Annotated in this window: 59 protein-coding genes (1 of these 59 only partly in view); 23 read left to right on the top strand and 36 right to left on the bottom strand. The window is 47.0% G+C overall.

The features are described from left to right. From QUB77_RS08825 to nfi, 6 genes are all read right to left on the bottom strand, one after another. Positions 1 to 786 carry the 5' portion of a DNA cytosine methyltransferase gene (locus QUB77_RS08825; protein ID WP_333171442.1) on the bottom strand. It extends 354 nt beyond the left edge of the window, so 786 of the gene's 1,140 nt are visible here — the first part of the coding sequence; the start codon lies at positions 784 to 786; its stop codon lies off the left edge, out of view. Positions 787 to 983: 197 nt separating this feature from the next. Further along, positions 984 to 1,412, bottom strand: a complete 429-nt coding sequence (locus QUB77_RS08820) for a hypothetical protein (RefSeq protein WP_333171439.1) — start codon at positions 1,410 to 1,412, stop codon at positions 984 to 986. A 149-nt stretch (positions 1,413 to 1,561) separates the two neighbouring features. Further along, positions 1,562 to 3,565 carry an FHA domain-containing protein gene (locus QUB77_RS08815; RefSeq protein WP_333171436.1) on the bottom strand — a complete coding sequence of 668 codons (2,004 nt, stop codon included), beginning with the start codon at positions 3,563 to 3,565 and terminating at the stop codon, positions 1,562 to 1,564. 105 nt (positions 3,566 to 3,670) lie between these two features. Further along, a complete protein-coding gene (locus QUB77_RS08810; protein ID WP_333171433.1) occupies positions 3,671 to 4,198 on the bottom strand; it encodes an FHA domain-containing protein in 528 nt (175 codons plus the stop codon). A gap of 492 nt (positions 4,199 to 4,690) precedes the next feature. Further along, entirely contained in the window at positions 4,691 to 4,921 is a 231-nt protein-coding gene (locus QUB77_RS08805; RefSeq protein ID WP_006631632.1) for a KGG domain-containing protein, read from the bottom strand. A gap of 454 nt (positions 4,922 to 5,375) precedes the next feature. Continuing rightward, on the bottom strand, positions 5,376 to 6,029 hold the full coding sequence (gene nfi, locus QUB77_RS08800) for a deoxyribonuclease V (RefSeq protein WP_333171430.1): 654 nt from the start codon (positions 6,027 to 6,029) through the stop codon (positions 5,376 to 5,378). Between the two features lie 653 nt (positions 6,030 to 6,682). On the opposite strand from nfi, the gene QUB77_RS08795 reads away from it, so the two are divergent. The 3 genes from QUB77_RS08795 (at position 6,683) to QUB77_RS08785 (ending at position 11,603) form a co-directional block, all read left to right on the top strand. Next, positions 6,683 to 7,516 carry a prohibitin family protein gene (locus QUB77_RS08795; protein WP_333171427.1) on the top strand — a complete coding sequence of 278 codons (834 nt, stop codon included), beginning with the start codon at positions 6,683 to 6,685 and terminating at the stop codon, positions 7,514 to 7,516. A gap of 277 nt (positions 7,517 to 7,793) precedes the next feature. After that, a complete protein-coding gene (locus QUB77_RS08790) occupies positions 7,794 to 10,805 on the top strand; it encodes an EAL domain-containing protein (protein ID WP_333171425.1) in 3,012 nt (1,003 codons plus the stop codon). Positions 10,806 to 10,853: 48 nt separating this feature from the next. After that, complete coding sequence (locus QUB77_RS08785) at positions 10,854 to 11,603, top strand: Uma2 family endonuclease (protein WP_333171423.1); 750 nt, start codon at positions 10,854 to 10,856, stop codon at positions 11,601 to 11,603. Positions 11,604 to 11,662: 59 nt separating this feature from the next. On the opposite strand, the gene QUB77_RS08780 is transcribed toward QUB77_RS08785, so the two are convergent. From QUB77_RS08780 to QUB77_RS08770, 3 genes are read right to left on the bottom strand one after another with little or no spacing between them, the layout of a single operon-like run. Continuing rightward, positions 11,663 to 13,129, bottom strand: coding sequence for a DUF1802 family protein (locus QUB77_RS08780; RefSeq protein ID WP_333322936.1), 1,467 nt, complete (start codon positions 13,127 to 13,129; stop codon positions 11,663 to 11,665). A gap of 2 nt (positions 13,130 to 13,131) precedes the next feature. Continuing rightward, positions 13,132 to 15,111, bottom strand: coding sequence for a P-loop NTPase fold protein (locus QUB77_RS08775; RefSeq protein ID WP_333322934.1), 1,980 nt, complete (start codon positions 15,109 to 15,111; stop codon positions 13,132 to 13,134). A gap of 47 nt (positions 15,112 to 15,158) precedes the next feature. After that, positions 15,159 to 15,881 carry a hypothetical protein gene (locus QUB77_RS08770; RefSeq protein WP_333322932.1) on the bottom strand — a complete coding sequence of 241 codons (723 nt, stop codon included), beginning with the start codon at positions 15,879 to 15,881 and terminating at the stop codon, positions 15,159 to 15,161. Between the two features lie 378 nt (positions 15,882 to 16,259). On the opposite strand from QUB77_RS08770, the gene QUB77_RS08765 reads away from it, so the two are divergent. Then, a complete protein-coding gene (locus QUB77_RS08765; RefSeq protein ID WP_333322930.1) occupies positions 16,260 to 16,772 on the top strand; it encodes a rhodanese-like domain-containing protein in 513 nt (170 codons plus the stop codon). A gap of 171 nt (positions 16,773 to 16,943) precedes the next feature. Here QUB77_RS08765 and QUB77_RS08760 read toward each other — a convergent pair whose 3' ends face one another. From QUB77_RS08760 to QUB77_RS08740, 5 genes are all read right to left on the bottom strand, one after another. Then, the gene (locus QUB77_RS08760; protein WP_333322928.1) at positions 16,944 to 17,378 is read right to left on the bottom strand and encodes an NUDIX domain-containing protein; all 435 of its coding nucleotides are present in this window, start codon (positions 17,376 to 17,378) and stop codon (positions 16,944 to 16,946) included. A gap of 74 nt (positions 17,379 to 17,452) precedes the next feature. Beyond that, complete coding sequence (locus QUB77_RS08755; RefSeq protein WP_333322926.1) at positions 17,453 to 18,199, bottom strand: peptidase; 747 nt, start codon at positions 18,197 to 18,199, stop codon at positions 17,453 to 17,455. A 91-nt stretch (positions 18,200 to 18,290) separates the two neighbouring features. Then, positions 18,291 to 18,530, bottom strand: a complete 240-nt coding sequence (gene secG, locus QUB77_RS08750; protein WP_333322924.1) for a preprotein translocase subunit SecG — start codon at positions 18,528 to 18,530, stop codon at positions 18,291 to 18,293. 327 nt (positions 18,531 to 18,857) lie between these two features. Further along, positions 18,858 to 20,456 (bottom strand): 2,3-bisphosphoglycerate-independent phosphoglycerate mutase, encoded by a 1,599-nt coding sequence (gene gpmI / locus QUB77_RS08745; RefSeq protein ID WP_333322922.1) that lies wholly within the window; start codon positions 20,454 to 20,456, stop codon positions 18,858 to 18,860. A gap of 784 nt (positions 20,457 to 21,240) precedes the next feature. Continuing rightward, the gene (locus QUB77_RS08740; RefSeq protein ID WP_333322920.1) at positions 21,241 to 21,909 is read right to left on the bottom strand and encodes a retropepsin-like aspartic protease; all 669 of its coding nucleotides are present in this window, start codon (positions 21,907 to 21,909) and stop codon (positions 21,241 to 21,243) included. A gap of 230 nt (positions 21,910 to 22,139) precedes the next feature. Between QUB77_RS08740 and QUB77_RS08735 the strand changes: the two genes are divergently transcribed. The 4 genes from QUB77_RS08735 to QUB77_RS08720 all read left to right on the top strand — a co-directional run bounded on the left by QUB77_RS08735 (position 22,140) and on the right by QUB77_RS08720 (position 26,680). Then, positions 22,140 to 24,080: a hypothetical protein gene (locus QUB77_RS08735; RefSeq protein WP_333322918.1), complete on the top strand. Its 1,941-nt coding sequence runs from the start codon at positions 22,140 to 22,142 to the stop codon at positions 24,078 to 24,080. Positions 24,081 to 24,295: 215 nt separating this feature from the next. Then, complete coding sequence (locus tag QUB77_RS08730; RefSeq protein WP_333322916.1) at positions 24,296 to 25,063, top strand: MORN motif-containing protein; 768 nt, start codon at positions 24,296 to 24,298, stop codon at positions 25,061 to 25,063. Positions 25,064 to 25,165: 102 nt separating this feature from the next. After that, the gene (locus QUB77_RS08725) at positions 25,166 to 25,882 is read left to right on the top strand and encodes an MORN motif-containing protein (protein WP_333322986.1); all 717 of its coding nucleotides are present in this window, start codon (positions 25,166 to 25,168) and stop codon (positions 25,880 to 25,882) included. 177 nt (positions 25,883 to 26,059) lie between these two features. After that, on the top strand, positions 26,060 to 26,680 hold the full coding sequence (locus QUB77_RS08720) for a DUF6391 domain-containing protein (protein ID WP_333322914.1): 621 nt from the start codon (positions 26,060 to 26,062) through the stop codon (positions 26,678 to 26,680). A gap of 84 nt (positions 26,681 to 26,764) precedes the next feature. Here the strand turns inward: QUB77_RS08720 and QUB77_RS08715 are convergent, their stop codons facing one another. Next, positions 26,765 to 27,514 carry a Uma2 family endonuclease gene (locus QUB77_RS08715; RefSeq protein WP_333322912.1) on the bottom strand — a complete coding sequence of 250 codons (750 nt, stop codon included), beginning with the start codon at positions 27,512 to 27,514 and terminating at the stop codon, positions 26,765 to 26,767. Between the two features lie 194 nt (positions 27,515 to 27,708). Between QUB77_RS08715 and cax the strand changes: the two genes are divergently transcribed. Beyond that, a complete protein-coding gene (gene cax, locus QUB77_RS08710) occupies positions 27,709 to 28,809 on the top strand; it encodes a calcium/proton exchanger (protein ID WP_333322984.1) in 1,101 nt (366 codons plus the stop codon). Between the two features lie 137 nt (positions 28,810 to 28,946). Here cax and QUB77_RS08705 read toward each other — a convergent pair whose 3' ends face one another. Then, positions 28,947 to 29,591, bottom strand: coding sequence for a hypothetical protein (locus tag QUB77_RS08705; protein WP_333171392.1), 645 nt, complete (start codon positions 29,589 to 29,591; stop codon positions 28,947 to 28,949). A 329-nt stretch (positions 29,592 to 29,920) separates the two neighbouring features. Further along, the gene (locus tag QUB77_RS08700; protein ID WP_333171390.1) at positions 29,921 to 31,585 is read right to left on the bottom strand and encodes a DUF655 domain-containing protein; all 1,665 of its coding nucleotides are present in this window, start codon (positions 31,583 to 31,585) and stop codon (positions 29,921 to 29,923) included. A 191-nt stretch (positions 31,586 to 31,776) separates the two neighbouring features. Between QUB77_RS08700 and QUB77_RS08695 the strand changes: the two genes are divergently transcribed. The 3 genes from QUB77_RS08695 to QUB77_RS08685 all read left to right on the top strand — a co-directional run bounded on the left by QUB77_RS08695 (position 31,777) and on the right by QUB77_RS08685 (position 34,400). Further along, a complete protein-coding gene (locus QUB77_RS08695; protein WP_333171388.1) occupies positions 31,777 to 32,181 on the top strand; it encodes a DUF7682 family zinc-binding protein in 405 nt (134 codons plus the stop codon). 251 nt (positions 32,182 to 32,432) lie between these two features. Beyond that, positions 32,433 to 33,605, top strand: coding sequence for a cysteine desulfurase family protein (locus QUB77_RS08690; protein WP_333171733.1), 1,173 nt, complete (start codon positions 32,433 to 32,435; stop codon positions 33,603 to 33,605). A 156-nt stretch (positions 33,606 to 33,761) separates the two neighbouring features. Continuing rightward, positions 33,762 to 34,400, top strand: coding sequence for a hypothetical protein (locus tag QUB77_RS08685; RefSeq protein ID WP_333171386.1), 639 nt, complete (start codon positions 33,762 to 33,764; stop codon positions 34,398 to 34,400). A gap of 88 nt (positions 34,401 to 34,488) precedes the next feature. Here QUB77_RS08685 and thiL read toward each other — a convergent pair whose 3' ends face one another. The 3 genes from thiL to QUB77_RS08670 all read right to left on the bottom strand — a co-directional run bounded on the left by thiL (position 34,489) and on the right by QUB77_RS08670 (position 37,458). After that, positions 34,489 to 35,604, bottom strand: coding sequence for a thiamine-phosphate kinase (gene thiL / locus QUB77_RS08680; protein WP_333171384.1), 1,116 nt, complete (start codon positions 35,602 to 35,604; stop codon positions 34,489 to 34,491). Positions 35,605 to 35,756: 152 nt separating this feature from the next. Further along, on the bottom strand, positions 35,757 to 36,071 hold the full coding sequence (locus QUB77_RS08675) for a hypothetical protein (protein ID WP_333171382.1): 315 nt from the start codon (positions 36,069 to 36,071) through the stop codon (positions 35,757 to 35,759). Between the two features lie 262 nt (positions 36,072 to 36,333). Next, on the bottom strand, positions 36,334 to 37,458 hold the full coding sequence (locus QUB77_RS08670; RefSeq protein ID WP_333171379.1) for a peptidylprolyl isomerase: 1,125 nt from the start codon (positions 37,456 to 37,458) through the stop codon (positions 36,334 to 36,336). Positions 37,459 to 37,897: 439 nt separating this feature from the next. Here QUB77_RS08670 and efp point away from each other — a divergent pair, with 439 nt between their 5' ends. From efp to QUB77_RS08655, 3 genes are all read left to right on the top strand, one after another. Then, positions 37,898 to 38,455 carry an elongation factor P gene (gene efp / locus QUB77_RS08665; RefSeq protein ID WP_041622404.1) on the top strand — a complete coding sequence of 186 codons (558 nt, stop codon included), beginning with the start codon at positions 37,898 to 37,900 and terminating at the stop codon, positions 38,453 to 38,455. Between the two features lie 199 nt (positions 38,456 to 38,654). After that, positions 38,655 to 39,209, top strand: coding sequence for an acetyl-CoA carboxylase biotin carboxyl carrier protein (accB, locus tag QUB77_RS08660; RefSeq protein WP_333171377.1), 555 nt, complete (start codon positions 38,655 to 38,657; stop codon positions 39,207 to 39,209). A 30-nt stretch (positions 39,210 to 39,239) separates the two neighbouring features. Beyond that, the gene (locus QUB77_RS08655; protein ID WP_006631662.1) at positions 39,240 to 39,632 is read left to right on the top strand and encodes an ArsR/SmtB family transcription factor; all 393 of its coding nucleotides are present in this window, start codon (positions 39,240 to 39,242) and stop codon (positions 39,630 to 39,632) included. Between the two features lie 115 nt (positions 39,633 to 39,747). Here the strand turns inward: QUB77_RS08655 and QUB77_RS08650 are convergent, their stop codons facing one another. From QUB77_RS08650 to QUB77_RS08630, 5 genes are all read right to left on the bottom strand, one after another. After that, positions 39,748 to 40,533: a GerMN domain-containing protein gene (locus QUB77_RS08650; RefSeq protein WP_333171374.1), complete on the bottom strand. Its 786-nt coding sequence runs from the start codon at positions 40,531 to 40,533 to the stop codon at positions 39,748 to 39,750. A 74-nt stretch (positions 40,534 to 40,607) separates the two neighbouring features. Further along, positions 40,608 to 41,840, bottom strand: coding sequence for an IS110 family transposase (locus tag QUB77_RS08645; protein ID WP_333171373.1), 1,233 nt, complete (start codon positions 41,838 to 41,840; stop codon positions 40,608 to 40,610). Between the two features lie 269 nt (positions 41,841 to 42,109). Beyond that, on the bottom strand, positions 42,110 to 42,418 hold the full coding sequence (locus QUB77_RS08640) for a hypothetical protein (RefSeq protein ID WP_333171370.1): 309 nt from the start codon (positions 42,416 to 42,418) through the stop codon (positions 42,110 to 42,112). A 157-nt stretch (positions 42,419 to 42,575) separates the two neighbouring features. Further along, positions 42,576 to 43,073 (bottom strand): hypothetical protein, encoded by a 498-nt coding sequence (locus QUB77_RS08635; RefSeq protein WP_333171368.1) that lies wholly within the window; start codon positions 43,071 to 43,073, stop codon positions 42,576 to 42,578. Positions 43,074 to 43,163: 90 nt separating this feature from the next. Then, positions 43,164 to 44,003 (bottom strand): hypothetical protein, encoded by an 840-nt coding sequence (locus QUB77_RS08630; RefSeq protein WP_333322910.1) that lies wholly within the window; start codon positions 44,001 to 44,003, stop codon positions 43,164 to 43,166. Between the two features lie 204 nt (positions 44,004 to 44,207). Between QUB77_RS08630 and QUB77_RS08625 the strand changes: the two genes are divergently transcribed. Both QUB77_RS08625 and QUB77_RS08620 read left to right on the top strand, forming a co-directional pair. Beyond that, entirely contained in the window at positions 44,208 to 44,561 is a 354-nt protein-coding gene (locus QUB77_RS08625; protein ID WP_333322908.1) for a helix-turn-helix transcriptional regulator, read from the top strand. A gap of 89 nt (positions 44,562 to 44,650) precedes the next feature. Beyond that, complete coding sequence (locus tag QUB77_RS08620) at positions 44,651 to 45,331, top strand: hypothetical protein (RefSeq protein WP_333322906.1); 681 nt, start codon at positions 44,651 to 44,653, stop codon at positions 45,329 to 45,331. On the opposite strand, the gene QUB77_RS08615 is transcribed toward QUB77_RS08620, so the two are convergent. The 6 genes from QUB77_RS08615 to QUB77_RS08590 all read right to left on the bottom strand — a co-directional run bounded on the left by QUB77_RS08615 (position 45,318) and on the right by QUB77_RS08590 (position 47,523). After that, positions 45,318 to 45,827, bottom strand: coding sequence for a C39 family peptidase (locus QUB77_RS08615; protein WP_333322904.1), 510 nt, complete (start codon positions 45,825 to 45,827; stop codon positions 45,318 to 45,320). The two genes, QUB77_RS08620 and QUB77_RS08615, sit on opposite strands and share 14 nt — an antisense overlap. After that, positions 45,827 to 46,045 (bottom strand): hypothetical protein, encoded by a 219-nt coding sequence (locus tag QUB77_RS08610; protein ID WP_333171358.1) that lies wholly within the window; start codon positions 46,043 to 46,045, stop codon positions 45,827 to 45,829. Before QUB77_RS08610 ends, QUB77_RS08615 begins: the two co-directional genes overlap by 1 nt. Continuing rightward, the gene (locus tag QUB77_RS08605; protein WP_333171355.1) at positions 46,026 to 46,307 is read right to left on the bottom strand and encodes a hypothetical protein; all 282 of its coding nucleotides are present in this window, start codon (positions 46,305 to 46,307) and stop codon (positions 46,026 to 46,028) included. Before QUB77_RS08605 ends, QUB77_RS08610 begins: the two co-directional genes overlap by 20 nt. Before the next feature lie 3 nt (positions 46,308 to 46,310). Continuing rightward, entirely contained in the window at positions 46,311 to 46,643 is a 333-nt protein-coding gene (locus QUB77_RS08600; RefSeq protein WP_333171353.1) for a hypothetical protein, read from the bottom strand. Then, positions 46,643 to 47,209, bottom strand: coding sequence for a hypothetical protein (locus QUB77_RS08595; protein WP_333171350.1), 567 nt, complete (start codon positions 47,207 to 47,209; stop codon positions 46,643 to 46,645). The genes QUB77_RS08600 and QUB77_RS08595 overlap by 1 nt, the downstream gene beginning before the upstream one ends. 71 nt (positions 47,210 to 47,280) lie before the next feature. Then, positions 47,281 to 47,523: a hypothetical protein gene (locus QUB77_RS08590; RefSeq protein WP_333171347.1), complete on the bottom strand. Its 243-nt coding sequence runs from the start codon at positions 47,521 to 47,523 to the stop codon at positions 47,281 to 47,283. Between the two features lie 183 nt (positions 47,524 to 47,706). Between QUB77_RS08590 and QUB77_RS08585 the strand changes: the two genes are divergently transcribed. Genes QUB77_RS08585 through QUB77_RS08560 form a run of 6 tightly spaced genes read left to right on the top strand, consistent with a single transcriptional unit; the run spans position 47,707 to position 53,357 of the window. Beyond that, the gene (locus QUB77_RS08585; protein WP_333171345.1) at positions 47,707 to 48,198 is read left to right on the top strand and encodes a hypothetical protein; all 492 of its coding nucleotides are present in this window, start codon (positions 47,707 to 47,709) and stop codon (positions 48,196 to 48,198) included. 12 nt (positions 48,199 to 48,210) lie between these two features. After that, positions 48,211 to 49,602, top strand: coding sequence for a hypothetical protein (locus tag QUB77_RS08580; RefSeq protein ID WP_333322902.1), 1,392 nt, complete (start codon positions 48,211 to 48,213; stop codon positions 49,600 to 49,602). 3 nt (positions 49,603 to 49,605) lie between these two features. After that, positions 49,606 to 51,300 (top strand): hypothetical protein, encoded by a 1,695-nt coding sequence (locus tag QUB77_RS08575; protein ID WP_333171339.1) that lies wholly within the window; start codon positions 49,606 to 49,608, stop codon positions 51,298 to 51,300. Further along, positions 51,293 to 51,556, top strand: a complete 264-nt coding sequence (locus tag QUB77_RS08570) for a hypothetical protein (protein ID WP_333171336.1) — start codon at positions 51,293 to 51,295, stop codon at positions 51,554 to 51,556. The genes QUB77_RS08575 and QUB77_RS08570 overlap by 8 nt, the downstream gene beginning before the upstream one ends. Then, positions 51,553 to 52,494, top strand: a complete 942-nt coding sequence (locus QUB77_RS08565) for a hypothetical protein (protein ID WP_333171334.1) — start codon at positions 51,553 to 51,555, stop codon at positions 52,492 to 52,494. The genes QUB77_RS08570 and QUB77_RS08565 overlap by 4 nt, the downstream gene beginning before the upstream one ends. Before the next feature lie 17 nt (positions 52,495 to 52,511). Continuing rightward, a complete protein-coding gene (locus QUB77_RS08560; RefSeq protein WP_333171331.1) occupies positions 52,512 to 53,357 on the top strand; it encodes a hypothetical protein in 846 nt (281 codons plus the stop codon). A gap of 66 nt (positions 53,358 to 53,423) precedes the next feature. Here QUB77_RS08560 and QUB77_RS08555 read toward each other — a convergent pair whose 3' ends face one another. The 5 genes from QUB77_RS08555 to QUB77_RS08535 all read right to left on the bottom strand — a co-directional run. Further along, positions 53,424 to 54,041, bottom strand: coding sequence for a hypothetical protein (locus QUB77_RS08555; RefSeq protein WP_333171328.1), 618 nt, complete (start codon positions 54,039 to 54,041; stop codon positions 53,424 to 53,426). Beyond that, positions 53,999 to 54,334, bottom strand: a complete 336-nt coding sequence (locus tag QUB77_RS08550; RefSeq protein ID WP_333171326.1) for a hypothetical protein — start codon at positions 54,332 to 54,334, stop codon at positions 53,999 to 54,001. Before QUB77_RS08550 ends, QUB77_RS08555 begins: the two co-directional genes overlap by 43 nt. A gap of 131 nt (positions 54,335 to 54,465) precedes the next feature. Beyond that, entirely contained in the window at positions 54,466 to 55,056 is a 591-nt protein-coding gene (locus tag QUB77_RS08545; RefSeq protein ID WP_333171324.1) for a tyrosine-type recombinase/integrase, read from the bottom strand. 266 nt (positions 55,057 to 55,322) lie between these two features. Continuing rightward, positions 55,323 to 55,550: a hypothetical protein gene (locus QUB77_RS08540; protein ID WP_333171321.1), complete on the bottom strand. Its 228-nt coding sequence runs from the start codon at positions 55,548 to 55,550 to the stop codon at positions 55,323 to 55,325. A gap of 814 nt (positions 55,551 to 56,364) precedes the next feature. Continuing rightward, the coding region (locus QUB77_RS08535) for a photosystem II protein D1 (protein WP_333164242.1) at positions 56,365 to 56,448 on the bottom strand (84 nt) is incomplete at its 5' end.

The raw sequence follows: 56,448 nt of genomic DNA, 5'->3' as shown, positions 1-56,448 counted from the left end.
TTGGAACCAAAATTCTACCGTTAAATCTTGGGGAATACCATCAGGACAAGGCATGAAACCATCATCTGCAAAGGCTGTTCTATCAGGCCAAGGATGAGAAAAAATTTCTGATTTGGGATATAATACCTGACTTTGCCAAGGAAATAAACTTTCTGCTAGTATGTGGCTTTTTTCCTCTAGGGAAATGCCCAGATTTTTGACAAGGTTTTTTTTAAGCCCAATCAAAATTATTCTATCCCTATCTTGCGGAACCCCGTATTCTATCGCATTAATTAAACGTTCGGCAAAAACGTATCCCGAATCCGCCAACTGATATTTTAGTTCATCGTAAAAAGCTTTATGTTTTTGGGTTTTCCACAAACCTTTGACATTTTCAAATAAAAAGAAATCTGGCTGCTGCTGACAAATCAATTCAATGTATGAAGCGGAAAGTTTGCCTTTATCTCCTTCCCCACCTCGGTTTTTGCCACCAATAGAAAAGTCAGGACAAGGCGGCCCCGCGATAAATCCTACAATATCGTGATGCTTGCGGGCATCTTGTATCAATTCCCGCAGGCGAAAAGCTGGTTCTCCCCCTACAAGTCGAGTTACATCGGCTTCCTCTCCTTCGCAATATCCGTATTCTGGTAGCGGCAAATTCAGGCATTGCCGAGAATAGCGGTATGCTTGCATGAAAGGTGGGAAAATTTCATTGACATACGCTATATTAAAGCCGATCGACTCAAAACCCAGATCGAGCAAGCCAGAACCCGAAAAAAATGAGAAAATACAAGGAAGACGGTGCATTGAAGGATGCCAGCAATTTTGAGTTGAGCTTACTATAAATTCTGTCGGATGCGGAGGGAGCGCTGAACCTTACTATAAATTCTGTAGGGTGCGCAATGCGCACCTTTTATTATTAAAAGTCGCAGATCCCGCCGGACACGGCAATGCCGTTCGCCTACTGGTGCGCATTGCGCACCTTACTATACTCAAAACTATTCTTAAAACCATTCACCGCCTCGGAAACGCCAGTGGGGAAAGAAAATTCGCATCAGTGTTTGCGACGCCAGATAAATAGCCAGCCACACTAAACTATAATGCAAAGCAAAAGCTCCCAAGTCAAAATCTTGTGCAGATATCCCCGGTAAACCGATAACTTTGATTAAAAATAACACAAAAAGTGCTTCCCAAATCCCGGCGAGCAATTGAAATGCACCGGGCCAATCTCGATCCCAGCGGAACTGCTGGATGTATATATATAAAGCATCCCAGCCGAGACCAAAAATCGCTACATACCCTAAAATCCAGAAAAAAATTGAGCCGGATTTGGAGGTCATTAAACCTATAAAAAAGGGCAGGGTTACTAAAACGCCTACGGTTGCAAATAGCAATAACCGAGTTTGCCAGCGGCCGAATAAGGTGGGAGTCATGCGATTTTAGATTTTAGATTTTAGATTTTAGATTGCATGGCAAAATTGTTCGATTTTGAATTGAGATTTTAGATTTTAGATTGAACGCGAAGCTCGTTTAAATCAATTAAATCCCATACATTGCTCGTTGGCCAACTTCCTCCTTAAAATTAGTCGGGAGATTTATTTAAAATCCATTTCCACCATTGCACGAACGATCGCCAAACGCTCAATTTCCGCACACCAGCCGCTCGGTTGGTGGCCAGACTTTCAACGGAACGCAAGGCGGCGTATTGCAAGCCCAAAAAGCTGTCTACCGGGGCGTAAGGCCCTCCCAAAGTAATCGCGCCTGCTGCGTATACCCGACCTTCTCCGTTGCTAGCAGAAGAATTCCGCAATTCGGACACTTCAAAATCGTTGTTAACACTCAGCCGGCCCAAACCGTTGAGGGGAAGATTATATTGAGCTACCAAATCGTTTAACAGCGGACTGGTTTTTACCTTAGCGTCCAAACCCGTAGCATCAATAATAAAATCAGCTTCTAACTTAATTTGCCCCTTGAGTTCCTTCTCCTGAATGTACGTCACAGTGCGGTTTTGACTGTCGCGCTCAACTCGCTCGACTTCACCGAAGGTAATTTGATACCATCCTTGACTTAAACCTTCTTTGACAATCCGCCGCCAGTCGCTGCGCTGCGCTGTAGTAGTACCGCCCCAGTCCGTGAGCAACTGCGGCCGAAATTCTGGGGCGGCTTGTTCCAAAAGTACGCGGAGTTCCCCGCCCCAGCAAGCTTTTGGCCAGTTGAAAGGTTGAAATTCGTAGTGATTTTCGACTCTTCGCTGAGCGAGTTTAAATTTGTTACCTTGAGGTTTGGGCGATCGCATCAAATGCAATACTTGAATGTTGCGGTTCCGCTGTCGCGCTTCATAAATTCGCTGCACCACCCGGGAAGCCACAATTCCCCGGCCTCTAATTAACACGCTGCCGCCGCTGGCCTCCAATTTTTCGTAAACGCCGTCGTGCTTTTCGTAAGCGTTGACAACCGACTCAAAATCCTGGGTTTTTTCGCGGTAAGCTTGCAAATCGGGCAGAAATTGAATGGCGGGATAGCCCGTGGCTAAATGTACGTACTTGGCGATTAAAAAAGCGTGCTCGCGGTGATCCGCATCCGATCGAGAATAAGCGATCGCGTACCTGCCGTCATCTGTTTTGCGAATTCCTCGCACTCTACCGTAGCGAAACATCTGATTCCACCCAATTCGATCGACTTCCCTGTCAATAGAATCAAACACATTACCCGCGCGAGGCGTATAAGTTTCGGCAAAAGTCGGTTCAGCAAACACCTGCCACATCAACTTCAACGACATCCCCAAACGCCCTTTCCGCAATTCCTGCCAAGCTTCCCGCAAGGCATAGGGAGGCCACCCCCAAATGTTGTCTGGACAAGAGTCAGAATTCGATCGCAGGCGTTCCCGCAGCGGAATTTGAGAATTGAGGCACAGACGCAGATAGCGGGCGTAAGGCTGGTTTTCCATGCCCAAAACCGCAATTCGATCTGTTTTGACACCGCAAATTCTGAGCAAATCCACCCACATAAAGCTGCCCAAACCACCGCCAACAGCAGCCCAATCAACTTCTGCCACAGGGAGTCCCATAGATTCGAGCGATCGCACTTTTATTTGAGAAGCGTGCAAAAATGCGATCGGCGGAAATTCTCCCCTACTACTTGTTTGAGGAAGCTGCAACATTACTGGTTGCCCCAACGCGGGATCTGGCCTATTGGTCTGCGGGTTAAAGAAAATGTGAAAATTGACCGACGGCATTTCAGGGGAATTAACAGCAAAAGAAATGCCGATTGCGTAGGGCCCAACTTGCAGCATATCCCCGTTTGCCAGCACGCAACGGGTTTGGCGAACGCCGTTGACAAAAGTACCGTTGCGGCTGCCCGTGTCAGTAAGTAAAATACTGTTACCTTCGGTGCCAATCACTGCGTGAAAGCGAGAAACTTGACTGCTGCTGAGGGCAATTCGAGAAACTCGTTTCCCGTTGATTGTGGCGGGCATAGCTTCAAAAATTCGTCCCAAAGCGATGGGTAAGTCGAGTATCGGGGATCGACAATCCCCCGTAGCTGTATCTGTCCAAGTCAGTCGCAGGCGCAAGGGTTGAGAATTCATGATTATTTTTTAAACATCAGCCGTCGGCTTTGAGCTTTCTGCAAAAAAAGATTTTTGAAGTTGAGAGTGTTTAGCGGATAGCCCGATTTTCCATTTTTCAAACTTTCACGGAGACAACATCACACTCGCCGCCGCCGCCAAAGAAGTACCGCACCACGGACACCCCGTATTCAACTGCGCGTAAGGCGAAATTCGGCTGCATTTGGGACACTGCAAACCATATTTTGAGGGCCCCGTCGGCTGAAAGTTACCAGGTGCGGGAGGCCCCAGCAAAACTGTCTGGGGCGCGGCTAGCTGCACCTCCGTCACATTCACCACCTCGATTTGCACTTGCCCTAAATGGATGTGGCTTCCTGAGTTCAATTTTGCTTCGCCTAGGGCGAGAATTTTTCCATCTACCAGCGGCGGATTGCTTTCGCGCAAATTCCGCACTGCATACTCCTGCAATTCCTGATTAAAAAATATTTCAACGTGCAGCCCCGATACGCTGGGATGCGAAAATACTATATCGCACTTCGCCGGATCGCGCCCTAGCCTCACGCTTCCCGGATTTTTGCTCGGCTGTCCGTTTTGAATTGTTCGAGTTTGACGCACCCCAGCTTCTGTCCAGGCTAAAGTTAGCTGGTTTGTCATGATTTTATAGTTAGCTCAAAAATATAATAAAAAAATATTAGCTGATTTATTTTGACGAGGGAGTTCCTCACCAAAAAACTTAATTAGAATTATTGACGCAGAGTCGATCGAACTTCTAAAAATATTATTATCTGCCGCTAAACAAAAAAACCCTCAATTCGGGGTTTTTTTTGAGAGACTGACTCCCGCTTACCAGCTTTTCTTTCCCGCAAAATTATTGAACCCAATGTAGCTTCGTTAAAAATTTGCTGTTAAAAATTTGCTAGCGATTGCTAAAAACTAATTGGTGTGGGGTTTTCACATTATTTACCTGTCAACTGTCAACTGTCAACTGAAGAAGCTTTGGTGCGGTAGTGACGAATTTTGGAGGTTGGGCGATCGAACTACCTTGGGAAATTCGATGGCCCCACCTCCTCAAACGTTCACTGTCCTAGTGCTATCTCTCACGCTGCAACTGTGCAATCTTTCATTACAGGGCCAGCATTGAAAGACTTAAGCTTCGCTCTTGCGGCTTTTCCGACCGCCTTCGCGACCAATTTGAGCCATGTGTTCGCGATTTCTGCTGACAGCTTCGCCACCTTTTTGACCAGCTTGTCTGGCTTCTTCAGGGGTGAATTCGTGTGCAGTTCCTTTCTCGTGTGCAGCTTTTCCGCCTTTGCTAGCAATTGCGCGCTGTTTTTCTGCATCCATAGAAGCGAATCCGCGTTTGCTTTTCTCAGCCATGACTGTCTCCTTGTTTGTTTCTGATTTTTTAGCTCGATCGCGCCTTCGCCTCCCACTGTCGTGGTTACTTCCAGTCAGTGGTGAGATATCCGACGGTAATTTATGAAACCTCATCACACGAATCTAAGCTTTTGGTTTAACTCGCAGGATGACTCTTTCATAATTTACAAATGTGAACTAAAAATAGTTCACGCCCGGGCACTATAGTTAGAGCCGACAATGTTTTAAGCTGGTTACTGTCTTTCAATCATTCTATAAACCCCCCCAACTTTTATACCTCTTTCTCAGGTATAGTCATTCTTTAGTTCGCTGGAAGGATGGAACCGAAACCTGATTGGCGATAGACTCAGAGGATTTTTTGACCTAACCGCGCCACCTCAAAAATTAAAAGTCCAAAGACGGATGCTTTTTTGGTCTTTTTACTTTATTTTCTGATGCCTTCCGCGCTTGCCAGTTATCCCGATGTTAGTTGGTCTGCCGATCGAGTTGTTTCTGGTAAGCGATATTTTGGGGCGCAGCGCAGGACGTACTCGATCGCACTTATCAAGTTGATCTTATGACCTATGGAAACATAAATCGGTTTTACCCCTGTTTGCGTCCTCAGCGCTGCTCCTACCGTCGATCCCTCCAGCCGCAAGGGTTGCCAACTGCCACGGTCGAGTCCGACTTCTAAATGTTCTCCCATAAATCGATTTTTGGCAACTCCGATCGTGGCAATCCCTGTCAAAACCCCCAAATGGCAGGCTAGACCGAACCTGCGGGGATGGGCTAGTCCTTGACCGTCGCACAATATCAAGTCTGGCGTCAAACTGATATTTTCCAAAGCTTCGAGAACTGCCGGCACTTCTCGAAAAGACAGGAAACCCGGAATATAAGGAAAAGTTGTAGGACTGCGAACCACAGCTTGCTGCTGCAACTGCAAGTCGGGAAAACTCAGAACTGTTACAGCGGCCCGCGATACATCGTTTGCACTGTCGTAGCCGACATCTACGCCTGCGACGTAGCGAACTGGCGACCGTTGATTTTCGGTAATTACCTCTGACCGAAGCTTTTCTTGAATAGCGATCGCCTCTTCAACTGTCTGCGGCCAAGGGTGTCGCTGCAACATTTTGATTTTTCTTCAACCGTTCTCATCTAAGCTTAACTTATTTTCTGCCATTTTTAAACTCAGATTTTTATCGTTTGTAGTTATAAATTCCTAGCTTGCCCAAGGAGTCTTTTTTCTACTCAGGAGGGTTGAGCAATGTGGGCCGATGCCACTTCTACCAATAGAGTCTGTAGGTCAGAGAGTGAAATTCTATCTTTCGCTTGTGCTGGAAGCAACCCCCACAGGTTTTATCGGCACGCACCTCCAATTTTCTACTCAAAATTTACGAAAAATACCTATGTGATGCTATTTTTTTAGCTTTCTAGAAAGCTTTCTCTTTCCGATCGCCATTTTATCCCTTGTCGGAGAGCGATCGAGCTATCTATTTACTTCTGCTTTATCTAAAAAAAACCTCTTTGTCAAGAGGATTGAAACATTTATTAATCAATAATTTTAGCTAGGTACAAATGCCATTGTTCATACCAGAGCCTCAATGTAACGGCAATCTAATATCTTTTTGATTTAAGAAGCTTTCCGACCCTCAACATCCTATGACTTTTATGAAAAAAATAAATGAATTTATGAGTTGTTCCACCATTAACAGGAAGTTATAATTTTAGATAAGAGCGACTAGACAACTAATATCCAGTAAAAAAAACTAGGTGAATCAGCATATGAAAACCGTGCAAAATGTTCAGTACAACCTAGCTCTCTACTTAGTCGGTGGCATCGTCTTCATCATCGCCGCCTTAATTTTAAGACCTTTTGCCCTCGTCGGCGCAGGGGAACGCGGCGTCATGATGCGCTTCGGCAAAGTTCAAGACGCCATTTTAGATGAAGGCATCCACCCAATTTTACCGATCGTCACCTCTGTAAAAACTATCAGCGTGCGCGTACAAAAAACAGATTTGAAAGCAGATGCAGCATCCAAAGATTTGCAAAGCATTACTACAGATTTGGCAGTCAACTGGAATGTTGACCCCGCCAAAGTAAATCAAGTTTTCCAACAAGTGGGAGACGAAGAACAAATTGTTACCAGCATTCTGAGTCCGGCAATTTCGGAAGTTCTAAAAGCAGCAACTTCTAAAAAAACCGCCGAAGAAATTATCACTAAGCGCACGGAACTCAAAACAGAAATCGACAACAGCCTCAAAAAGCGTTTGGAACCTTACGGCGTGATTGTCAGAGATGTTTCTTTAATAAATTTTGGCTTTTCTCCAGAATTTAGCAAAGCCATCGAGTCCAAACAAATAGCAGAACAAGAAGCTAAACAAGCAGAATTTACCGTTCAAAAAGCCACCCAAGATGCTCAAGCTGAAATTAACCGTGCTAAAGGTAAAGCTGAAGCTCAACGCTTGCAGCGGCAAACTTTAACTACCGAAATTTTGCAGCAGCAAGCAATTGAAAAATGGAACGGCCAGTTTCCGACAGTAATGGGAGGAGGGGGAACTTTGCCATTAATTAATATTGCGCCGCCGACTTCTCAAGCTGCAACTCCTGCTAAATAAGCTGCTGCTGATCATGATTGCCATGGCGCGGGGAGAAGGGGAGAAGGGGAGAGGGGGAGAGAGTCTGAGGGGGAGAAGAATAGAGGGTTTTTCACTGCGGAAGTCAAGAGGTGCTTTTTTAAATGCCGAACAGCAAGCGTATAAAATACAACTAACAACTAAGGTGAAATCCCGCTTACTTAAATGCGAAGATACAATTTAGGTTGCGCGAGTCCTGAAAAACGTTAGAGTAAGAAACAACTCGGAAATTGTAAAGGTTTGCTTGAAAGTTCGGCTGATGGGAGATCGGGAGAACCAGTCAATTTCTAATTTAGATGAAGTGAGGGATGTCGGCGATCGCCATACTGCGTCAGAGGCACTGTGGCTAAGCGATCGAGCTTTGGCCGCTACTAGCAGTGGCATTGTCATTGCTGACGCCAATGCACCCGATTGTCCCATAATTTATTGCAATCCGGCCTTTGAACGGATGACAGGTTACTGTGCCGATGAAATCTTGGGGCGCAATTGCCGATTTTTGCAAGGCCCGGATACCGATCGAACTACCGTAGCTAAGATCCGCGAGGCCTTGCGCCAAGGTCGAGAAATCCAGACAACAATCAAAAATTACCGCAAAGACGGCACTCCTTTTTGGAGCAAATTGTCGCTATCTCCCGTGCGAGACAACAACGCTAATTTGACTCACTTTGTAGGAGTTCAATCTGACTTGTCGGAACCAATATGTGAAGTGCAGCAAGCATTGCAGCAAGCTAACGACCAACTGCAAACGATTTTGGAAGCAGTTCCGGGAACAGTATCTTGGATTAGCTCGGATTTGCGCTATTTGGGGGTTAACCAGCACTTAGCCAAACTGCATGGTTTGCGGCCGTCGGCTTTTGTCGGTCAAGATATTGGTTTTCTGGGCGCTAGCTCGGATTTTAACTCTTTTGTGGTGGAGTTTTTTGGCAGCGACGCTACGGAAGCGGTTAAAGAACTCAACGTTAAGGTACAAACCGACCGGGGAGAGTCGGAGGGATACTATTTGATTGTGGCTCAAAAGTACGATCGCGGCAAAGCAGCTTGTCTGGTAGGGATTGACATTACCGAACGCAAGCGGGCAGAAGAAGCTCTGGTGCTGACTCGCAAGGCGGTGGAAAGTTCGAGTGACGCGATCGGCATCAGCGATGCGAACGGCACTCACATTTATCAAAATCAAGCGTTTTCTCAGCTATTTGAATGGGATACCGCCGAGGAACTTAAGCTAGCTGGAGGTATAGGGACAGTTTTTGCTGACTCTGCAGTCGCCCGCGAGGTACTCGATACGATCGCCCAGGGTTATTCTTGGTTTGGTGAAGTTACTAACCGCACTAAAAGTGGCCAAATTTTGCCAATGCTGCTGCGGGCCGATGCTATTAAAGACCCTACAGGGAAAATTGTCGGTCTGATTTACATGAATACCGATATTACCGACCGAAAGCGCACGGAACAAGAGCTGCGGCAAAGCGAGAAGCGCTTTCGATCGTTGATTGAAAATGCTAGAGACATTATTGTGATTCTCGACGAGAAAGGCTTTTGCCGCTATGTCTCTCCTTCCCTAGAGCGGATTTTGGGCTACCCGACGGCGGAAGTCCTGGGCCGATCTATATTTGACTTGATTCACCCTGACGAATTGCTGATAGTGGATCAAGTGTTCAAAGGTGTCATGCAAATGCCGAGAGTTAGTCAGGGAATGGCGGAATACCGAGTGCAACACAAGGATGGTTCCTGGTGCGTGTTGGAAGCGGTGGCGACGAATTTGCTCAACGAACCTTCGGTGCGGGGAATTGTGGTCAACTGTCACGACGTGACTGAGCGCAAGATGGCTGAAGAACAACTGTTGCACGATGCTTTGCACGATGCGCTGACAGAGTTGCCGAACCGTGCTTTGTTGACTGACAGGTTGGGGCAAGCTTTTGCCCGCGCCCAACGGCATCCGAGCTATCAGTTTGCGGTGCTGTTTCTGGATTTGGACAGGTTTAAGGTGATTAATGACAGTCAGGGACACCGCACGGGCGATCGGCTGTTGGTGGGCGTGGCTCGCCGTCTGTTGACTTGTTTGCGGCCAGGGGATACGGTGGCTCGTCTGGGGGGAGATGAGTTTGTGATTTTGCTGGATGAAATTCATGGTGTTGATGAGGCGATCGCCCAAGCAAAGGAAATTCTCAAAACGATCGAACGACCGCTTTATTTGGAAGGTAATAAAGTTTTAATTACTGCTAGCATTGGCATTGCTTTGAGTACCGACAAATATCAGTGGCCGGGAGATATTTTGCGCGATGCTGATATTGCGATGTACCGGGCAAAAGCTCTGGGTAAAGCTCGCTACGAAGTTTTTACCAGTGCGATGCACACTCGGGCTGTGGCTTTGATGCACTTGGAACACGATTTGCGGGAGTCGGTTGAAGAACTAAATTTGAAATATCCCATAGTGGATTTCGCCTGTGGGACGGCGGCGGAAAACTCGCCGATGAGTGAAATCGATCGCAGATTGGAGCGTCCGAAGTCGCAATTGACTACTTTAAAATTGGAATGTCCTTTTACTGTTTATTATCAGCCGATCGTTAGTTTAAAAACGGGTTCAGTTATCGGATTTGAGGCGCTGGTGCGCTGGCTGCACCCGGAACGGGGTTTAGTTTCCCCGATGGAATTTATTGCGATGGCGGAGGAAACAGGGTTAATTACGCCTTTGGGTTTGTGGGTTTTGAACGAAAGCTGCCGCCAAATTATTAAGTGGCAGAGTTTGAATTTACCTGTGGGAAATTCGCCGCTGACAGTCGCCGTAAATCTTTCGGGGAGGCAGTTTTCGCAACCGGAATCTATCGAACAAATTAAGCAAGTTTTGCAGGAAACAGGTGTTGATGCTCGCTGTTTGAAGTTGGAGATTACTGAGACTGTGGTGATGGAAGATGGGGAAGCGGCGGCGGCGATGCTTTCGCAGTTGAGAGACTTGGGTATCGGGCTGTGTATTGATGATTTCGGCACTGGTTATTCGTCTCTGAGTTATTTGCACAAGTTCCCGATTAATATTTTGAAGGTCGATCGCTCTTTTGTCAGTCGCATCGGGGAAATGGGCGAAAATTTGGAAATTGTGCGGGCGATCGTCATGCTGGCCCGCAGTTTGGGGATGGAGGTAGTGGCAGAAGGGGTCGAAACCGCCGTCCAATTGGCTCAAATGCGGGCGATCGGCTGCGAGTACGGTCAGGGATACTTTTTCTCTAAACCTCTCGACAGTGAGGCAGCTACAGCCTTGTTGAGGCGATCGCCCAAATGGTGATCCGATCTACAATAGGAACTGTATCAAGGTAAACTCATACCAAAACCTATGTCTCAATCGATCGCCCCAGCTTTAGTTAATCAACAAAGTGATACTTCCCCAACTTTAACCTTTGAAGAATACCGAATTTATCAAGGAGAATCTGATGTAAAATATGAGCTGTACAAAGGCAAATTAATCCCGATGCCAACAGCCACAGTTTTACATATCAAAATTTGCGAATATTTAGTTTACCAATTGCAGCGTTATCTAGCTGAACACAATCTCGACTTAGTAGTAAAAACAGGTCTGGGAGTGAGAACAGATGAAGATAAATCTCGGATTCCCGATGTAGTTGTGTGCACTCAAAGTCTTTTGGAACAAGCTGCTGCTAGACCAGGTGCAGGCATCCTCGACTTTGATGAAAAGCCGCTGTTAGTGGTAGAAGTCGTCAGCGAAAATCGCCGCGAAGATTACGTGATTAAACGCGGAGAGTACGAATTAGCGAATGTGCCGGAATATTGCATAGTTGACCCTAAAATTGGCAAGCAAAAAATTCGGCTTTTTGCATTAATTGAAGGTGAAGATGGTTACACATATACAGATTTCTTGCCTGGTGAGGAAATGGTATCTGTAGTATTTCCTAATCTGAGATTATCAGTCAATGAAATATTGTGTCCGCCATTGGTGGAAGGATTGATTAAGGAAGAACAAGGGCGGTTGCAGGAACTTGGACAGCAAGTGGCAACGGAACGCCAACGGGCTGAAAGATTGGCAGCAAGGTTGCGGGAGTTGAATATAGATCCTGATGCTGTGTAGGAAATGGGATGAAGTACGGGCGGCGAAGCTATCCCCTAGGAAATCGCCCTTGATGTATCTCAATCATCTAGTGGCAAATCGCGCAGGAAATAAAAGCGATCGCGCCCTAAATCTTCACCTTTAATTCGCCCTAAGTAACCAGTCAAAGGTGAGGAAAGTTCTATTAAAATGTGGTGCATTTCTTCATATTTTAAAGGTTGGGGCGACATAGAAAAGGCATAAGCCCCGTGAAGCTGATTAAATTCAACACTTGTTGATTTTGTTCTTCCCAAAAAATCTTTGACAAGCTGAACTATCTGCGATCGCACTTTAAGCTTTTCTCGCACATCGTCAATATAGCGATTAACCTTAGCATCGGCTTCCTCACCAAACGGCTGTTGTTCCAAACAAGGTTTTAACTGTAATAAATCGATCGAACCTGGTTGCTTAGCTTTCAGTTCAACCAGCTTTTGCAATGTTTCCGGGCGGATTACGTTCATTTGGTTTCCGATAGCAGTTTGTTTAGCGTGTTTATTTAGCTGACCAGCCGCCATAATTATCTTAATACAGCAGTTGTATTGTTCCTGAAGATGCTTATGTCCTAACTTGATAAGTTGCGCTGGCGTTCCATCAGCTACGGTTTCACTTTTGGTAGCTTTGCATTCTCCCACTACCTGATAGGGAGTTTCACAGTAGAAATCTAATCCGCCAGCACCGCCTGTTGATTCTGGATCGAGGCTAGCTTCTGGTTTATTGTTAGAATTGGCAAATCCTAGCTTGATAAAACTTTTGCGGACTAACTTTTCAAATGTATTACCATCGCTAGAGTTTCCGATTTGTGCGATCGTTTTAATCCAATCTAAATCAGGATCTGGTTTTGCTGTAGGTGAATTTTCTGACCAACCTAGAAATATTGTGATTTCTGCGTCTAGTTGTTTGGCTTTTGGGTTGGTGGTGGATAAATGCACTAATGCACTTTGCAACTCTTCCAATTCTGGATGTTCTGGCGGCTCTAGTTTTTCCAGCTTTTGACGGCGTTTAGCAAAGATAGAATCGCTCAACACAGGCGTTGAATCAGTAACAGTTAGGGATTTGGGCAATGAAACAAAATTGCCGCTGGGATGCACTGGCATTTCCAGCGGCTGAGGTAGCAGATAAACCCGCAGGTAAGCTACAAAAATAAAAGGACGCTGCTGGAGAATTTGCTGTAACGCCTCTGTTTTCCAGACTGTTAACAGCGACAAAGCCTCTAATGATTCAGGATCATTCACCATTTGGCACAATTCGCACCTAGCCCAAGCTTTGATCGAAACTTTATCTGTATTTAACTGAGCAAGTGCCTTTTGAGCAACGGGCAAAAAATGCGATCGATAATATCCATCGCCCGATAGCAAATCAACCGAAAGATTAGCTGGGTACAAAGCAAATGTCCGCCCCGGATTCAGAAACATCCGAGGCATAGCTGCAATCATTCGTCCTTGGATTAAAGCTTCAATATCTGGATTGGGTAAAGCCAGTGCTGTTTGAAGCAAAATTGATGGGTTCATACTTAACTAAATTGGTCGGTTAGATCGCCATCATCTGTATCATCACTGCTGGTAGGGTTGAAAAAATCTTCTAAAAGTTGGAGTTCATCTTCATCATCAACCATAGGCATTTGATTCGACGGATCGCTCAAAATTTCTCGCAGTAAAAGATTGTCAAAAGTGAGCTTTTTCTGAGATATGAAATCAAAAACCTCGTCTTCGGTTAAATTATACTCTGTGCATTTTTCATAAACAGCACGAAGAGCCATCAGCGGTTTTATTTGGTCTTCAATCAAATACACAATCTCACCGCCTTTTTCTACTGATACGAGTTTTTCTAGTAGCTTGTAGGCTTGAGAATTTTTGCTCATTTTCTCTATTTTTGATTGGGATCTGACTAAACAACCCCGCGTCAAATCAAATTTTTGATAGTCAATTAAGCGCTTTAATCCAGCAACTAAGTCAGCTTGAGAAGTTTGAATGACTGCAACACCAATCTTTATCTTTTTTCCATTTTCGACACCAATTATCTTGAAATCAATCCAACGCCCATTTTCTAATTTTGGTTTCACCTCGGTCGTAATGTTATTTATTTTTACATTATCCACAGTTTCACCTATCAGGGTTGCAAAACCAAAGGCAATAGCAGTAGCAATTGTCAAACTATCCTTGATATCCTCTCGGATGTCTTCCTCAAGTTCCTTGGTAAAAGCAAGATCAAACCGTTCAGCAGGATCTTCTGGAAGTTCAGGCATTGGAGGCATAAAAACTTTAAAATTCTCGGCACACCATCTCAAAGCTTCGCGTACAGTTGGCTTACCTCTGCCATATTCTCTCAGTTGACTTTCCTCAAATGGGTAGACCGGATGAGGAGGATTTAAATTTCTGACCTCATAAAAATCTTGCAACCATAGTTTGACTAAATCAACTAAATAATCACCATTCAACTGGTTTAAATCGATTGGTTTTCGCTGCGTGTATGTTGAAATTCGATCGGGTATACTACCAGGCATCAGATTAACTTGTTGCCAAGTATCGGGTGCCATTACTGTGATAATAACTAAACCTTGACTGAGTTCTGATTGTTCGAGAGTATCGTACAAACGCTTAACTAGAGTGGCAATTACCTGCACTATTGTTAATCCCTCACTGCTACACCAATCTCGATGTAGATCTATTTCATCAAAACAAATGATGATAGGACGGTAGTAACTCACCAAATTTAAAAGTTTCTGGACATTGTTAAGAGATTCTACTTCTCTATCCTGATTAGTCTTGCCGGAATTAGTCGGCAATCCTAGTTCCTCAGCTTTAGCTTTATCTAACTCTTCACCAGACAACCATTTGATAGCAAAAGGTGTTTCAGTTTCTGATAATGTCCACAAAACAGCTCGGAGAATATAAGGGTCTACATTTGATCTTGTCTTAAGAAATTGCTTAGTTAGGGCTTTCATGTAATTTTTATTTTTAGTAGCCCAACTAGCACATGCTTGATCAAATTGATCGAGTAGTTTTTGAGGAGAAAGATTTGGTGTAGCAGGATTAATAGCTTTGAAACATTCGTTAGCCATTGCTGCTGCTATTTCCTGGCATTGCATGACACCTTGGCTACTTAGGCGACTTAAACTATTAACTAAAGTTTGCTGAAATTGGTAGTTGATAAAGTTTAAGTCTGTGTAATTACTAACAGTCGCATAAACGAATAAAGCATTACCATTGCTTTCTAGCCTGTGGCGAGTACGATTCAAAATGTGGCTTTTACCCACTCCCATTGAAGCAGTTAATACCAGTGAAGTCACCTTTTCTTGACTAGATTGACTTGTCTTTACTTTTTCAACTGCCTGAAAAATTGCATCGGAAGCATGAGCATTTAGAGTAGGAAGATCGGGGAACCCTTTCCCCCAAATATCTTGCTCTTTGACAATGCCAGCTTTGCTAAATGGATTGTGATTTTGAATTGCAGCATTCAGGGCTTCTATCGGGGAAACTGGTATATTGTTCATGGTTATCGGGTGTGAGGTAACGAACTACAAAAAGATTGAGAACAATTTTATGGATTTAAGCGCTTGGCGTAGTAACGCAATGTACCACCAGGAATGATGATTGAGTCTTCACGTTTATCTGGGGTGATGTCTGGGGTTTCCCCTGCCATTAGCTGAAAAATATCAGTAGCCTGCATTTCCAACAGCCACTCATTAAACTGAGATCGCCCTACCCTTTCCCCGATCGCCCGACGCATCCGATAAATCGGCACTAAATCATCTAAGTTATAATCCCGGTTCAAGCTGTCATACACATCAAGCGCCACAGCCTTAAAATCGTTGTATGATGCGATCGCCCCTACATCTGCCTTCCCCTTCTCAACCGCAACACTCGCCGCACCATCCTGATGCCGAATCCACTTCAACAAAGAATTTCCCAGCCGAGTACCAATTTGAGAACCATCAAACTCAAACAGAGAATCCTTACTTTTCAAGCCTTCCGCTAAAACTTCTTTCCCCTTAGCGCTCAATTCCACCATCGTCACCCGATTTACCAGCGAATACTCGATCGCCCCAGTCGCCTGCAACTCGCCGAGCACTTCCACATATCTCTGACTCGTCTCATTAGTCCGCACAATCCGCTTAGTCAACTCCCCCTTTTTCACCTTCATCTTCCCGCCGCCCAAATCCCACAAATTCAGCAGTACCCGAACTTTAGCCTTCGCATCCCACACCGCTTGCTCTTCCGGTGTCAAAGTTTGAGACACCGCAATTTCGTCTTTCTCAGACATATTCCTACCTTTAAATACTTGTTCTTAGTATCAAATTTTATCATAAATCTTGCTGACAAACATTTCAACTTTTCCGTAAAATCCCGCGCGAGGCTGTACACAGCTTAGGCACATTTTATTTTAAAATAATTGTGATTGACTAAAAAGAAATCGTTTGATAGAATACCTAATCTAAAGAGCGATCGCACTTCAAATTCTCCACAGCAAATGCGATGAAACAATCTGAAGCACAGCCCGCTTTCCTCTAGCAAACTCAACAAATATAGCGATCCCAACCTTAATCAACCACCTGCAACCCAGCTTAACTGCGACTTTAGTTCAATGCCGGATTCTGCCTTTAGAAAGACGAATTCAACCTAAACATCTTGTTACATTGCAATGGCAATCAAAACATTCAACAACACTTTACCCATGAAAACTATTCCCGACCAAATTTCCAACATCAAAGAAAAACTTCCCGATTTGACACCCACCCCTCCTGGTTTAAAAGCTCAAGCATCTAGCCACGACCTCAAAGCCCGTTTAGATTGGGGCGAACCCGGACTCACAATCATCGACGCCCGTGACTTTGAAAGCTTCACCAAAAGCCACATTACCGGCGCCGTAATGATGCCAATGGACGAATTAGTAGAGCGAGCAAAATCCAGCCTCGAACCCATCCGCGACATCTACATCTACGGCGAAAACGACCAACAAACCGCCGAAGCTGCCAATCTTCTCCGCGCAGCAGGCTTTCAAAAAGTAGCGGAACTAAAAGGCGGAATTCCTGCTTGGAAAGCCATCGAAGGCCCCATCGACGGCGCAGTCGAACACAATACTCCCGGCCCCGACGCCTACAACGTTTTCTCTCGCTTGCAACACCACGCCGAAGCCCAGAAAATCAACAAATAACCTCAGATTGGCGGCAGGAGTCGCCCATAAAATCTGACACTTAATAAAACCCGGTATCGCAAAAGTTACCGGGTTTTTCTATCAGAACTTCTACCAAATTCGTCTTAAATTTTCTTAGCCCGCCTCGACAAAACCAGCGCTGAGGCGGACTTCGTTTGTCTAGTAGCGGTTTCAACCGCCGACTCTTAACTTCCTCCCATCCAAAAATGCCTTAACTTCCCCGAACATTCGGCGGTTTGCATCAAAAGTAATCTGCTTAACAGCTTCCTCAAAAGAAAGCCAAGCAGAATTTTGAACTTCCTCCTCTTGCAAAACAACTTCCCTTGAATTGACAAAACCTAAAAAATAAGTCACAGTCTTTTCAATCGGCTCCCCATCCTTAACAAAAGAATAGTGTTCCGTAAAACTCGGCTCATCCAGCATTTCAAAATCCGAGATACCAGTTTCCTCCAGAAATTCCCGCCTAGCCGTTTCCGCAGGAGACTCCCCCGGGTTCGCGTGACCTTTCGGAAAAGCCCAATGTCCCGCTTGATGTTGAATCAACAAAAACAAAGCATCAGCTTCTTTTCCAAAAATCGGCACAATCCCAAAACATTCATCTTTCATTTGGCTGATATTTCCTATTAACTATTATGTTTTTTTAGTCCGCGTAAGCGCACTTAATTTGTGTAGATGCGATTTCAATCGCCGAGTCTCTGAAATTCCCAGCCCAAGCGAGTCTGCTGTTCATAAACCCGCTTCAAAGTATTAACATCCCTCGCTGAAATAGGGGGAGGATTTCTGACCTGAGAAAAATAAAGCACATCAGTTTCCATCAAACTGTGACCCCAAATTCCCAAAGCGTGACCCAACTCGTGCCGCGCCGTCGCCGAAATATACTTACCCACTTGATTCGGATTCAAATAAACCGAAAACCGATGAGATAACACAGTTTTATCCCCATCCCGACGGGCGTACAATTCATAGGTAGCCTCTCCAGAGCGCGATCGCAAAACCCCTTGACGCAAAGGCGGAGCCCGACGTACGATCCTAATATCAGCCACCTCCGAACTATCCACCACTTCCAAAGGCAAATAAACCCCCCATTCCCGCACCACATCCAACACAGCCGCCACCCATTCTTCAGACTTATTAGCATCAACTGGACGCTCAACATAAACCTGAATGGGAAACTTAGACCACAACAAATGACCGAAATTCGGTGGCTTAACCTGGTCAAAATAATCACCGCTATCCGTGGAATCTTGCCAATTCGCCAGCGTTGGTGGCAAAGGGTGAACCTGTGGATTCGGCAAACTATTCGGGAGAGAAGAAAGACTCGCGGCCGGAGTATTAACCTGACTAAAAATTATCAGGCTAAAACAACATAAAGCCAATCCCAAACCAGCCAGCAATCGAGGTGTTAATGTCACTTTCCACAACCGCATTTTTGCAACCGCAGATAGACACAAATAAACGCAGAGGAACTTGAGATTATCTGCGTCTATCTGCGTTCATCTGCGGTTAAAAATCCGAATCTTATAACTTAGGCGCCAACCAACCAGCACTCAAAATCACAGTCAAACCCATAAAAACAATAGACAGACCCCAAGTAATGCGGTTCAGACTCGTTTCTGCACTCTTGGCGCTGGTAAACAATTGAGCTTGTCCGCCAATCCCTCCAATGCCATCGCCTTTAGGACTGTGCAGCAACACAAAAATCACAAGTCCTAAAGCAGACAAAGACCAGATAACTTCTAACACAGAAACAATATTCATAATCGCGAGTAATTGGTAATTAGTAATCGGTAATTTATTATCATATCAAATTCGGTCGATCGCACACAATTTATGCAGAGACACTCCAAGAGCCCATTGGCGTCAACAATCGCCTGAAAGCCTTGATAAATCTCGTTTTTACCTGAGTCAATATCCCCCTAAATCCCCCTTAAAAAGGGGGACTTTGAGCCATTTCCGGTTCCCCCCTTCTTAAGGGGGGCTAGGGGGGATCTAGGCTTAATAGTCAAACAGCATTCTGTGACTGGGTTTGACGTTAAATTGACACGAAGAAGGGCGAAAGCCTTTGTCCCTAGTCCTGCGTCCCTACTACAATCGGACTCGCACCGGAGTGCGATTGGCACGAACTTCAAACTCAGGCGATCGTATCATAGACCGTCCCGTCATCTCCGGGGGCTGAGGCAACCTCAACAGCTCCAGAATCGTCGGCGCAATATCCGCCAAAGAACCATCCGCCCTCAGAGGAACATCCGTTCCGTGACCCGGAATCTTCCGACCTTCGCCTTCTACCAGAATAAACGGCACCGGGTTAGTAGTGTGAGCCGTCCAGGGATTCCCGTCCTCGTCAAACATCTGCTCAGCATTTCCGTGGTCAGCAATAATAATTGCCGTTCCCCCAGCTTTACTAATGGCGCTCAACAGCCGCCCCAAACATTTATCCACAGTTTCGATCGCAATTATCGTCGCATCCATCCTCCCCGTATGACCAACCATATCTGGGTTAGCGTAGTTAATCACCACAAACGAATAGATGCCTTTTTCCAAAGCCGTCACCGCCCCATCCGTCACCACCTCCGCCGACATCTGGGGCGCCTCATCATAAGTCCCCACCATCGGGCTCTGCACCAACTCCCGGTGTTCCCCGATAAAAGGCTCTTCGAGACCCCCATTAAAAAAATAAGTCACATGAGCGTACTTTTCAGTTTCCGCCGTCCGCAACTGCTGCAAACCGTGCTTAGAAATCACCTCGCCCAGAATATTGTTCAAATTCTGCGGTTCAAAAGCCACCATTACCGACAGTTTCGGGTCGTACTGAGTAAAAGTCGCAAACGCCAGCGGCTCAATTAACTGCCGTTCAAACCCCTTAAAATCGGGAGATACAAAAGCCTGAGTCAATTCTCTAGCCCTGTCCGGGCGAAAATTGAAGAAAATTACCCCATCCCCGGATGCCACCGCCCCCGGAGAAATCCGAGTCGGAACTACAAACTCGTCGGTCACTCCTTCAGCATAAGAGGCCTGCAACACATCAACAGCCGATCGACCGTCAGGAGCACCCTCCGTCGTCATCACCTCGTAAGCGCGCTGCACCCGATCCCAGCGCTTGTCCCTATCCATCGCGTAGTAGCGGCCGCTGATGGTCGCAATCCGACCGACCCCTACCTCTGCGATATAACTTTCAATCTTTGCTAAAGCTTCTACACCCTCTTTCGGAGTAGTATCGCGACCGTCTGTAATCGCGTGAATGCAAACCTCAGAAATTCCCCGTGCCTTTGCTAATTGCAGCAAACCCTTAATATGACTGAGATGGGAATGAACCCCACCTTCCGAACAAAGACCAGTCAGGTGCAGCTTGCCGCCCGCGGCGCGGACTTTCTCGCAAAGCTCAACCAGCGGTTGATTGTCGAGCAAAGAACCGTCTTCCACTGCATCCGAGATCCGCACCAACTCTTGAGGAACCACGCGGCCCGCGCCCAGATTCAAGTGACCAACCTCTGAGTTACCCATTTGCCCGTCTGGCAGCCCTACCGCCCGGCCCGATGTTTTAATCAGAGTTCTGGGATAAGCGGCCCAGAGACTGTCCATCACGGGTGTTTTCGCAGCGGCGATCGCATTTCCGTCTTGTTCTTCACGATAACCCCAGCCGTCTAGAATAATCAGCACTACAGGAGATACAGACGCTTGTGCCATGCGAATACCTTATTTACAATAATTAATTTCTCGATCGTCATGATTTCCGATTTTGCGGAACATCTGCCGCTAATCAGTTTACATATTTTCTAGGCTCCGGCTGAACACAGCCCACCAAAATTCTCTTAGCCACAGCATTTTGGGAACTAATTTCGACCTGCTTTGGGAATTGTTTAATTGATTGCCTTGCCCTGTACTGTGAATGCACCATCGGAGGCTGTTACCGATCTCACCAACAGCGACCCTGCTTTTGCGGCCGCATTTTCACCAAAAAACTGGGTCTGAAGCCCCGTCCTTATAGGACGGCTTTACATTGAATTAAATCCCCTTTCGGGTTCGGAGATGGAATTTAATGCAACCTCTCCGATTTTTGGGGAATGGTTGCCCCAAACTCCCATTTCTGGGGTAAAGTTAGCTTCGACAAAGTTATAAAGGCTTGTTAGGCTAGCAGCACTGTCGAGCGTGACCTTAAGACTGTTTAACCACTAGCGACAGAGCAAGGGACTAGCTTCGCATCAAGCGGGTGTCGTGACCTAAATAACGTAGCTATTTAAAGCTTAGTCTGGTCAGAATGGCCTGTTAGATTTCTCTTTCAAGCCTCATGCCTTTAGGCTGAGGTTTCTGACGAATTGTTCAACGGTAGGTTGCTATTGAAACACTAAAAATAGTACCACAGATGGCGGACTTTTACTACTGCCTCAAGGAATAGATTAAACAGCTTTGACTGGGCTGGGAATAACTTTAAACCAGTTGAGCAAAAATCCGTTTCCGAATCGGCTCACTTTCAGCGGACATAAAATTCTACAACATCTTTTTTAATTTTGACATCGTAATTGCCAAAGAAATCGTGGCCGAGCAGACCTATTGGCATTTGTTTGGCGATCGCCACTTCGACATTTTGGCTCACAGCACCGCCAACCCGAATCGATCGCACTACGCCGATCGGGAACTCGACAACGCTACCGTCAGCGATCCCCGCTCTCACGGTACGCACCGGCCTCACTCCCAGTGCAGTAGCCATCCGCTGAGAAATCAAAGTGCCGCTCGCCCCGGTATCGAGAATCATCTCAAAAGTCTTGTTGCCGTTAAATACCACATCAATCACCGGCGTCCCGCCAGCGCGGCGCTTGATTTTAGCTTGAAATACCTGTGGATTCCCCGGTGGCTTAGCCCGTTGATTTGCTGGGGGTTTGGCACCACTATTTGACGGGTTCCAAAACTGAGAGTACAATTTGCCAGTTGTGAATCCCGCTCCCGTTATAGTGCGATTCCCTTCGGGATAGCTCCGCCGCGCGTGCTGCTGGGAACTCCCATCGGGAACCAATGTCATCACCTGAGTTTCTGGCTGATGTGAATGAGAATGTACCTCGCCCCCCACAGATCCCAGACCAACCAAAACGCTCGCACAAACCAAGCCCGATCGCCAAATCCGCTTGAGAATCACTTTTGCCATGATCTAAATACCTTGATTGATTCAATATGTCGAACAACAACCGCCACTGATATCCTAACCCGCTCCCAAAAACCGATCGCCCGATCCCCAGATCGGATCGTCAGGAAAACTTGGCAATTTTTAAGCGATCGCATAACATCGAAACACAGATAAACTTATAAACGGCAACAGGCTGTAATTGCAGAGCCTTGTTGGAAATCTTGAAATTAAGGATTTGGGGGCGATCGGCAATGTACAAACTTTTATATTTTGCGACTATAGGACTACTAGCTTTCTCGATCGCAGGCTGCGGTGGCGAGGGCAGCAACACAGCCAGCCCCAGCCCCAGTCCCAGTGCAGCCTCTCCGTCTCCGGCAGCCACAGCCAGCCCCACCCCAGCAGCTCAGGCTTTCCCGTCCCCAATAGTAGCCGCCCAGCCTCCAGGGTTAATTCGATCGACCAACCCAGACGAACGAGCAAGACAGGCTCAAACAAATATCGGCAACAACAAGAACAGGAATCCAACGCTCCCGCTTCAGCCAGTGCCCCAAGGCCCTGTGACAGCCAATCCTTCTCAGTTAGACCCCTTTGGGCCGCTGCCGCCGATCGCAGTTCAAAACCCTCCCGGAATTGGCGATCTCCCCGGCGGAGTCCCAGCAGGGCCGATGACAGCCAATCCGTTGCCTAAGCTGCCACAGCGACAGGTGGCAATGATACCTAAACTGCCAGAACTATCCCGCCCAGTCCAAATTGGAGGAACTAAGCTCAGAGGCCCGGCTGCTCCCCAAATCAATCTCAGCCCCACAGCAAGAGGCGTTGTCAGCGAATTCAGGACGCTTCAGGCTTTGCTAGACGACACCACACAAAACTCTGAGTACGGTACTGATGTGCGTAAATTAGTCGAGACTATTTACGGAGTACCAGGAAGGAATTTTGGCGTAACCAGACGAGAGTTACTACTAACTAACCGACCATTCTTCAGAAGAATAGAAAAGGTCCTGGGTGAATATGTGACAGCCTCAAACTTGTGGGATATTTACGGAGATCAATCACCTCCTGACGCTCTCCGGTGTTCGATCGTGCCCGAAATTGCCGAGGCAATTGAGGTATATCGACCGCCGACAGTAAGAAGGGGGGAACTTTCCTGTGTGACGCGAGCAAATTTGCTGCAAGCAGTTTGGCGGCAGGGCAAGAACAGACTTGATGCAGCCCTCCGCGATCAAGACTATAACGCGCGAACAATCGCAAAAGCGCCTCTTCTGCCAGTTCTATCCGCAACCCCGACAAATCGTCAGCCAGAAGGCGAGAGGGCCCTGGGTCGGGAATTAGCTTCGTTGCCAGAAGTGCCTGGGCTCAGCCCCCCGCCAGTAGGGCGCCGCCCAGCGGGAGCTCCGTTCATAGCAGCGGGCCCAGGAGATCCTTCTCTGCCGGGAGGCGAAGGCGTGCAAGTTGGCTCGCCCCCCCAAGTTCCCGGACTCAATGCGCCTCAATTGGGCAGTCGCCCTGGACAGCCGGGTTTTCCAGGAGGCGAAGGCGCGCAAATTGGCTCGCCGCGCCAAGTTCCGGGGCTGAATACGCCTCAAGTGGGCAGTCGCCCTGGACAGCCGGGTTTTCCAGGAGGCGATGGAGCGCAAATTGGCTCGCCGCGCCAAGTTCCGGGGCTGAATACGCCTCAAGTGGGCGGTCGCCCAATTTCACCCCCAACTACCGCTAGGAATCCGCGCCGTCCAGCACCCCCGCGCCCGCCCCAGCCAATTGCAGCTAGACCCATAGGAGTGCCGGATCTGCCGGAACTGCCAGTAGACAAGCGCCCGACCCAGTGGAGAGACCCCAATCCCCCACCTCCTCCCCAGATACCAGTAGTTCCTGCACCGCCGCCACCACCTTCTACTGACCTCGCTACAGGCACTGAGGTCAGCGGGGTTGTAAAAGTGGGGAACGAGACGCAAGTGATTGTCAAAGTACCCAATGAACCAACCAGCCGATATGTCAAAGTCGGGCAGCGGTTGTCTAACGGGCAAGTGTTGGTGAAGCGGGTGGATATCAAGCCCGGAGCCGATCCAGTCGTGATTCTGGAGGAAAACGGCGTTGAGGTAGCCAAAGGTGTTGGCGAAAAACCCGCCAGTCGCCAACAACCCGCCAATGCAGTTATTAGCCGTCTGTCAAATCCGAATAGCTCAGCGCGACGCTGACAATAGACAGCAAAGTATGAAAAATGCTAAGGGCAAAAACTATAATTTTTGCCCTTAGCATTTTTGGCTGATATCGAATCAGAAGGTAAAATTAATATAGAGTGAGTTAGTCGCTTCTGGGAAGAAACATTAGGGATTAAAAAATAGAAGACTTTTCAGCGAGTCTTAGCTTCTATAAAATCCCTATTACTAATGGAAGTCAAAGGAGATTGATCATGCTCGGTTCAATTCAAAAATTAGGGATGGTGATATTAGTTGCTTCTTGTATCGGAAGCGCCACTAATCTCTTGAATCCCCAGCCATCAATGGCTCAACCAACACCACAGCCAACACCAGAGGCAAAACCAGAAGAAGGAAAACGCCCTCCCTTCTGCCAAGGAAACCCTCCTACGGGGAGAGTGAAATGCAATTACGAGGGAGGCGATAACTACGAGGGAGATTTCGTCAACGGCCTGCCCGACGGCAGGGGAGTCTACGTGTACGCTAATGGCGATCGCTACGAAGGACCATTTCGGAAGGGAGTGCCAAATGGCAGCAGAGGGATATTCATTTTTAAGGATGATGCCCGCTACGAAGGCGTGTTTGAAGACGGCACGATGAAGTATGGGACGGTGGTTTTCCCCAACGGCGAGCGCTATGTCGGAAACTTCGCAGTCGTCAGGAACGTTCAGACTGATGCCATTAGCAGCCAACCCTCAGGGCGGGGTCAATTTTTTTACTCCAACGGCGATCGCTATGAAGGAGAATTCTTTGCAGGTTCGCCCTTTGGCCCAGGGGTATTAGTACGCAAAGACGGCACTCGCTGTTCTGGCAGGTTTTTTAATCAAGAACTAGACGCTAGTGTCACCTGCACTTTCCCGAACGGTACGCGCTATGAAGGAGAATTGCGAAAGGGAGTGCCTCACGGTGTCGGAACGATGATAGATGCTAGCGGCAGGCGCTTCCCGGGGGTATATCGCAACGGCAAACGCGGAGTTTCGTAAAGCATAAATTGAGGTTTTCAGGCCACTTTTGACCAGAAATCGGACAAAAGACAAATGACGAAGCAAAATAATATCCAGAAGCGTATAGGAGAGACTTTGTTAATGATTTCCCGTTTTAAAACCAGTGGAATCGCTCTATTAGTTACATCAGTGTTGGGAATTGGTAGTTACGCGACTTATCCCTTGCCATCAATGGCGCAAGTAGGGGTAGGAGCTCCCAGTGGTCGTTGCGTCCCAGCTATCGCTACAGGTAGAGTTAGGTGCGATTACGACAGTGGCGATAGCTACATCGGACAGTTCGTTAACGGTTTGCCGAATGGCACGGGGGTATACGTATATTCCAATGGCGATCGCTATGAGGGGCAGTTCCGTCAAGGCCAGCCAAACGGTCGAGGACAATTTATATTTAAGGACGACGCCCGCGTCGAGGGCATATTCCGAGATGGCAGAATCAGCTCCGGGACAGCTATTTTTACTAATGGCGATCGCTATATAGGGCCGTTTTCTCTGGATTGGAAAGTGGGTACGCCTACTGGACAGGGGCAATTCATTTTTGCTAACGGCGATCGCTTTGTCGGTCAATTTTTGGGGGGCAAGCCTTTGGGTACGGGGGTGTTCACCCGCGCTGACGGTACCCGCTGTTCGGGACAGTTCTTTAATCAAGAACTCGATGCTAGGGGTAGCTGCGCGTTTGCTAATGGTATCCGCTATCAGGGAGAGTTCCGCAAGGGATTGCCTCACGGCAAAGGCACAATTATCGATACCAGTGGCCGGCGGTTTCCGGGAGTGTTCCGCGACGGCCAGCGGCTCGAACGATAAACGGGGAATAAGTGCGATCTTTTAGTAAGGGCAGGTTGAGGTCTAATAATTTTTGCACAAAACCTGCCCTTGCTAGGTTTTAAAGTCAAAACTATTGATAATTTATGACCGACTTTTTCTCAACCGAATTGCTAATCTTAAATATCCACTTAATGGAGTTAATGGAGGCGTTTTGATATGACAACTACTGCTTCTGCTTCCGGGCGCACCGGCCAGTTTCCCTTCGACTTTGCCCCGCAGCGGACTCAAGATGCTGATTTGTTGCGACAACTCAATTTTGTGCCCGGTTTGAAGGAAGTCTTGACTTTGCGCCAAGTTCATGCTCTGGAACACGCTACTGTTTGGGTACTCGGCCAATCGCTTGGTGCGACGACAGCAAGAACAGATAATGAGTTATTGGGCGGGATGTCCACAGACCAAGGTTTTTATCTTTATGGCCACGTTAACATTGCACAGTTGCGTCAGGCAGTCCGCGAGGCTTTGCAGCGGATTGGCAGCGGAGAATGGGATTTAGCTGTACATCCCCGCTGTGGCACGAATTTGTCGGTGGCAATGCTGCTAACGGCTGGACTTGCTGTTGGCATCAATTTAGCCCTGCCTCGCGGGCCCATTCTGCAACTTTTAGGTTTGGGTGCGGCGGCTGCTGCTGCGGCTCAGTTAGCTCCAGATGTGGGCTCTCTAGCTCAGCGTTACGTCACAACTGCTATTCCGTTTAATTTGAGTGTTGTTGATATTACCGTAAGTCACGACTTCTGGGGACGCGAAGCTCATTTTGTGCGGGTGCGTTGGGTTGAATAGTTGCACAGTATCAAGCCCACCTCAAACAACAGAATACCCAGATCCCCGACTTTTTTAATAATTCGGGGATCTGACAGAAAGCTCCTAAATACGATCGGGATCTACTCCTAATTCTCGCAACCTCACCGCCAATCTTTCCGCCCGTTGGCGCTGCTCATCAGCTTGCTGCTCAAGTTCCTGGAACCGAGCTTGTTCTGCTTTAATCAACCCTTCAACTAATGGCGGAGACAGTATTTCATTCACTGATAATGTCAGATTGGGAAAGACTACAGACACCATTTGTTGCCCCGTCACAAAATCTGTTTGTGTATAGATGTCTTCACCTTCAGGAAAGGCTAAAAGTCGCACCAATTCTTTGTTAGGTGTAGGGTCAACAATTACATATTCGGGCACGTTAGCTAGTTCGTACTCAGCTCGTTTAATAACATAATCGGCGCGCCGATTTTGACTCACTACCTCTATGACTAACAGCGGCTTTTCTTCAAAATCAAGGATGCCAGAACCTGGTCTAGCAGCAGCTTGTTCCAAAAGACATTGAGTGCAAACAACTACATCAGGAATCCGAGAGGTATCTTCTTCTGTTCTTACTCCCAGGCCTGTTTTTGCTACTAAGTCAAGATTGTGTTCAGCTAGGTAACGCTGCAATTGGTAAACTAAATATTCGCAAATTTTGATGTGTAAAAGTGTGGCGGTTGGTATCGGAATTAATTTGCCTTTGTACATTTCATATTGTAGATCGGAATCAGTTTGATAAAATCGGTATTCTTCAAAGGTCAAGGTGGGTGAAGTATCAATTTGCTTTGATCCAACAACTGGCACTACCGATTGAGACATATCTTTTCACCGATGTCGATATAATTCGATTATATTCAATCTGCCTCGCTCTGCGTGCATTTGCGGTTAAAAATTCCCAATAATCGATCGCACTTGCCGCCGGAATTGTCAGAGAATAGTTGAATCATGTAAAATCAACTTTGCGATCGCCCCGACAACTCGACCTCACCCTTCCTTACACCATCCGAGTTCCTATGTCAATCAAAAAGATTCTTTCCATAGCGCTGTTAATTTTCATCCCCATTTCCATCGCCGCTGAGTATTTGCACTGGGGTTCCCTGGCAGTTTTCATCACATCCGCTTTAGGCATTATACCTCTGGCGATTTGGTTGAGCACAGCAACAGAAGAAGTGGCGATCGTCACAGGCCCCTCCATAGGCGGCTTATTAAATGCACTCTTCGGCAATGCTACAGAATTAATTATTGCCATAGTTGCCCTGAAAGCTGGCTTAATTGACATTGTGAAAGCCAGCATAACCGGTACAATTATCAGCAACTTGCTCTTAGTCATGGGATTTTCCATGCTGTTAGGAGGAATCCGCTACAAAGAACAGGAATTTAAGCCAATAATCGCGCGGGTGAACGGTTCCACAATGACTCTAGCAGTGATTGCCATCTTGCTGCCGACAATGGTAATTTATACCTCCAATGGAGTCGAACCCGCAGCTATTCAGAATCTTTCCTTAATAACTGCGATCGTTCTAATTGCAGTTTACGCTCTAACTCTGCTATTTTCATTAAAAACTCACAGCTATCTTTACGATGTTGGGTTACTAGAACTAGAATCAGAAAATCCTCAAAATACCAAAGAGGAATCTACTACCCACAAACCGAATTTGTGGCTGTGGATAGGAGTGCTAGTTGCCTCAACTGTTGCCGTTGCTTTTGAATCAGAAATTTTCGTTGGTGTTGTGGAAGAAACTACCAAAGGATTGGGATTGACGCCGCTGTTTACAGGGGTAATTCTGTTGCCAATTGTTGGTGGCGCTGCCGAATATGTAACGGCTGTGGGAGTGGCGATGAAAAACAATATGGATTTGTCAGTTTCTGTCGCAATGGGATCGAGTTTGCTAGTTGCTTTGCTGGTAGCGCCGGTGTTGGTGATTATCGGATTAGTGATTCACCAGCCAATGGATTTAAACTTCAATCCTTTTGAAGTAGTTGCAGTTGCCATCGCAGTGACAATTGCCAATCTAATCAGTCTCGACGGCCGTTCTAATTGGCTCGAAGGAGTGCTCCTTTTAGCAACATACACCGTCTTAGGAGCCGCATTTTACTTTCACCCGATTACTTAAACCAATAATTTTGTTGGAGGGGCAATCTCCCGTGGTTGCCCCTTTTCACCGAAAAATAACTTCTCTTTGTTATTGTTGGTTATTTCTCTGTCTCTTCAGCGGTTAATTCAAGCCAATAATTTCATGACAGAAAGTAGTTACGGACAGCGACACTGTTGAACAGGAAAACACTCTCGTCTGCAACTTCTTTTTTTGCCTTTACGGTCGCGACAATCAGCAGTATCCCGACATTCTACCTGATCTTGACAAATTTGCTGACGGGGAAAAGTACCTAAGTTTTGTATAGAAACTTCAGCCGTAAGCGCACCCTGTTCTATAACTTGGTCATTTTCTATAATTTCATAGAGAAACTTATTTTCTCCCTCTAAGACCGAAAAAGTTCTTGTTTTGTGACTGTTACCCAACTTAAATCCAAAATCCTCGGAAAACTCACCTTTGTCGTAACCTCTGTCTGTGTAAGGATATGGGTTAGTTTCCATTCCCTCAGTCACATTTTTAATTATCACCCTTCTGTTAGGGCCAGGAGGAGTCTTGCTGGAAACAAATCTAGCGCTTTGCGAATCAGGGGAGAAGACAGTACCCGCACACGGGCCTACATATTCTGTGCGCTTAAATTGAATCAAATTAATATTAAAAGCGTTTTCGTTTTTGACCCGAAATTGTGCTTCGCTAGTCTGCTGGGCGCTGACTGTGAAAGCTGCTAGTGTCAAAAAAATTGCCCCTAGAAAAATAGCTATAAATTTGATTTGTGGCCTCCCCGTAACAAATCTGGCTGGTTCCATCTCTCTCTACCTCTCATGTGAATAGATAGCATTTTGTTTAGGAGTTATTTTAACTTGATATCTGATGTGTTGTCAAAGTATATCTAATAGGTTTCTAGTGAGGACTTGAGTCTTTGATGTTGAGTAGTGAAAGGAAGGACGGAAGTCATGAGTGCGAACTTTGTATAGTCAGGAATGAAGTCCTGAATACTCAGATATTGCACCATTCTCGCTTAACAGGCTTTTCGGCCTGTTCCACAAAGAGTGAATTTTCTTGTGGAACAGGCGGAAAAGCCTGTTCCTAAACAAGTAATTGAGAATGGTGCAAAATGTGAGGAGTACGAACTTAACTACCAAGTTACTCGATCGCGCCATTTCTCTAAAATCTTGTCCCCGACTCCCTGTACCCGTGAGACATCATCCAAAGAAGTGAAAGGTTGCTGTTGCCGCGCTGCAATAATTCTCTCGGCTAACTTCGGGCCAACCCCAGGCAAGGTTTCTAATTCTTCCTGAGTCGCGGCATTCAAATTAACTAACTTTTTTCCCGCAGCAATTTGAGGTTTAGCACTCGGCAATTTTGATGCTGCTTGTAGTGAATCGCATTCTTTTTTCTTAGCGTCAATTCTCTGTTTGATTCGGGCGGGAATTCCCAAGATTGCACCTTTGTAAAGCCGATCGAACTCCCGCTCAAAATGGGCCGCAACTGTGGGACTCTCGATCGCCAGCAGCGTCTCGTCATTCCCGTGATTTGCAGCCTCACTCCAGTTGTGAGAACCTGTAAGCACCGTTTTACCGTCCACAACGCCGAATTTGTGGTGCAGGCGATCGCCCATTGGTAACAGCGGCACTCCCACCGTAGTCAGTGGCTTTCTCCAAGGGCGATTGTCCGTTTCTAACCCGCAATCTTGCATCAAAGTCGCCCCCATCATATCCAACCCTTCACTATAAGAGCGATAAATAAAATTAGAGTCAATTAAAGCTCGCACCGCAACTCCCCGGCTAGCTTCAATTTCCAAAGTATTGGACAATCGCTGAGCCGAAAATACAAACAGCGCCAAATCAACCGACTTTTTTGCACTACCCAAAGTTCGATTTATCAAACTGTTAACGCTTTTTTCCCAAGGCAAAGTCTGGGAAGTCGGCGAAAATTGCACCGCAACTGTCGAATTCCCTACTCTGACTTTTTGCACTTGACGAAACGGCTTTTTAATGCCAAATTTGCTGTCTGGTTTGCCTTTGAGGCCGTCGCCCCACATGATGTTAAATTCTTGAGTAAACAGTTGCGCTACTTGAGCATTTTCAATTTTTAGCAAATTGTTCGCATTGCCGCGACTTGCGGCTGTCTTGAAATCGCCGTGTATATCGCTTGTGGTAAAATTAGCAGAAGTGACGATTACGGTTTTGCCGTCAATTACCACAAATTTGTGGTGCATCAAACCGCTGCCTTTACTGCCGTCAGCAGTATCGTCAATTACAGGAATTCCGGCATCTTTGACAATTACCAAAGCATCGTTTTGCTGGATTTCCTCGGTGCTCAATTTACCGTCTTTATTGGTATCGGCAAGTTGCACAAACTCGCTATAACGATCGCGCTCTCTTTCGGGTAATTTCGCTAACTCCTGAGCTGTAAAATCGCTCCAAGGGCGACTGTAGATATGTTCGACAATTAATCTCACTTTAATTCCCGATCGATGTCGATCGGCCAAAACTCTCGCAATATTGGGCAAGCGAAACTCCTGAACCGCTACATCTACCGTCGATCCAGCACTGGCGATCGCCACAGCGATCGAGTTTTCTAAATCATCTCCAGGTCTAGTTTGCTGGCGGTAAGGCTCTGTATAACTCGAAGCGATCGACTGATTGAAGTATACTTGCAACAAGGGGTCTTGAGGCAATGGAGGCAGGCTCAGAGGTAAATCCTGCACGTCTTGCTTTGTTTGTCCGCAGCCCACCAGATTGAGGGCCACCAGCCCAGCACAACACAAACCGAATAAATGATAATACAATACAGCCACAAAATTTTAAAAAAAATAGAGGTTATTAGCCTTCCCAAAGTTCAAAGCTATTGGATCGAGTAAAGTTACAACCTATTAAATTTATGCAAGGGAATAGATTTTGCGTCTTGTAGAACTGCCTCGATGCCGGAAGCATCACTGGTAGGGTAGCAGCATTCAGGGGCGTGGGTCAAACCCTATACCGCTGCTTTATGGCTAAAAGAAAAAGAATTTTTCCGTGCGGTCACAAAGGATATGGTAAAGCGTGCCATCGCTGCACGCAAGAGTTGGTGGCGCAGCAGCATTACATTGAAGTCCTGACACAAAAACAAACCAAAAAACAAGAGAGGGAAGCATCATTTGCTAGAGATATCATCGATCTCAGAGGTCTGCCCGACCACGTAGTTACTAAAGCCCGCGCAATTATAGCAGCTTTAAGCGAAAATAAGAATTACAGAGATTTCGGCGGCAAACGCCTGCGTCACAACCGTTTGATAATCAGTATTCCTGTAACTCGCAACTACAGAATGCTTTGTGAAGATTGCGGCACTTTCTTAATTCCCCAAAAAGTTTTGTCGCACGAAGATTACAACGTCTGCAAACCGGGAAGTCATTAGTCAGTTGACAGTTGACAGTTGGCAGTTGACAGCTTGCAAGAGAGAAGGGTTGGGAGTTGACAGTTGACTCTTGGGAGTTGGGATTTGACAGTTGTGAGTTGGCTTGGCCGTTATTAGTTGGTAATTGGCGGTTGCGATCAGTCATAATTTAACAATCATGAGTCATCAGTCAATAATCATTTATGCCTTTAGGATAAGTGCCTTATTCATTAGGTAGTCATTCATTATTAGTTCGTCATTTAATTAAAGCCATGCAAATTTACCTCGACTATAGTGCTACAACGCCGACACGCCCAGAAGCTATTGATGCCATGCAAAAAGCCCTGACTCAGCAGTGGGGCAATCCTTCCAGTTTGCACGAGTGGGGACAAAGGGCGGCGACAGCTTTAGAATTAGCAAGAATGCAGGTTGCTAGCTTGATTAACGCGCTACCGGAATCGATGATTTTTACCAGTGGCGGCACTGAAGCGGATAATTTGGCAATTATGGGAATTGCGCGTCTTTATACAAAGCCGCAGCATATTATTATCTCCAGCGTAGAGCACTCCGCAGTAGCAGAACCGGCGCGACAACTCGAACAGTTGGGATGGGAAGTGACGCGCCTACCAGTGGATAAATTTGGGCGCATTCACCCTTTGGATTTGCAAGAGTCGCTGCGATCGAATACAGTTTTAATTTCAATCATTTACGGACAAAGCGAAGTTGGCACGCTGCAACCAATTGAGGCATTAGGACAAATTGCGCGCGATCGCAATATCATATTTCACACCGATGCAGTTCAAGTTGCCGGCAAGCTGCAAGTTGACGTGCAGAAACTGCCCGTAGACTTGCTTTCGGTTTCCAGCCACAAACTTTACGGGCCGCAAGGTGCAGGCGCGCTTTACGTGCGTCCAGGACTCGAATTAGTGCCAATGTTCGGCGGGGGCGGACAAGAGTTGAAACTGCGTTCAGGGACGCAAGCACTGCCCGCTATCGTCGGTTTTGGGGTGGCGGCGGAGTTAGCATTGCAGGAAATAGATGTGGAAACGCCGAGGTTAATTGCATTGCGCGATCGACTTTTTGACCGATTATCCCACGTACCCAGTTTAGTACCAACTGGCGATCGATATTTCCGACTCCCGCACCACGTCAGTTTTTGCATTGTTTCTCCCGACGGCGACACAGGGAAAGTGACAGGCAAAACTTTAGTAAGACAGCTAAATTTAGCAGGAATAGGGATTAGTTCTGGTTCTGCTTGTAACAGTGGCAAAATAACTCCCAGTCCTATTTTATTGGCAATGGGATATAGCAAAACTCTGGCAGTTGGCGGAATTCGCTTGAGTCTGGGACGAGAAACCACAGAAGCGGATATTGATTGGACAGTAATTGCGATCGAGCAGATTTTGGATAGACTAATGCCAAAGGTAGCATTATCTAGACGTTAAGATTAACTGCAAACCCACATAACCGTATTTATCCGCGTCCATCCGCGTACATCCGCCCACATCTGCGGCCAAAATCATAAAAAATCAGAACCAAACCTCAAAACCCACCCCCAATCATGATAAAATAAATCCCGGTGTTATTCACAACTCCCCACAATGGACGAAACCCGCGCCCAAGCCTATCTGCAATTAATTCACACCCTGCTGAATGCCCCCAAAGGAGACGAACCGCAAATATTACAGGATAACTCAGAATTACTCGATCGCGGATTTCTGGAAACGTGCGAATTAGTAGCATCAACCTTAGCAGAACAAGGAGGGGAAAATGGCGCTAATTTTCTCCGACATCTAGCCAGTTACCTAGCGCCACTCATCGAGATGAACGATGACGGAGATAGCAATAACTCGGTCAGTGAAAATTTTCAAGAGTATGCAAATTTTTTCCTAGAATTATTGCAAGCAGAACAAGATAGCAACGGGGATATAGCAGTAATTTACCCCATGCTGGAAGAGCGACAACATCTCCTTAATGCCACTTTGGCAGAGACTTTACAGCAAGTGGCGCAGAAGTTAATTGCAGGCGAAAACTCAGAAACAATTAGCTCAATTATCGGTCTTCTTGAAAATTTGAGTATTCATCTTAGTGACTTTCCCCGTGGGAATAGATCGAATAATATTGAAATTGCCATTACAGGTTATCAAATAGTTTTAAATAATCGCGAACCCGGTAGTGAAAAATGGACGCAAACCCAAAATAATCTGGCTACTGCCTACAAGAACAGAATCAATGGTTAGCTGGCGGAAAATCTGTAACGGGCAAAAACCCGGTGGTTGAAACCGCGTCTACACAAACAAGTCCGCCTATGCGGACAAGCGAGATAATTCAGAAGTGTTGAAATCCTCGATCGAGCTTTAATACAGTATCACGATAAATACCGCTGCTGTCAGTTAACCACATATCGGTGCTGTCGGTAGCAATTCCCACAATCGCGGCTCCATTTCCTATTTTTTCCACCAATAACTCAGCATTCGCCATCGGCAAAAACAGCACTAACTCGAAATCTTCGCCGCCGTATAATGCCCAATCTAAAGCTTTTTCGGTTGATACGATTTCGCTGAAAATATCGGGAATTTGTATTTTCGTGCGATCGACTTTTGCGCCAACACCGCTAGCCCGACAAATTTGAATAATCGCATCAGCTAAACCGTCGCTGCTGTCCATTCCGGCGATTGCAATTGAGGATTGAACCGCCCCCGGCCCCCCCTTAGCAATTGGGGAATTAACCCCCCCCGGCCCCTTGCTAAGGGGGGGAGAATTGAAATCTTGCTTCCCCCCCTTGCTAAGGGGGGGTTCCATCGCGCCTTTGGAACCTAGTATTTCCCAAACAACCGGCAAAACATCAAGTCTCGGTTTAGGGCGCTGGTGAGCGAGAATTAAAGAAGCCCGATCGACCTTTTCCAGATTTTGCCCGAATTCGGGATTTAACAGCAATTCTAATCCCGCGCGGGAGGCTCCGTGAACCCCAGTCGCGACAATCGCCCAGCCCGATCGCGCATTTGACCGACGAATGGTACGATCGCACTCAACCTCCCCAAAAGCCGTAATCGCCACCGTCACCACGGGCGATCGCACAACATCGCCACCGACGATCGGCGTATCATATTCTTGCAAGCAAGCCGTCATCCCCCGATAAAACTCTTCAACCCACTCCACAGCCGTATCCGCCGCCACAGCGAGGGCTACAGTCACCGCCAGAGGCTTTGCTCCCATCGCAGCCAGATCCGACAAATTCGCTGCTGCGGCGCGCCATCCTGCGTAATAAGGCCCCGTAGTGCGATCGCTAAAATGCACTCCATCCACCAACATATCTGTAGTGATAGCGAGAGATTGGTTGGGAGTTGTAGGCATGACAGCGCAATCATCACCAACTATCTCTGCGGGGCAGAATTTTTGTAATATTCTTAAAAGGCCTTGTTCACCTATATCTTTAATCAGCATTAAAAAGGATTTTTTAGTGAGATGCGGACGGGCAAAATGCCCATCGTACAATAAACTCAATGTATTATGAAACAGGTGTCTTACCTGTAGCAAGTTATTGGTGCGTAATTTCTAAACAACTGTCAACTGTCAACTGTCAACTGCCAACTGCATTACCATTCCTTACCGGAACTCGGCGGCAAGCGCAACCTAGGAAACCTATAAAAAGTATCCCCTTCATCATCTACCTCTAAAATCGCCGAAAAAATCTTAACTTGCCGACTTAAATACTGCTGAGCAACTTCAGCCTCAACCCTAGCATTAGCTGCCAGTTGAATCAACGAAATTTGGCTGTTTTGAGTTTCCAACAACTGATAAAAAGCCTCATCCAACCGCTGCTTTTGCTTACTTTCATTCACATTTTTTATAATCAACAATCCTGTGAATCCGCCCAATCCTATTACCAATAAAAATTGTAAAATAGCCATATTCTCGATTTAATTCCTAATTTCAATAACGAAACTATAAAAATTATCTCTTCTTCCAGCCCGCTGAGACGGGATTTATCTGTGCAGAAGCGATTTCAATCTCCTTCACCCTCCAGAAACGATTTCAATCGCAGTCACTATTGATTTTTTCAGCCCGCACAGGTGTTCACTGAGCTTGTCGAATGTGCGGGCTTTGTTTGTGTAAAAGCGATTTCACTCGCCGTCACTTTTGACAAGCAGCGATTTCAATCGCCGTCATTAATTAAACTTGAGGTCGCACCAAATTTTCGCTTCCTTTAACTACCTTAGCAGATACAATCTTGTCTCCCTGCTTCAGTTGCTCCAAAACTTCTTTTCCTTCAATCATGTAACCAAAAACAGCATAGCGGCCGTCCAACAGATTCAGGCCAGCGGGAGTGAGTTCAGGTTCAAACAGGAAAAAGAAAAACTGAGAAGAAGCGCTATCAGGGTCAGTTTCTGTACGGGCCATTGCCACTGTACCGAAAGCAGAAAAAGGCAAAACAGGTTCGTCGCGATAACGCCCCGCATCTTCTAGAGTAATCCCGTAAATAGGTTCTTTTTCCTCCCTGACGAGCACTTCTAGCGGAACATTCCGGTATTTGCCAGTAGCTGGGTCAATAAAACCCTCTTCCTTGCCTTCGGGGTCTCCGGTTTGCAAAACGTAGGATTCTTCCGATCGAATAAACGGCAAACCGTCATAAAAACCTTGATCGACTAAATCCACAAAATTACCAGCAGTAACCGGGGCGCTGTAACCGTCAACCACAACAGTAATTTCCCCTTTATCAGTTTGTACCGCCACAGTAGCGCGCCCTTTCAGTTGAGGCAGATTAGCATACTTGGCAGGCACTTCAAACGGAAACTTTGTCACCATCAACTCTTCGAGTTCGCCTACCGAACCTAGGATTGTGGCTTTCAAGTCAATCACTTTGTCCCTGTCTTTAGACTCAACAGCCTTTTCCAGTTGAGCAACTTTCTCCTTGACTCCTGCAACTAGCGCCTCAGCTTCCGGCTTTTTGGCGTCGGGAATACTCTCTAAAAGGTCAGATTCCCGAAGGTTGAGAATCCTGGAAGCCTTGCTGACATCACTGCTAATGGGCCCCCAACGTTTAGACCGTATGTGGTTGCCAATGTCTTCGAGACTGATTTGCAACTCTCGCACCGTCTGATTGTCAATAGGTAAAGCAAAGCGCAGCAGCGCCCGGCCGTCCGTAATCGCATTCCCTGCAGGCATACTGCTGCTGGGGCGTTTGGCATGGGAGACTGCACTGAAACTCAGGGAGAGAGTGAACAGCAAGAGCGCTAAAGCGACGGTTTTGACCCAGCGCTTGCACGTATCGATCGAGAAATTAGGCCAATGCAACATAACTTTAACTTTTATTGCCTCTATTATCTTCCCACAGCGCTGCCCGCCCGCCTTTGCTGCTACCCATCTAAAGTGTCTGTTCGTTCGGTCCGGGAGGGAGTTGCCCACTAACAACAGTCAACAGTCAACAGTCAACAGTCAACAGCCCACTGCCCACTGCCATTCACATTTCAGTAAAGCACTTGCTCCCTTTGAACGGTAAAATAAAATGCCAATTGCTTTTTGATGCCGTCAGCTAGACTGCAGCTTTAACCTGACCCGCTCAAAAACGGATACAATCCCCAGACTCCTGTCGTGGAGAGATCAAAATTTTAGACCAAGGTTCAATCTCCCAAATTCATCTGTGGAGTAAATCTAAAATCTAAAATCTAAAATCTAAAATCGACTGACTGTAGTTCCCCCGTGCCTCAAGGCGACGGGATTGCCCACAAAAATTTATATGATCTCCAGTAACGACTTTCGACCAGGTGTTTCAATTGAATGGAATAACGGCGTGTGGCGGGTTATCGAATTCCTCCACGTCAAGCCAGGAAAAGGCTCGGCTTTCGTGCGGACAAAATTAAAAAACGTCCAAACCGGAAACGTAGTAGAACAAACCTTCCGGGCGGGCGAGACTATGCCTCAAGCCAACCTGGAAAAGAGTGTGATGCAGCATACCTATAAAGAGGGCGACGATTTCGTCTTTATGGATATGGAAACTTACGAGGAAAGTCGCCTCAATGCTAAGCAAATAGGCGATCGAGTCAAGTACCTCAGTGAAGGGATGGAAGTCAGCATCCTGCGCTGGAACGACCAAATCATGGAAGTGGAACTGCCCAACTCTGTCGTCTTGGAAGTGCTGCAAACCGATCCCGGAGTCAAAGGAGATACTGCCACCGGTGGCAGCAAACCCGCGATCGTCTCCACCGGAGCTCAGGTTATGGTGCCTCTATTTATTTCCATTGGAGAACGGATTCGGATTGATACTCGTGAAGACAAGTACCTCGGCCGAGAGTAGAAACGAGGAAGGAAAAGGGAGTTTTTAGTTTTTAGTTCTGAGTTATGAGTTAAAGAAGTGCAAATTCAATACTCATTGCTCACAGCTTAAAAACTATCCCTTTTGCCCCCAAAGTCGTTGATGCTCCTAGCTTCGCCTGATTCTGAATTTTCAATTTTCAATTCTCAATTTTCAATTCTCAATTACCCTTGAATCTGCTGTGCAACTAGACTTAAACCAGCTTTGTGACTTGCTAACTGTATTGGACAAAACTGGCATTTCGGAACTGACTTTAAAAAGTGGGGATATTGAACTGACAGTACGCAAAGGCAGTCTGGCAAGTTCACCAGCCACCTCTGCTGCGCTCCCTGCTGCTGTGGCGACTGTCGCTCCAAGCGCGTTGGCCACTGTTGCTAGCCCCCCATTAGCGTCACCTCCTGCTGTTGACCAAAATTTAGCGGATCTGGCAGCCCCTGTACCCGTCGCCCCTGTGGCCGTACCTGCTGCCGTACCTGCTTCTGTCGATACGAAATGGGTGCCAATTATCTCGCCGATGGTAGGAACCTTTTATCGCGCTGCGGCTCCCGACGAGCCGCCTTTTGTCAATGTGGGCGATCGCATCAAGGTCAATCAGACAGTCTGTATTATCGAAGCGATGAAGCTGATGAACGAGATCGATGCTGATGAAGTCTCCGGTCAAGTGATGGAAATTTTAGTTCAAAATGGCGAACCTGTCGAATACGGTCAAGTGTTGATGCGAATTAATCCGGATTAAAGGATTACTTTATTGTTATGGACAGAATAAATGCTAATATTTCCCGATCACTTCTCTCCGGTGAGTTTGATGAAGTCATCCCAGCCTGTCCCGCAAGAGGTTGTGCAACAAGTTGCTGAGTATTTCAGTATTTTGAGCGAACCGATGCGTTTACGAATTTTGAACTTGCTTCGCGACGGCGAAAAATGCGTGCAAGAATTGGTGGAAGCTACTCAAACCAGTCAAGCCAATGTTTCTAAGCACCTAAAACTCATGCTCCAAGCTGGTATCCTCACTCGCCGGAGTGAAGGGACTTCAGCTTATTATAAGGTGCAGGACGAGTTAATTTTTGAGCTGTGTAATATGGTGTGCGATCGGCTTGCCAGCCGGATCGAACAGCAAGCCCTACACTTTCGGGCATTTAGCCTAACTACGAAGCACTGAAAATTTGTTGCCCGTCCTCAATCCTCAATCCTCTGTCATGAGTCATCAGTTATCAATTCCTATTCTCGGCCCTGAGACCGATGACTAATCACTTGTAACTAATGACTCATAATTACTAAAGGGGAAAATTTTGGTCAAAACTTTGGCGGGTACTCGGCTGAGCCACCTCCAAACCTTCGCCACCTAAAAGTTCTAAAGGCTTGCCTTCCACCGAAATCCAAACCTTGGTATTCGGTTTTAAACTCGTAGCCGTATAGATAACTTGCCCTAACCGGCTAGTCATTGAGGTGCTGCCTCCCCCGGACGTAAATTCTGCCGACAAATCCACATAAACTCCGTCATTCTTAACACTCAAACCCCTGAGTTTTGTCCCCTTCGGAATTTCGCTAGAAACAGTTCCATCCTTCGGCCCAGCCAACAAACTGTTAAAAGCAGCTTGTAAAGCTGCATCAGGCTTGTCAGCTTGTTTGACAGCTACTTTCGTAGGAACTCCCTCAAATTTACCGCTGGCATCTTTAACCCAGTAGACTTGGACTGTCTGGACATCAGTCTGCGGCAAAGGCTTTGGCTGCGAGGACTTTGGCACCAGAGCGTTAGGCGTCTGAGCGTTAGGCGTCTGAGCGTTAGGCGTCTGAGCGTTAGGCGTCTGAGCTGTAGGCGTCTGAGCTGTAGGCAGTTGTACAGGATTAGGAGGGGGTACGGGGATAACTACAGCAGGGGATTCCGCAGGAATTGGGGACAGCGGTGGAGCGGTAGTTTGAGCCGAAGACTGCGTATCTGCGGGGGTTGGCGAACGGTTCGCCGTCCACCAAGCAATGCCCCCTCCCGCCACTAAAGCTAACCCGCAAACACCGGCCATCACTGCGGTGGAGACGCGGCGTACTTCTGGTCCATCTTTCATAATACAAATTCTCCGCACACTTTGAAAGTTTGATTTAGTAAAAAGCGACCGGGGAGCGATCGCCTATCATCTCGTTACCTTACCTCATTGTAAAGTTCCCGGAAAACTAGGTCTGCTAGTTTCCGGCAGCTAGCGTTTCGAGCATCTGCCAGCCGACCGCCGCGCTTTTTAGTTCCATCAGTTTCAAAGGCGCGGCCCACGAAATATTCCCGCAGCTCGAGCTGCACAGTTGTGTAAGACTGTCCTTTGAGTTTCTGCGGTTCAATCCGACAGTTGATGTAAGTCCACAGAGTCGATCGCGTATTCGCGCATCCCGTCCACTTGCCGCCACCGCCACCGGCTCGTACTTGGCCGCTAGATTTCTCTATTTTGCCAAGGCCGCAAGCTTGCCGAAACCGGCGAAGTGCTCGCTTCTTTGGCAGGCAGAGAAAGTCATCAAACGGGTAAATCCTTGAGAGAATCCAGCCGCGCTCGCGGTATCCGAAGGCAAACCGATCGAATACCCGGTGATAAGGATCGAAGTCGGTATCAGTCAAAATATTAGTCAGTCTCAGCTCGATCGCCGCTTCGGTGTCGTGCAGGTCGCAGACCGCCGCTGCAAATTGCCGCGTCATTTCGGACACGTTCGCCCGATCGCACTTTTGCTCTTTCTGGTAGTGGTTTTCAAATCGCGAGAGGATGTTTTTCGATAAAAAATCCCCGCGCTCGGCGAGCCACGCCCAAAATGCAGGCGGCTTTCCCGGTTCGAGCGAACCGTTCGGTCTCTGCGATTTGACCGTCACCCGCGCTGGATATTCCCAGGCAAGGCGGCCTTTGATAGAGTTGATAAAGCTTGTTTGCTTGCGCGTCGTGGATTTTAAGTCCAGCAGCGCGCGCCGCATCCGCTCAATTTTCGGATCGAGCTCTTTCACCCAAAACCTGCGATCGTAAATATCGAGGTAGTGGCGGCGGTAAACCTCGCAGAGCACGAGCGCGTCAAACGGATCGTCTTTGTTGTCTGTGCCGCCGAGCGAGCGGCGAGTCGATTTGACCATACCCTGATCCGCTGTGAGCACAAAAATTCCGTTTTTTTTAAGGTGCTTGCGCCAGTAGTAAGAGTAAGTGCCGGTTCCTTCGAGTATCGCTACGGCCGGCGAATCTTTCACTTTTTCAATTAGCAAGTCGAGTTCCGTCACTTTATAAACCGAGTGAAATTGCTCGAATTCGGGCGATAAATAAAAGTCTCTGAGCGCAATTGTTGGAAAATTTTCAAGCAAAACGACATCCACGCGGTGCGCGGACACATCAATTCCTATTACCTTTAACATTGTTTCCTACCTAAAAACCTCTTACATAACCCACGAATCACCCAAGGGCATTACACCCATATCCGCACAGGGGCTTAGGAGATTTATCGCGCAGTGGGGTTGGAATCCACCGCGCGTTTGCGCTTAAATCATTGCTCCCACGAGAATTTCGGGACAGTTTTTGACTGTCCACCTCCTTACTGAAGAACTAGAATTAATGCGAGGTCGCAACCCTTGCCCGCTATCCCCCTCTAAAAGGGGAATTTCGACTGTTAGGGAGACAGCCATCATCAGGCGGGAATTAAGCCGATCGCAACGAGGGCGACATAGACATAAATTGCTTCTTCGCTCTTATTTATATCGCTTATTTCCATTTCCTCAAGATTAGGGGTTCGGAGCAAGTCATTAGCACAATTGATAGAATTATCGAGGCAGTCATCAATAGGCTTGTGTGTTCCTAAAAGTCCGCGTGTTTTTGCGATTTTAAGGATGTGGAATGTGTGTTCAAATCTTGCCTTGCTGTATTCATCCTCCAATATTACGCTCGCCGTCTTGAGAAGTCGTAAAACCGTGCGACTGCTTTTATTGGTATATTCCATGACGTTGTTGTTGGATGTTGTCTAATCAGAAATAATTGACAATTTATCGGTTTGTTGGGGTATCATTGGTTTAAGTCAATTTGATTTTCAACAAGGCGACCCGTAAAAGCGATCGAACGTCGAACCTCGATCGCTTTTAGTTTTTGGATTTTGGATTTTAGATTTCTACTGCAAATATTCCGCCTTCGGGGTTGTCGCGCAATGCTTCGGCTAGTTTTTGAACGGTTTGTTCAATTTCTTCTGATGACATCTCCCTAAACTTTCCTTGACTTATAGTTCTAACTTGAAAGGCAGCGTCTCGAAAATCGGCATCAAGAATTTCTGCTAGCATCTCGATCGCTACTGAGGAAGTTAAGGCAGTCGATACTATCAATTGCTTTTCAGTCAAAGGCAGGTCGGTCAATTCGATCGCCTTTGGCAGCAGTTCGGGCTCGCCGCCATCGGGAATGATGCGGATGCAGTGCATCTTCTCTTCGCAGTCGTTCAGCGAACCCGCCAAAGTTTCGGCGAATGCAGACAGCGCGCGGTAATGACCCTCAAACTTTTGGATCGTGTTTCCTATTTCGCGTTCGATGTCCTTTATTTCCGATTCAATTCCATCGGTCATCGGCGGCAATTCCGAGTGTTTAAACGTGTAGATGTTTGGATGTTCCATTTTGGCTAATAGGGTATAGGAAGCGATCGCCTAGCTCGAAGGCGATCGCGCAAAGAAGCGAATAATGCAGCAAATATGGACGGGTGCGAGTTACAGCATGGCATCACCTCCATCTGGGGGAGAACGGCCGCTCGACCCCGCACCGGCGAAACCGAGCGCGTAACTGTCGATGAGTTCATCCTCAGCGAAGGGGATGGCCGCAAACCTGCCAGCCGATCGCCTAGATTGGGCCGCTTCTAGCGGTTCGGATTCCAGACCGACTTTACCCAGTGCTGCAAACCAGTCAACTACTCGGTTATGGCTGAAGGCATCCGGCGAAGGTGTCGGAACTTTTTCCGGGGGATTGAACAAGTCCGACAGATTCCACTCGCCAACGACTAGCAAACGCCAGATTTCATAAAGACTCTTGAAAGTCCGCTGCAAAGTTCCAAGACTTAAAACCCATCCCCCGGTGATGGATTTAGATAAGTCCAAACAAGCGGCGCGCGCGAGTTTGAGCACGCGGATAAAGCTGCACCGCTGCACCGGGGTAATGTCCTTTGCTTCGGTAATTGTCTGTTTGTGCGATCGCACTTGCTGCAACAATTCCGCATTCTCAGCGCGCAGCCGTGCAATTTCGGCGAGTGCTGCGTCTAGGTCGGAAAGTGCGATCGGGTCTTGGGTTTTTTCAGCGTCGATGCTGGTTTCGATCGGCTCCTGGGCTTGAATATTTTCGACACCGGGGGGAGTTTCAATCGGCTGATTGTCGCAATATGCGATCGGCTCCAGGGTTTGAAAGATGGGGAAGGGTTGACCAGTGAGCGCGACAACCCAAGTTTCGCGCCGGGTCTTGTTGCCATCTGGGACGATGCCGATGCTCCGTGCAATTTCCTTGAGTTCCGGCAGCAAATGCTTGTCCAATAGTTCGCGGGTGTAAAAATGCAGTTCCATAGTTTTGAGAAAAAAAAGGGCGAGAGTAAACCCGCCCTACCCAATTCTGGGTATGCAGTGCAATCTATGGGAGATTTAACGCAGAGATTTAGCTAAACCAATTATCCAAGCGGCTAAGCCGAATCCCTTTGTTGTATCTACCCACCCATACTTTAGTATAGATAATTTGACCTGTCAATACTAAAGCATGGATTCTATAGTAAGATGAATCCAAACACAGGTAACGAGAACGAAGAGACATTGAAAAACCTGATTGAGGCAGCACGCACAAGTCAGCGCCAATTGAGCCGGGACATCAACATTGCCGAAGTGACTGTAAACACTTGGGTTGCTGGTAAAAAAATCCCCCGGTTTGACAATGCTGCCTTAGTCGCCGGTCAGTTAGGAGTGTCGCTGAAAGCCCTAGCTAAAGCGATGCGCGTAGACGTAAGGGATATCCCCGGTGACTACAGCCTGATCGAACTCAAGGCAATTGCGGCCGATTTGGGGATTGAGAGAGTAGCAGATTTACCAGCGGACTTTGAAACGATGAGGCGGATGCGCGATCGGGAAAACTGACGCGCTCCCAAAATACAGCTACACATAAATACTTTTTCCATAAAAGTCTTGTTTATGTGTAGCACCACAAACTGCAACCCCTTAACACTATGCAGAGACAATTATCAATCTTTGACAGCCTCCAACCGCTTGACACACCCGAAAGTTTGATAGAACCCGGTGACTGGGTGAAGCTGCAGCGCAAAACAGTTACGGCCCCTTACTGGAAAAAAGGCGAGAGTGTGCAAGTCGAGGGGGCGCACCCGACAAACGGCAGTGTTAAATTTTGGAGCGAGCGATCGGAAAGTTGGGCATATTTGCACCCGGAGGACTTTACCAAAACTGTGCCGCCGATCGTACTTGTTGCAGAATCAGAACCCGTCCCCGGTGATTCTGCAACAAGTCAGCCGATCGCACTTGTTGCAGAATCAGAACCCATCCCCGGTGAAATTGATTCTGCAACAAGTCAGCCGATCATACTTGTTGCAGAATCAGGGTCCGCGCCACTTGTTGCAGAATCAGAACCCATCCCCGGTGAAATTGATTCTGCAACAAAGTCGGTATCGACTTACCGCCCCAAAGGTACAGCTAGGGGCGGCGAGTATTTCCGATTTGTCTACCGTGCCGGAACCAAAACTAAATCCGTTCACATTCCCGGCGGAAATACCGGGAATAGTCTGGCACAACAGCGAGCGGCCGAAGTGATGGAACTTGCGACCGCCGGAGTTCCAGCAGTCGAGATTTGCGATCGTATCCGCAGTTGGAGCGGCCGGACTGCTACGCCGAAATAAAGTGAACCCAAAACTCACCGTCATACGCGCAAGTTTCTTGAATTAGTCCGAAACTGTACTCCAAGCCCGCGCCGCTGGCGGTGATGTCATAACCGTTGCGGAAGTATTCGCCGTTGGGGTCATTGACGATCAGCTTACCGGGCTTGTAGCCGCGAGCAACTACGATGTGACCGCTGCGGGTAAACATCCCATGCAAAATACACGGGTTCCCCTGATCAATCCATGCGATCACCTCTTCGATTGTCGCGTACCAAGTAAACCTATCCTTGCACCCGTAAGCTCGGACAACTTTTGCCAAATCTTCGGGCGAGTGTCGGCTTAACTTCTTGCTGTACACATACTCAAAGAGTTCATCTTCAAGTTGTTTCCCCGGCTGTTTCGGCCTCACTTTGAAGTAGTCGAGGCACATCGCCACACAGGTTAAATTGCACGTTCCGCTGGGGTGATGCCGATTATCTAACTGGCTAAAGTGTCGAACGTTTAATAATTTTTCCATCAGCTTTTAGGTGTTGGTGCTAGAAGTCCAATTAGCGCGCCATTGCAGCCTGTCGCCAAATAAATCAACTGTTCGGGTATTTTTTTCTCTTGCGCTGCAAGCGAGATACCGCCAACGGTTACAGATGTCGAAATAGCACACAGCGAACCGATAATCATTCTGTAAGACCAAACATCAATAAGCATAGACACTAATTTATTAGAATCCGGTGTTTTCATTGTTGTATTCTTTCAGCAAGTCTTCTTCGATTTCGTTAACAGTTCCGCGCGCATGATAGCCGTGCTGCATATTTAAAAATTTTTGTACATCGCGAAGTTCTCCCCGCAAACCAATAAGAAGAGCTTTTAAAACTGTCATTCTTCTGTGCAGAGTCGAGAGGATTCGCAACACATCCCGGCTGACCCTCCATAGCAGGATAATGCCAATAATAAATTCTACAGCCGAAACAAGGCTAGGGATAAACTCAACACTTGTTTTCATTACTTATGCAAAATGATCTATTTGAATTTCATAAGACTCTATCCACCGTTTTGGATAGAATTTAAGCGAATAATACTCTTCACTCTCAATCTCAGGAAAGCGAATTATTTTACAAGCATTAAGCGGCAAAGTAACGGAACCGCCCTCTACATCCAATCCGCCAAACGGATCGAAAATCTGCACCAGCTCCCCCGCCACGCGCCAAGAAATCGGTGCAGTTGTCGAAGACACTCGAACTCGAACCGCAGGCCAGGTCAAGTTCACCGGAAGATAGACCGGCTCGACCTGCCAATCTACCGCCCGCTGAAACTGCCCTGTAAAAATCGAATTCCACATTATGCGGTAACTTCAGATTTACCCTTGATTGAACTCATCGGCTTCAACTGTGTGGGGTCTGTGAAATTCGGATCGATACCAATTTCTGTTCCAGATTCTAGGGTGAATGAGCTCGGCCGCTTGGTTGCCGATGAAAACGCAGTATTTACCCAAATCGCGATCGCAGCAGCCGACATGATCGAAGGCACCCGAATCGTCATTGTCTTTTTCTTTTTGGCTGCATTTTTGCTATTGACCGGGGGAGCGTCCGCACCTTTAACTGGGAATTTGATTTTTTTGCCAGCGAGCTTTCTCGATTTGTTTCGGTAGGTTACGCCGTTACCTTTGTTACTCGGAGGCCTCGGAGTTGTTGCAGTGCTCGGCGGCTTATACTTTGATATCGCTTTATCGGCTGATTGTGGAAGTACCGGCACCACTTCAAAAAAATTGTAAAAATCCTCTCTAACTGTAAACTCAACATATACACCCGGCTCTACAAAAGCCTGCACAACACGACTTTGAATCCTTGGCTTTGCTGTTAGCTCTTGTGTTGTCTGTGTAGCCTGTTCCTGGGTAATTACCGCCATCGTTCCTCCTAATGATAATAGTATTTATTGCTGCTGCGAGGGCAGCAACCAACCAAACATCAAATTAAGAATTAAGTAAATAATTCTGTCGCATTAGAGACAATTCCATCTGCACCCATAGTCACAGCCGAAGGAATAGTCAGCCCAACTGTGTAAACTCCGGTCAATTCATTCTGGGTAAAAGTTGTGATAACTGTCCTGTTGTTTGGGTTTGTTGCGGCCGACGCTTGCAAGTCTGCAACACGGCGCAAAATTTCGAGCAAAGCATCTTCTACAGTTGTGGAAGTGATCGAGGTATTGACTAAAGCTGTCATATTTTTTAGGGATTGAAACTATCTATTAACTCTAACTCTTGAATCCCTTACTGTGCAAGGGTTTTGATAAAATATTTTTATCTTGAAGATTTGTAGAACATTAAGGTTCTACAAGTCTGTTTTTGGCACCAGATTAAAGTAGTATTTAATAGGTAAGAAAAGTCAAAAAGTCGAGTTCAAAACGTGACAGCAATTACAGCCGGAGGTGGCGCAACAATCGGCGCAACCACATTAGAGGGTCAATTTCTGCAATTAATTGAATACTTTCAATCTCTGGAAGCAGCAGCAGGAAACACAACAAATTTTTTCGCCGGCTCTTACGATTCAGACACTTTAATTTTTACCGGAAACTTCAACGTCCCGATAAAATTCAACGACCCATTGAATCTAGTTTTTACTGGCGACCCCGATACTGGAAGTTTCCCAACAGGAACTTTTACACCTGGAACCGGGGGAACTTTTACCGCGCCGCTAGCGATTAACTATTTTATCCAAGTTGTTTCTAGGTTGATGACCTTGCAAAACGACTTGAGCAAAAACCCGCAAAAAACTCAAAACATCACAGCCTCTATTAACTTAAACCGCAACACACTCAGCGGTAGTTTTACCGTCCCGTACACCAAATCAACGACCGCGACGGGAATCTCTATCAATGCCGCGACTTATCTATTGTGAGAATATACGGGAATGGCTGACTATACATTTGAATCGTCGATCGACCTTCTAAAAAATGACAACTCGATCCAAGTAGTTTTCGATGTTGACGTTCTTGCCGCTCCAGCTAAGGTCGCGCTGGCTGCATACATCGCATCTTTAGGACTTCCAGCAGCGCAGACTCAGCACTTACTGTGGCAAAACATCGGGGTTGCCGCGTTTATCGACAGCTTGGCAATCACTTACTATTTGCCGTCGCTCGGGAATCAAACCCCCGCGCCAGATTTGAAGCGAACTTCATCAATGAAAGACAAGGTTGTAGAGATGCAGTCGCTAGAGTCTAAGTTTCCCAAGTGTCAAATGCTGATGTTTACTCGAAGTTCGTCCGCGGCCGCTTGGGTTTGGCGAAACACAGAAGTGATTCAAAATTCGGGAAACAGAGTCAATACCCTTAAACTTCTGCCTTACCTCAATCAAAAAGATGTCTTCGTTCCCGGTCGTGCCACCCAGATCGGAATTCAATTTATCGCTGACCCCGCCTCGAATAGTACACTTCCCCAAACCGGCGACCGAGTAACAGTTCACGGTTCTATCGGGCTGGACGTAAACCCGATCGAAGAGTTAAAAAAAAATAACGAGACAGAACAGTTAAAAATTCGGATGGCAACACTTGAAACTCTGCTGCAACCCTTCGGAGCCGCGACAGCAACCGCCGCCGGTACGACCGGATTAGTGCCGGGTGCTGCTGCGGGACAATCTGAATATTTGCTCAGAGGCGATCGCACTTGGCAAGAGGCCGCGGCTTTTGTATCCTCAACTAAGGACGTGACAATTAACGGCAACAAGACATTCTCGCAGCTAGTTAACTTTTTGAAAGAAATTGTGATTACCGGAGTCGGTAGTTTGACGGGTTATTCGGCGCGTACTGCTGCGACTTTATTCGCTACGGGTGCAAATTCTTATCTATCGCTAAGTGCAAGCAGCGCGCCTGTAAATTCTAAGCTTGTAGACTTAGAATTGAGCAATGCGGGAACTATAACCATGCGGAGGTTAAACGATGCTTACAACAGGGTTGTATCTACTATATTAACCACCGACGCGGCAAACAATCTTAATTTGCCAGGTTTTACTAAACTAGGCGGTGACGCTGCTATTAGAGTCAAAAGGCTTCAAGGAACTACCGCCCCCGGGCAAGGAGAAAACATAGCAATATCGCACGGGATAGACGGCGCGAAAATAGTTAGTTGCGACGTTATAGTTAGCTATAGCGATACTTCTTATGTGGGGCCTGGTTTTGCGAACGTCGCGGGGTATGAATTCGATTGGACTTTTAGCATTAGCGGGGTAAGTATCAGAAATAAACTTAACAATTCTGCCAATATTTTATCCAAACCTTTTACAGTTTTGTTGATTTACACCAATTAAATTATGGGCAAAATTGAATTCAATACTGAAGAACAGCAAGTAACTATCACTCGACGCATAGGAAGGTCAAGTGAAAGTACGATTACCGTAAACCCAGAGGAAGTGGGAATTAATATCAACTTAGGAATTGCCTCGATCGGAGCAACAAGCGATTACGGGGGAGCCATCAGCCTCGGCATTGCAGGGCAAGAGGTAACGTGGGGACGGGAGGGCGGTACTATTCATATCGGCATCGGAGGGTTCGCGGTAGATGTAGAGGCAAGAGATTGCATTGTTACCGAAACTAAATCTATTTTCGGTCAAATTGTCGCTCAAAGAAGTTATCCCGATCCAGGTTGTAAGTTGCCAGAACCGCCAGAACCGCCAGAGCCACCACCACCAGATCCCAAAATTGGCATCGATCCTGCAACCGTAACAAGTACAGCAGATGCTTATGTATTGGTCGGACAATACCACTACAGTATTGTTTACAACTGGCCCAACCCTAACTATATAGAAAACGACAAACGAGGGTATACCATTTATGAAGGAATAGCCGAGGTCAAATGTGACGAGTTGCCTGAGATTGTAGTAGCGCCGTATTATTATCAATCGTGGACAATTCCCGTTTATCTTACCTTTAAAAACAAAGGAGAAGATACCCGCTGGATAAATAACGGTTTTGTTGATTCGTCGTCTAGTTATAACTATTTCTCTAATGTCGGAGCGAACAGCTCTTACATACAAAGCGACGGCGTTTCGTTCCGACAAACTCCTTTTGGTCAAGGAACTGCCACTTCACAACACAAAGAGGGCCCTTATCCTCCGGCGCTTGGTGGCTTAGTTAATGGTTTTGTGTGTTTTGGGTCGGCGCGAGCTATTGCAAAATGGGTTATTTTAGCAAACCAGCCATTCTCAGGAGGGCAACCGCGAGCAACAAAAAACATAATAAATAGAATCATACCGATTGGCGAGCAAAAACCAGCAGGCCCACTTTTACCCACAGGAAATAAGCCACCAATGAACGATTGTTGCGAAGAAATTTTAGACCACTTAGAAGACATTAAAGAAGCTTGGGCTATCGAGCGATTGCTAAAAGATGGGTTTCCGGTGTCTAATACTTTTATGGCTCCAGAATGCGACCCTGCGAGCGTTACGAAGGCAAAAAATGTCTATGAAGTTTTGCAATGCTTGTTTAGGATGCTCGCGCACGGTTTAATATTTGAGCCGCGCGTCGCCATCAAGGACGCGGACGCGGCAAAGGCTGGCGACCAAGAAGTGAAAACGAGATATCTCAATGCGACGGGCTGGGCTTCTGCCGTATCGGAAGCACTAATGGAGGTAAAAGACGACGGCAATGTATCGACAAATATGGACATTCGTAACGGATTTGCAGCAACTCAAACTATGGTTGGTGTTGCCGATGCGCTTATCAGACTAGACGCAATTCTCGACTGTCTGGGCTTAACTCTAATGCCAAAAGTCGAGTCCGTGCAGACTCCTTACAATTGCTTTGTCAAAATAGGGAAAGGATTTGGCGACGGTAACGAGCGACAACTAGATTTAAATGAAGATGAAACGACAGAAAAGTTGTTGCCCGAATTCTTGCAGACCAAAATCAACAAGATAAAAACCGTTGCGATTCACCCTCGGGCCGAGACTATTTTGGATATTTTACAAAGGATAGAATCAAACTTACCCCCGCAAAGCAATGGTTAAACAATCGGCAATCACTCAGGCAGATATCAAGGTATTTCTTGCTCGTCAAGTCAAAGACGATGTAAGACAATTTCGGCGCGAGCGCGCGCTCGATCGGATTAACCTTTTAAAGGCTGTCGGTGTCGGGAATATGGATGATTATATAAGCGAATGGGAACAAGACTTTGCAAATTCCATCACCTCGCCGAAATTGCCGGAACCCAAAAATAAGAAGCTCAAAAAAATCACCAATGTAAGACGGGATGTAAGACGATGAACCCACCGGCCGGCGTTACAGTTGAAAACTCAAGCCTTGCAATTACTCTCGGTGTCAAGCTGGGAACTTGGTTTCAAGGGATAGGAAGTCAAATCGGGAGTATACTCTCGCGGGGTTTGCTCAATGTCAAAAGCCTGTTGAGTAACATGGTTAACGGGGCAAAAGAAATGTTTGGCGCGATCGCTCGCGGCGACTGGAATATTTTTAAAAGTTGGTTAAAAGAAGATCCGATCGCCGTGACGGCCGGTGCTGTTGCTGTTGTACTCATCGGCGGCCTGGTTGTGGGGGCTGTTGCGGGGGGTGTGGCGGCGATTGTCAGTGCGGTCGCTGGTGCTGGCACGATTGGCGGCATAACTTTAGCTGGAATTATGCCGTCGCTGGTTACGGGTGCGGTATCTGCGGGGGAAACAATTTACAATTTTGACTTTAACAAGTCAGACGATCAGTTGTTAAAGGAACTAAACCAGGGCTTTGTCAGGTTTGCCGAAGTAGCGGGCGAATCACTCGGGCGATCGCTGATAAATTTCATTGTTGGCGGCGACAAACTGCCAAAGCTTCGAGTCGATCGCAATGCCATGCGAACTATGTTCTTGGTATTGGAGGATGAAAGCGAGACGGGCGAGGAAATACTGCAAGAACTCAGCACCGTCGGCTGGGCGATATTTAAGTTGGCGCGGCAAACTTTATTCACTGCGGGATTTATCAATTTTAGGAAGTGGGCCAAGCAGAACATTCGATCCGGCATACCGTGGGTAGACAAAATGATCGAGTCCTGGGGAACTGGTAAGCCGCTAATTTTAAGCGAGAAAGTGCGGGAATTTACAGAGAAAATCGAAGAAGGTAATCCGGCCCTGGGGAACTTTTTAGAAGGAGTTCTCGAAGGTTTCGGCGGCGGTACAAAAGAAGCCGTCATTCGTCGGTTCGTGGTTTACAGTTAGCAAGTGAGATGTAGGTAATGGCTGACGAGAGAACCGAGGCAAAAATTGCCCGCATCCTTGCTAAAAGTGATGTGACAATAACGCGCGTCGCCGGACAATCGGATCGTAAACCATCGGAGCAGAGCCACTTTGACGTTTACGAGTTGACGCTAGACAAAGACAGCGAGCCGATCAAGTTGTTAATTTCTGGCTCGCAGCCGTTTATCGCACTGCAAGCAAGTCTTTTGCCTGCTATTCAACAGCTAATCAGAGCAGAACTTCAGCGCGCCGACTTAGCGCAAATTGTTGGATATCCCTACGGCGAGTATGTAGAACAGCACGTCGCGCCAGTGTCGGTACAAATTCATTGGCGATTGTCTGGCACTCGCCCCTATGAACCAACAAAGTTAGTAAAGAAGCTCGCAGGCAAGCAAGCGCCGCGACCGTTCTTGACTATCCCTAATATCCACCGGGGAAAATGCACTTGGGACAATATTTTGGCAGCAGCCGGCGGCGAGAACGGTTACACCTACGGCGGCCACTATGCCGTCGCGCTGATGGGTGATAAAACTACTGATGCAAAAATTGGCAAAGGCGGCCAGATGAAGGCTTACGCAAACTCGAAAAACGCGGCGACCGAGATTGTAGAGCGAGCCGCAGAGTTGAGCAAGTCTCGTGTTTTGCGACTCGTGCACGGTGAAGAAGTGCGATCACAAAAAGTGCGGGTTAAAGTTTATCCAGCCTGGTTTATGATTTTCAACAGCAAGCTCGCTCAACACAACCGGGAACTAAACAGGCAGACCGACACCGGCCAAAAAATACAGCTTGGTTACAAACCCACAGACGTGCAGGCGATTATTCGCAAGTGTTTAGAGAAGGGTTAGCCGCCAAGTGCGATCGGATGCAGCCGATCGGGCGATCGCACTTTTCGACATTCTCCCGACTCGATCTTAAAAATCGCAAACTGATTCACAGCTAAACTCGGGATACTCTGGCAACTGTGACGGGGGGTATTTCGCGTAATATTTTGCGGCAGCGGGCCACCACTTCCAAGCCTCGAAAAATCCGCAGGCCGCAATCGAGCGATCTACTATATAGCCGTCAGCAGTGCGATGCCATTGAATCGGCAATGCAGCCGCCCACTGATAACGTGCGAACAAGTGAGCTTTTCCCGGTGGAATCTGGACGGGGAACCCGTCAATGAACGGTAAAGGCTCGGCAACGTGGAACCCGTCGCGGTTTTCTATAACTTCTATTTCTCTAAAGGTTCCCTTAAAGTAGGTTCTCGAGAGTTTGAGAGGTAAGCGCAGCGCTTGCACCTGTTCCGGGTAATACCATCCAAACACCCAACCGCGATCGGTGTAGAAACTGCCGGGGGTAAAGTGATTTTCTAGCCATCCCGTCAGCATTCCAAACTCTGCCAAAACTTCCTTAATCTGTCGCGCGGTGTGGGAATTTGTCGAATTATTAACGAGTTGCTCTATTTCGACTTTGGCGCGGTTTGCCTCGCTGGGAAAAGTAGTGTTTAAGTATTTACGGATAGCTTTTCTAAACGCTGTTTTAAACATTTTTGATTGTATCTCCTAAATCGCTCTTCAACGTCCCATCGCTCATAGTTAGCAAGGTTTAAGTCAATGCTGAACTTTGCCAAGTCGAGCGCAATCAGTGGCGTAGATCCGCCCCAAATCTCTTGTGATCGTTGCGTGTTAATCTCGTCCACTAGCGCCACATACTTGTACTTTGTCGCCCACTTGTCAATCTCGCGGTAAGAGTAACCATTGAGACAGTACCAAAGACCGCTAATTCGTTTGCCTATCCATTCAGACTTCCAAATCTCGATCGAGTATCCCTTGTACAGCATTCGTTCTCACCTCGGGAGTAACATACCGATTAATATGCCGATGGCAAGCGCACAAAGATAAAAAGTGCGATCGAACTTTTTATAAGACAGAAAACTCCGGGCGGTTGATTCTGTATCACGGGCGATTTGCCTTATTTTTCCCATAGGTTCTCAAACCGCGACGGGTCAAGCGCCGTATATCCAACAGTATGCTCGATCGACCTGTGCCCTAAATATTCCTGTATCAACCGTGTATCACAGCCTTTTGCCGCAAGCGCGTAGCCGCAACTGTGCCGGAGCATATGATGGTGAAACTTTATTTCAAGCTTGGCCGCTAGTGCGATCGCCCCCAGTGCTTTTGCTACGCCGTCGCGGGTTAGTGCTAACCCGGTCGCGCTGGTGAACATCCACGGGGATTTGGTTGGCTGATTTTTTCGGAGTTTCGCAGCGAGACGGCATTCATCGGACTGCATCGGGTGAACTCCCGAGTTGCTACCCTTAAGCCTTTTAACGTGAAGGCGAGCTTCTTCCAGTTCTATTTGTTCCCACTTCAACCCCGTTAATTCGCTAATTCTCAACCCGTGGCGATAACTTAGCAGTATAATGAGATGATTACGAGTAGCAAGAAAAGTGTCTTTGTTGCCCTTTGCCGTCGCAATCAAGCGCGTTATCTCGGATTCTAGCAAGTATTCCCTATCCCTTAAGGAATCGTTAGTCGGTCTGCCTACTCTGCAATTCACCATAAAAACCGTCTCGATCCTCGCTCTCTAAAGCCTTATAAATGCGTTGTTTGCTACTGTCTTTGTCTGCTTAACACACATTTTGTAGAGTCTAACATCAGTAGCGTGTGTTGGAAGTGTTGGAAGTGTTGGAAGTGCTGGAATAACAAGGTTTTAAAAGCTGTAACGGGCAAGCCCTGGGGAGTTTTGGGGGGTGAGTCCTGGGGGCGATCGGGCGATCGCCTTTAAGCGGACTCAAGCGAATCGGATGCTTGTATCCATTCTGGCATTTAGCGCGGTTTTGGACAATGGGAGATGTCGTGCGGGCGGTGCTCAGTTACACCCTCTGCCGCTGCCAACATATTCCACATTACGGAACCGGGGCGAGGTTTATATATTTCCCATTCCTCTTTAGTCATGTGGCGAGGCCTTCTTCTGAGCGCTGCTGGTTCGTAAGGAACTGGAATGCAATCATCTAGCTGCTGTAGTTTCTTCGACTTGCGCTTCTGTTTTAGCATTGGGGACTCCTTACAGATAGAGCGCTTGGCATGGTGAGGAGCGACTCCTGATCAGCTACATTTGTCTATGGTTAGATTCGGGAATTGACACAATTGCATTGCTGCTAGCGAACACTTTATAGCAAGCCCAACATATTCTAAATCCGACTATTGGAATCCTAGACCATAATATAAGATTTAGCCCTTGGAGTATGTCACCGAAAAACGAGCGAGAAGCCCCTGACTTTAGGCATGGGGAGGACAGTGGCAGCGACTTCAGTCGCATTAAAAATCCCCTTTTGGGGTTGGAGAGGTCGGGTTGCCTCTCCAGTGAGGTATGGTTGCCTCAATTTCCCTTTCGGGTAATGTTCGCTTCGCCAATGTTTTAAGAGCTTGTTAAGCTAGTCGCATGTCCTTAACCCTTGTACAGATGTTTAACGACTAGCGATAGAGCGACGAACTAGCGTCGCATTCCCCGGTATCGTGACTCAAAAAACGTAGTCAGTAAAGACTGAGGCTGGTAAGGTAAGCTCTCGATTCAATCCCGCTCAAACAGCCGGACCGTATTAAAAGCCTCCGCCTTTAGGCGTGGGGTTGCTTACAGTATCTCGATCGGCCTAGTGGCTATATTCTATAGTAATCATAAAAAATTAAAGAATAAAGGAAGAAAAAATAAGTAAAAAGGAAAAAGGAAGACAACGGAGAGATGTAACGGAGGTAAGGGGGGTAACGGATTTAAGCGATTTAACGGATAGAAGCCGGTCTCTAAAATTTTTCCCCAAACAAAAAGCGCCCCTATTTCTAGGAGCGCTATTTGTCAATCAATTGCTAAAACTTAGCCGTTGATAGAAGGAGCAACCAAAGCTACGGGAGTTGTTTCACCAGCAGCCAAATCAAGCGGGAAGTTGTGAGCATTACG

It is taken from the genome of Microcoleus sp. AT9b-C3 (assembly GCF_036705485.1).
In the GTDB taxonomy this organism is placed as follows: Bacteria; Cyanobacteriota; Cyanobacteriia; order Cyanobacteriales; family Microcoleaceae; genus Microcoleus.
Note: the sequence above shows the minus strand (reverse complement) of the source record. Positions and strands in the feature narration are given on the sequence as shown.

Coding starts and splice junctions, on each gene's coding strand:
- QUB77_RS08820 (WP_333171439.1), bottom strand. CDS start 1,412: ATGACTCCCACCTTATTCGGCCGCTGGCAAACTCGGTTATTGCTATTT.
- QUB77_RS08815 (WP_333171436.1), bottom strand. CDS start 3,565: ATGAATTCTCAACCCTTGCGCCTGCGACTGACTTGGACAGATACAGCT.
- QUB77_RS08810 (WP_333171433.1), bottom strand. CDS start 4,198: ATGACAAACCAGCTAACTTTAGCCTGGACAGAAGCTGGGGTGCGTCAA.
- QUB77_RS08805 (WP_006631632.1), bottom strand. CDS start 4,921: ATGGCTGAGAAAAGCAAACGCGGATTCGCTTCTATGGATGCAGAAAAA.
- nfi (WP_333171430.1), bottom strand. CDS start 6,029: ATGTTGCAGCGACACCCTTGGCCGCAGACAGTTGAAGAGGCGATCGCT.
- QUB77_RS08795 (WP_333171427.1), top strand. CDS start 6,683: ATGAAAACCGTGCAAAATGTTCAGTACAACCTAGCTCTCTACTTAGTC.
- QUB77_RS08790 (WP_333171425.1), top strand. CDS start 7,794: ATGGGAGATCGGGAGAACCAGTCAATTTCTAATTTAGATGAAGTGAGG.
- QUB77_RS08785 (WP_333171423.1), top strand. CDS start 10,854: ATGTCTCAATCGATCGCCCCAGCTTTAGTTAATCAACAAAGTGATACT.
- QUB77_RS08780 (WP_333322936.1), bottom strand. CDS start 13,129: ATGAACCCATCAATTTTGCTTCAAACAGCACTGGCTTTACCCAATCCA.
- QUB77_RS08775 (WP_333322934.1), bottom strand. CDS start 15,111: ATGAACAATATACCAGTTTCCCCGATAGAAGCCCTGAATGCTGCAATT.
- QUB77_RS08770 (WP_333322932.1), bottom strand. CDS start 15,881: ATGTCTGAGAAAGACGAAATTGCGGTGTCTCAAACTTTGACACCGGAA.
- QUB77_RS08765 (WP_333322930.1), top strand. CDS start 16,260: ATGGCAATCAAAACATTCAACAACACTTTACCCATGAAAACTATTCCC.
- QUB77_RS08760 (WP_333322928.1), bottom strand. CDS start 17,378: ATGAAAGATGAATGTTTTGGGATTGTGCCGATTTTTGGAAAAGAAGCT.
- QUB77_RS08755 (WP_333322926.1), bottom strand. CDS start 18,199: ATGCGGTTGTGGAAAGTGACATTAACACCTCGATTGCTGGCTGGTTTG.
- secG (WP_333322924.1), bottom strand. CDS start 18,530: ATGAATATTGTTTCTGTGTTAGAAGTTATCTGGTCTTTGTCTGCTTTA.
- gpmI (WP_333322922.1), bottom strand. CDS start 20,456: ATGGCACAAGCGTCTGTATCTCCTGTAGTGCTGATTATTCTAGACGGC.
- QUB77_RS08740 (WP_333322920.1), bottom strand. CDS start 21,909: ATGGCAAAAGTGATTCTCAAGCGGATTTGGCGATCGGGCTTGGTTTGT.
- QUB77_RS08735 (WP_333322918.1), top strand. CDS start 22,140: ATGTACAAACTTTTATATTTTGCGACTATAGGACTACTAGCTTTCTCG.
- QUB77_RS08730 (WP_333322916.1), top strand. CDS start 24,296: ATGCTCGGTTCAATTCAAAAATTAGGGATGGTGATATTAGTTGCTTCT.
- QUB77_RS08725 (WP_333322986.1), top strand. CDS start 25,166: ATGATTTCCCGTTTTAAAACCAGTGGAATCGCTCTATTAGTTACATCA.
- QUB77_RS08720 (WP_333322914.1), top strand. CDS start 26,060: ATGACAACTACTGCTTCTGCTTCCGGGCGCACCGGCCAGTTTCCCTTC.
- QUB77_RS08715 (WP_333322912.1), bottom strand. CDS start 27,514: ATGTCTCAATCGGTAGTGCCAGTTGTTGGATCAAAGCAAATTGATACT.
- cax (WP_333322984.1), top strand. CDS start 27,709: ATGTCAATCAAAAAGATTCTTTCCATAGCGCTGTTAATTTTCATCCCC.
- QUB77_RS08705 (WP_333171392.1), bottom strand. CDS start 29,591: ATGGAACCAGCCAGATTTGTTACGGGGAGGCCACAAATCAAATTTATA.
- QUB77_RS08695 (WP_333171388.1), top strand. CDS start 31,777: ATGGCTAAAAGAAAAAGAATTTTTCCGTGCGGTCACAAAGGATATGGT.
- QUB77_RS08690 (WP_333171733.1), top strand. CDS start 32,433: ATGCAAATTTACCTCGACTATAGTGCTACAACGCCGACACGCCCAGAA.
- QUB77_RS08685 (WP_333171386.1), top strand. CDS start 33,762: ATGGACGAAACCCGCGCCCAAGCCTATCTGCAATTAATTCACACCCTG.
- thiL (WP_333171384.1), bottom strand. CDS start 35,604: ATGCTGATTAAAGATATAGGTGAACAAGGCCTTTTAAGAATATTACAA.
- QUB77_RS08675 (WP_333171382.1), bottom strand. CDS start 36,071: ATGGCTATTTTACAATTTTTATTGGTAATAGGATTGGGCGGATTCACA.
- QUB77_RS08670 (WP_333171379.1), bottom strand. CDS start 37,458: ATGTTGCATTGGCCTAATTTCTCGATCGATACGTGCAAGCGCTGGGTC.
- efp (WP_041622404.1), top strand. CDS start 37,898: ATGATCTCCAGTAACGACTTTCGACCAGGTGTTTCAATTGAATGGAAT.
- QUB77_RS08655 (WP_006631662.1), top strand. CDS start 39,240: ATGCTAATATTTCCCGATCACTTCTCTCCGGTGAGTTTGATGAAGTCA.
- QUB77_RS08650 (WP_333171374.1), bottom strand. CDS start 40,533: ATGAAAGATGGACCAGAAGTACGCCGCGTCTCCACCGCAGTGATGGCC.
- QUB77_RS08645 (WP_333171373.1), bottom strand. CDS start 41,840: ATGTTAAAGGTAATAGGAATTGATGTGTCCGCGCACCGCGTGGATGTC.
- QUB77_RS08640 (WP_333171370.1), bottom strand. CDS start 42,418: ATGGAATATACCAATAAAAGCAGTCGCACGGTTTTACGACTTCTCAAG.
- QUB77_RS08635 (WP_333171368.1), bottom strand. CDS start 43,073: ATGGAACATCCAAACATCTACACGTTTAAACACTCGGAATTGCCGCCG.
- QUB77_RS08630 (WP_333322910.1), bottom strand. CDS start 44,003: ATGGAACTGCATTTTTACACCCGCGAACTATTGGACAAGCATTTGCTG.
- QUB77_RS08625 (WP_333322908.1), top strand. CDS start 44,208: ATGAATCCAAACACAGGTAACGAGAACGAAGAGACATTGAAAAACCTG.
- QUB77_RS08620 (WP_333322906.1), top strand. CDS start 44,651: ATGCAGAGACAATTATCAATCTTTGACAGCCTCCAACCGCTTGACACA.
- QUB77_RS08615 (WP_333322904.1), bottom strand. CDS start 45,827: ATGGAAAAATTATTAAACGTTCGACACTTTAGCCAGTTAGATAATCGG.
- QUB77_RS08610 (WP_333171358.1), bottom strand. CDS start 46,045: ATGAAAACACCGGATTCTAATAAATTAGTGTCTATGCTTATTGATGTT.
- QUB77_RS08605 (WP_333171355.1), bottom strand. CDS start 46,307: ATGAAAACAAGTGTTGAGTTTATCCCTAGCCTTGTTTCGGCTGTAGAA.
- QUB77_RS08600 (WP_333171353.1), bottom strand. CDS start 46,643: ATGTGGAATTCGATTTTTACAGGGCAGTTTCAGCGGGCGGTAGATTGG.
- QUB77_RS08595 (WP_333171350.1), bottom strand. CDS start 47,209: ATGGCGGTAATTACCCAGGAACAGGCTACACAGACAACACAAGAGCTA.
- QUB77_RS08590 (WP_333171347.1), bottom strand. CDS start 47,523: ATGACAGCTTTAGTCAATACCTCGATCACTTCCACAACTGTAGAAGAT.
- QUB77_RS08580 (WP_333322902.1), top strand. CDS start 48,211: ATGGCTGACTATACATTTGAATCGTCGATCGACCTTCTAAAAAATGAC.
- QUB77_RS08575 (WP_333171339.1), top strand. CDS start 49,606: ATGGGCAAAATTGAATTCAATACTGAAGAACAGCAAGTAACTATCACT.
- QUB77_RS08570 (WP_333171336.1), top strand. CDS start 51,293: ATGGTTAAACAATCGGCAATCACTCAGGCAGATATCAAGGTATTTCTT.
- QUB77_RS08565 (WP_333171334.1), top strand. CDS start 51,553: ATGAACCCACCGGCCGGCGTTACAGTTGAAAACTCAAGCCTTGCAATT.
- QUB77_RS08560 (WP_333171331.1), top strand. CDS start 52,512: ATGGCTGACGAGAGAACCGAGGCAAAAATTGCCCGCATCCTTGCTAAA.
- QUB77_RS08555 (WP_333171328.1), bottom strand. CDS start 54,041: ATGTTTAAAACAGCGTTTAGAAAAGCTATCCGTAAATACTTAAACACT.
- QUB77_RS08550 (WP_333171326.1), bottom strand. CDS start 54,334: ATGCTGTACAAGGGATACTCGATCGAGATTTGGAAGTCTGAATGGATA.
- QUB77_RS08545 (WP_333171324.1), bottom strand. CDS start 55,056: ATGGTGAATTGCAGAGTAGGCAGACCGACTAACGATTCCTTAAGGGAT.
- QUB77_RS08540 (WP_333171321.1), bottom strand. CDS start 55,550: ATGCTAAAACAGAAGCGCAAGTCGAAGAAACTACAGCAGCTAGATGAT.